Consider the following 57,184-nt stretch of genomic DNA (forward strand, 5'->3'; position numbering starts at 1 on the left):
GCCGCGGCAAAAGTCGCAGTAGCGGTTCTCGCGGTGGGCACTGCGGCTTGGGCGGCTACCTGAGGCATCATCCGCCAAAAAACAGCCGTAGCATGCAATTGGGAAAGATGCGCGGCTCAAAATAGTTGCTTTCTATTCGTAGGCCCAGAGAGAAGGAAATTAAAAGATTGGTCCGGTCAAAACCCCAAGGCAAAGCCTGACGGGTTTCAGGAGGTTCGCGACTAGTTGCTAAAGCTGACATCCCCCGCACCCGAAAGAACTGCTCACGAGGGCTCGAGGCGGACATTCACTGCATCAAGCATGGATGTCAGCCGTGGGCTCGGAGCAGTCGTTCGCTGCATCGATGAGGGACGGCCGCTAAGAGCCGAGAGCGTCGCCGGCATGACAGCAGGGTGCGGCGGCGGATGTCCTTAACAATCCGCTCCGATGGCGTCTCTCTTGTCACGGATTTCTGTCTCATCTTCGTTCCTCGACGACTACGATGAGCCAGAAACCCTCCGTTATGAAATCAACTCAGATGGCCCATAGGCGCTGGCGTCGGACAGAGGGTAGGGAGGCCGGCATCCCGCCTCAAGCGGGATTGCCCTGACAGAACGCGACCAGATTGTGACGAACTGTACCGAAGTCTGCCGTACCTTCGGGTAAACTACGATCAGCAGCGAGTTTGTGACTGAAAAGTATGCGGAACTGCCGCCGGCGCGCAGCAGTTGTCGGCTTTAGAGAAACGCCGGTTTGAGATCCTTTCTCATCGGCGCGAGCGTTGCTTCGCAAGCCGTCACCAAGCCATTTTTGCTGCTACAGATCATAAGGGATACTGCCATGACATCGATTTGTCCCGCCGGCATTCCGCCGGTCCAGTTCGTCGATTGCGAGCGCTGCATCGACCGATACTTCTCCACCCACGACACGATCATTTTCACGCCACCGGGACAGGTTACCTCAGGCGCCTGCAAGGTCACCCGCAAGTACCGCTGGCACATTTGCGATGAGGGGATTGGCGTCGGGCGTCACCTCCACTCCGTAACGCTCTTGCCTGGCGAGGAGGTGGAGCTGGAGGTCGTGCGCAAGCACAAATTCGACACCTCTCTCAGCGCCCAAGCCTCGATTGAGGAGGAGGTGGAGACAGATCTGCAAGTCAAGCTGCTCGAGGAATGGGGAAAGACCGAGAAGGTCAGTGGGAAGTTCAACCACTCCGGCGGAATCGAGATCTTCGGGATCGGCGGCAAGACGGTGCAGGACTACCAGCGCAGCGTCGAGACGAAGGAGCGCCGCCTGAGCGAGGTGGTGTCGAAGACCGCAGCCTCCGTTTCGCGCAAGTTTGAGACAGCGATGAGCCTGAAGGCCGAGGTGGAGAACAAGTTCCGCGCGGTTCGCAAGGTCAAGAATCCAAACCCCTGTCAGCCGGTGACCTTTCACCATTTCCAGATCGTGAAGAAGTTCCGGCGCCAGCTGTTTCTGGTGGAGCAGACCTATGACTGCACCCCGCCCGCGGGGCTCGTCGGTGGGTCGGACATCACCTTCACCGATGCGATCCGGGCGCCAGGACGCATGGCGCCGGACGTTGTCCCGACCCCGCCTGGTTGGAGCATTCCGGACGACAGGAAGGCTGTACTCGCTTGCGGCGGTGAGGCTGGGCAGGGCGGGCCGCCCGTCGGGCGACCGGTGGAGTTGAAGCTTGATCCGCCGTCATCTCGCGAGATGACGCGGGATGAAGTTCTTGCGGATCTTGCCGCACGAGGCGCGGGCGACGAGGAGGCTCGAGTGATCCGCGAACTCGACGCGCTCGCGGATCCTGGCGGCGGGGGGCTGATCTTCGAGGAGGTCTATTGCATCGGCACGGATTCGGTCTTCGTGCAGGCACAGGTCTCCGAGTGTGCCGCTTGTGCGGACGATGCGGTGAAGCTGAAGGAACTGGAGGTCAAGAAGCTCGAGCTCGAGCTTGAGAAGTTGCGCTGTGAGATCGACCTCTGCCGCAAGGAGGTGGGAGGTAAGCCGCGGCCAGGTATCGACCCGGTCTGACCCCGAAGCTCGACCACGATGAAGCGACCGCCGCCGGTAGACCCGAGCGGCGGTCGACCAAAGCGCGATCTTTGCGACGGCTCGTCGCTCGCGCTCAGGGATCGGCGTGGGTGAGAATCCGGCACATGTTATGATCGGCTGTGAACCGGTTCCTTGGAGACCCAAGCCTCCGTCATGAACACCGTCACGATCACAATCCGCTCCGATGGCGTCTCTCTTGTCACGGATTTCTGTCTCATCTTCGTTCCTCGACGACTACGATGAGCCAGAAACCCTCCGTTATGAAATCAACTCAGATGGCCCATAGGCGCTGACGGTAGACATAAGTGACGCGTCCCCTGCGTGGCGCTCTGCCCATGCCTAACCAGATTTCGATCTTCAGCGATCTCCAACCGCGGTCCGGGACACTCAGTTTGGCTCAATCAAACGCCGCCAATCTCCGACCGGTTTCCTCCGCCAATGTTCGCAGAAGCTCGGCCGCCGGCAGTTCACGCGACAGTGCGGCCGATTGACCTGCGAACATCGGCGTAAGCTCTTGATCGCCGCTGGCCTCCAGAGGATCGGTCAAGCCCAACTGCGCAGGGAACGGGAGTGGCTCCGCGCAAGAGGCCGACAGTTCGTCTACGAGCCGGTTTCTGATCGCCCGTGCCGGCCTACCCGAGAGAACGCGTGTCACCTGCGTGCTGTTGTCGTTCGCTGACGAAAGGGCAAGGCGATACGCGTCCGGCACATCTGCCTCGTCGCAACGGAGGAAAGCTGTTCCCAGCTGAACCGCGCTGGCGCCCAGCATCAACGCCGCTGCGATGGTGCGTCCGTCTGCAATTCCCCCGGCAGCGATCACGGGAACTCTTACCGCATCGACGACTTGCGGGAGGAGCGAGAAGAGGCCTGGTTGAAGGCTGATATCGACACCCGAAAAAGTTCCCCTGTGCCCGCCGGCCTCGGCTCCTTGAGCGATGATCCCATCGACGCCTCGGGCTTCGAGCAATCGAGCTTCCGCGACGGTCGTTGCGCTGCAGAGGACGAAGATACCGGCGGCCTTGATCGCTTCCATGATATCCGGGTCCGGCAATCCGAAATGAAAGCTCACGACTTCCGGTTTGACCCTCTGGAGCATCGCCAGATGATCGGGACTGACGACGCCAGCGGAAGCGACGGGTGTGGGCAACGGCCCGAGCTCCGCCTTGTCGTAGAAAGCCTGCAAGAGCTCGCGCATCGGGAGGCTGGTGTTGGTCAAATCACCCGGATCTTCCCAAAGCGGGTAGTTTACATTCAAGGCTCCTCCAGCCTGCTGGCGAAACCCGGCAATCCGCCGTTCCGCGTCTTCTGCCGAGAACCCCCACATCCCCAAGCCGCCCAAGCCGCCGGCGTTGCTGACTGCCGCAGCGAGCGCCGGCGTTGTGTAGCCACCCATCGGCGCCTGAAAGATCGGCAAATGGAGATTGAGCCGCTCGGTCAACTCGTTCTGAGACCACATTGCACTTGTCCCCCAATATGAAGCCTTACGAGATCGAGCGGCAGGATGGCATTCGCGGAGCGTCGGCAGCTCTTTCCGGTCGGCTATTCTTCCGTTTTTTGGTGCTTTGTGGCCATAGCCTTGATGTCGGCAATCGCGACTCGAGCGGACACCTGAAGCTTTGCCCCGAATGGCAACTTCGTCCGCAGCTGAGACATGGACTGCGGCGTCAAATGTGTCCGGTGACCGACCCAAAGCAGACTTCTTCCCCGTTTATGAGTACACGGCCTATAGCCTCGATGGCGGCCTGGCCTCTCACCGCCGCCAACGTGAAGCCTGTCACGCCGCGAAGAACTCCTCCTGGAGCTTCTCGAAGAGAGCGACATCGTCCTCAGCCCTTGTGAACAGGTGGCCATAGACATCCATCGTGACGGAGATATTGCTGTGACCGAGGAAGACCTGGACCTTCTTGCTCGGCCAGTTCTGCTCGATCATCAACGAGGCGGCGGCGTGGCGAAGGGCGTGGATGCCAAAGCGCGGCTTGCCGTTCTTGTCGACGATCCCGCACTCGATCATCAGCGGATTGAAGACCCGCGTGCGGAAATTCCCGTAGCTCTCGATCTTTCCCTTCCCGTTCGGGAAGACGAGAGCGAGTTCGCCCGTCGGGCATCGCTCGCGCCAGTCGATGAGCGTCTCGCGCACGAGCGGCATCATCGGAATCTCCCGCCGGCCAGCGGCACTTTTGGGCGCACCGATCTCATTAAGACGGTCGGCACGCTGCGTGACACGGATCACGCGGCGCTCGAAATCTACATTCGCCCAGGTCAGGCCCCGAAGTTCAGAAATCCGCATACCCGTGAAGGCCGCAGTGACGATGAGGGGGCGCCAACGCTCGGGTGCCTTCTCGATCAGGAGCCTGATCTCGGCTTTGGTCGGCACAACGGCATCCTTCTCGTGTCGGCTGCGCTTCGGCATCTTTACCTGGGCTGCGACATTGCGGTCGATCCACTCGCGGTCGAGAGCTTCATTGAGGATCGAAACGAGGGTCTTCATGACCTTGCGCGTCATCGCGTGCGAGACGCTGGCATCGAGCAGATGATCCATGAAATCCCGCACGTCAGCCTTTCGGAAATCGGTGAGGATGCGCTTCCCGATGCGGGGCTCAATGTGGTTCGACCACTGGCTTCGATACGTTTTGATGGTCTGGCGCTCGAGGCCTTTTCGCTCGCAGGATGCGAGCCAGCTGTGGGCGGCGTCAGCGACGGCCTTGATGGGGTTCATTCGTATCTAACTCCCTAGAATGTTTACGATAACTCTATTATAGACGCCCAGACGCTTGGCGTCGGGCGCTTTTCCAGTCGGAGCGTTGGGAAAATGCTTCTTTCCGCGTGGCGGCGTGAAATCCAGCCAAATGTCAACGTAACGTCAACGAAAGATCAACAGATTCCGACGAAATGCATTGACGTTCTTTCCTTGAGAATCGATTTCTACACACATGAGTGAAATCGATTCTCCCAAGCCTGCCATCGGCTACCTTCTCCAGACACGAGGCAGAAGGCACCAGAATGTTGCTCCTCACGAGCGCCGGGAGGTTCAGGCACAGATGGATGTGCTGCGGCTCGCGAAGGACCGGCTCAACCTAATGTATAAGTCTATCGAGCTGGACTTCGCGCCACGACGGCTTGTGCGCATCGATCAGCTGCCCGAACTCGTGAAGCTCATAGAGAGCCACGGCCATAGAGACCCGCAGATCGTAATTGCCGATGCCTTCGACTTGATCGCGCGCTTCTCCATGAAGGAATGGCCTCAATTAGTGAGCGTCATCGCCCGCACCGTCGTAGACGGACGCTCCGGGAAAGCTCTCAAGACTATGGAGCCCCAGCGCATCTTCGACACCGCGAAAGCCGCACAGGATAGACTGCTTCTCTCACGTGCCCGTGCCCTGAGAAGCGCCAAGACCAGAAAGCTCAGATGCACGACGAATGTCGCTTCTCCCGGAACGCGGAAGGCGGCACTTCGCGGGAAGAAACGATTGGCCCTCAGGCGGGCAGAACCAATCTACCAACTCTACAAGAAGTTGTGCGCGGAGGCCGGCAGCGATCACGTCCCATACCCTCGTGTAGCTGAACGCGCCAACGAACTCGGCCTCAAGACGTCGCGTGGAAACCCTTACGACGCCGCAAAGGCACGTGATGCGGTTCTGCGGTGTAAGCTGCAAGAGCACAAGAAGACCGAGCACGAGAAATCCTGAGTTGGCCGCCGACATCTACGGCGTGCAACTGGACGGGTTCAGAGAGCTCACCAGAGCGCCCCAAGGAGCCACTCACGGGTTTCTGACAACCTGGTAGTGGAGGCGCGAGATACCGGCCTACGCGCGGCCCAGCGAGCCTCTGAGCACTGGGGTCTTGAGGCTCACGAGGGCACTCTCGCGATGACCGACCATGTCGCCAAGATCGGCGCATTTTCATAATCTTTGAGTGCAATCACTTTGTGCCATTCGTGATTGTCGGCCCCGGCGGCGACAACGCCGGGGTCGCTCTAAACTGAGAAGCGGAGAGTTAGTCCTGACAGCGAAACGGCCCTGAGGGCGCGCCAGGCGCCCGGATTGGGATATTCGCTGGGGCAGGCAGGCACCCGTGATCAAGAGCGTCGGCGACCTCTCTCAGCTTCGCCGTAGTAAATTGTCTCGGCATACCCAGGTGGTCCGCCTCTTCCGCGGACGCGATGGCAATGACGCTAATCAGCTGGGTCGGAGAAAGTCTCTTTCCGATGTCGGACCCAGCGAAGTCCCTGACCAATTCAAAAGCACTCGACACAGCGCGATCAATATCGCGCATCTCCGGAAAACGCATACGCACCTCTAGACTGAACACTCATCTTTTACCGACTCAGGCTGTTAAAAGATTGAGGCCGATTATTGACTCACGCATCAATTGTGCGAGCGCATGGCGGGGCAAGCATCTGGGTTGGGCAATGAAACCCCATAATCTAGCGCCAAGGCTTCACCGGGTCGCGACGACTAGTAAGGTAGCGATAAAGCCGGAAGCGTTGGGCGTGGCGAAGGCCATCACGCCACCGATTGGCTGTCTTCCAGAGGTTCTCGTCAAAGTTGCAGAATCAGAGACATCGACTCTGGCGTGACACCTCCAAGTCGAAGCGGTTTGGTCCGTGAGCCAACTGAGATGCTCCTATAGTGGCACATCAACTCGCAGCAGGGAGAGCATGAGCATTGCGCCCATGAGGCTCGCGAGAGGAAAAGCCACCCTCCTCTCATTCATACGGTCGGTGATTTTTCCTTTCATCGGACGCATGATCACCGAATGACCCCGGTCACAAGCAATCGTCGCATGCCAGCGTCTCCGCAATTGCGCCATGACCGGATCGCCGACCAGTTCCTGAGGGTGGATGATCTTACCGAAACGCAGGATGTCGTCAGGTTCTGGGTGATAACCTACTGCAAGGCTACCGATCCACCCTGATGCCTTGGCGAAAGCGTTTCCGAAGCTCCTGGGGTCACGCAAACGTTTACTCTCGGTTAACCATTCGGCGGGACATGCTTGCTCTGTCGAATAACCTCGATCTGTGATCCACCGAACCACCAAGGTTAATCGTAGAATGGAGACCTGTAGAATGCGTTTCCCATTTCTGGCCTGCGGGCTGGTGTCGTTTGCTCTGGCCGGATGCTCTGGAACGATCCCAGTCGAGTATCGCCCGCAGTCCTTCATTTCGATCACCGGTGCGTCGGCTTCCATGGGAGATTTCGACTATGCCCCGGCGAGAACGGGAGGGCTGAGTCCGAACCAACTCCAGAACACGGCCGCCGGCTCGATTTACATCGGCGAGGACGTGGCCAGCTACGTCCGTCGAGCGACCGCTCTCGAAATGCAAAAGGCGGGCGTCGACATCGCCGAAGGAAACGGACGCATGATCGAGGGCGAAGTGCTTGAACTCATGGCGGACGACCTCGGCTACTCGGTGGACTGGTCATACGCCATCACCTATCGCGTGGTTGACGCGAGCACCAAACGCGAGATGTTCTCCAAAACGTATCGTCCAGAGCCGCGCAAGACGGGAAAGTTCGGCAACCCGTCGGACTACACGCCATCGGTGAATCTTCTCATCCTTGATGCAGCAGAGCAGTTCATGGCCGACGTGAAGCGCGACGGCCTGCTTGCAACGACGCTCGCGACTCGCTGACGGAAGACTTATCGTGCGACCCGGAGGAGTTCCCTCGGGTGGCGGAGCTTTGCTGAGTGGCAGAATGGAGTTGAGCGTGCGCCTTCTATTTATTTTTGTTGCCTCGTCCGCCCTCCTCGGAGCGTGCGGCACGACCTATCAAATGCCTGAGATCGACCAGGCCAATCTTGCCGAAGCGAACCGAATCCTGACCGAAGAAAGAGGCAGCGGCATTTCACGCAACCTCTCCGATGAGGATGCGGTCGCAGTTTACATACAGGTCGCCGCGGACATTGAGCCAGTCGCCGAGCAGTTCTGCCGCGAAGAGCACCCGGATGAGCCGTTCTCCTTCTGCGACTACGAATTCCGGGTCAACACCGACCCATCCGCGCCCGTGAATGCTACGCAGAGATACGTCGACGATCGTCCTGTCCTCACGTTCAACCGGGCGCTCCTCACAAGCGTCCGAAACCCTGACGAGCTTGCATTCATAGCGGGGCATGAAGCCGGTCATCACATCGCCGGGCACATCGAGAAGAAGCAGCAGCAACAGTTGGCAGGCGCTCTCCTCATGGGTGTCCTGATGGGCGTCGCGCAGGCCGGTGCCGCCTATAATAATCCCTACTACCGAAGCGATCCGAACGCGGTCGGAAACGCGATGGCCGCTGGCGGCGCAATGGGAGGACATGCCTACAGCCAGACCTACGAACTGGAGTCCGATTTGATCGGCTCCTACATCGCGGCACGTGCGGGTTACGATCCCGAGGTAGGCGCCCGCTTCTTCGCCAAGCTCGACAAGGACGAAGCCGGAGAGGAGGGCATGAACCTTTGGTCGACGCATCCTAGTTCGCCTGAGCGAATTGCCATCGTGCTCGAAGCAAACCGTGAGATTCACCAAAAAATCGCGGTCGGCGCGTCTCTTCGGCCCGACGTGGAAGCGCGCATGCCAGCGAGCCCGCCGACACCATCCGGTCCGAAGAGCGCCTGGTGATTTCTGCGTCCTAATCTCGCACACAATCGAGACGACCTTCGATGTCGGCCTGATCTCTCACTGCCGCCACCGTAAAGGCGCTCAAGCCGCGAAGAACTCCTTCTCGAGCTTCTTGACGAACGCGACATCGTCCTCGGCCTTCGTGGACAGGTAGCCAGAGGCGCCGCTGCGGCGACCGCCTTGAGGCCACCCCCTGCCGGCCTTTATGCATTAGAGAGTGCTGAAAATTGAGGACCAGCATTGCAGACACTCTCCGCCAGCGCCGTCCATTCGACCGCGGCCTCTCAGTGGCCAAGACCCCGCCGCCGTGCAATCTGCGCGAACACTGCATCGATGAGTTCCATCTCCACCTCGTCAAAGTCGTCATCGAACGCCTCGCCCGTTGCGTCGCGGAACCTGTTGACGAGATCAACCTCCGTGAGCGTGAGCGGTTCATGCCCGCAATCGCGGATCGTGTCCCAGACCTCGGGATAGTCCTCCTCCATCACAAGGCGCATCAGCACCAGGCTGTTCACACCGAGTGCTCGGGCGAGCTCGGGAACCTTGGCAGGTGCGATGCGGGCGGTGCCCCGCGTCACTTCACGCAGAATTCCTGTCTCTCTAAACCCCGCATCTGCGGCGATCTCCTCGATTGATCTTCCCGACCACTCGACTGCGTCGGCGATGAAGTCCTTGAGCAATGTTGGCTTCGGCATCTTCATGATCCTGTCGTGATGTCTGCGATGCGGGTGAACTTGCTCGTCAGCCAATCCCGACGAGCACAGTCCATTCAGCCGCGGCCTCTCAGTCCGCCCGGCCAAGGCGGCGCCAAGCGATGATCTCGAAGGTCGCCTCGAGCAGCTGGTGCTCGAAGGCGTCGAACGCATCTTCCGTCACGTCCCTCGTCGCCGCGCGGAACTTGTCGAGCAACTCCACCTCGTGCAGCTCGATCGGGTCGTAGCCGCTGTCGCGGATCGCCCGCCAGATTTCCGGGTGATCCTGCGCGAGGACCCGCCGCATGAGTTCCGAGCGAGATACACCCAGCGCCTCCGCAAGCTCGGGCACGCGCGCCGGAGGAACCTGCGCATCGCCCGTCTTCAACATGCTGATGAAGTTGGGCCGCACGAAGCCGACCTCGCGGGCGATTTCCTTCTGGGTCTTGCCACACTCGACAAGAGCCAGAGAGATGAACTCCGCCACCGTCATTTCTTTCGCCATCTTAGAATTTCTCCTTGCTGCTTGAGATTTCTTCGATGGTATTATTTTAGAGACCGCAATACATGAATGCAGAGACAGGGCGTAATTTTCCAATTAACTCTATTGATAAAGACCGGGCAATGAAGCGCCCGCCAGGGAAAGGCGAGCGGCGCGCCTCCATGGGAATGGGAAGCGGAAGTCCTAGACGACTACCGGTCTATTGAGTGGGGTCACTCGAGTCAGCCGGCTCGCGGGAGAGCTTTCCTTACGGTTGGCCTTCTGCATCCGCATCGAGCACATCTGCGTGCTCATGAGAATGTTGCAAGAGACAACGACAGCTATCAAGGCCTGGTCCAGGCAGGAAACGCGATCAGCAAATCAGATTGCTCGCACAACGGTCCAGCGTCGGCTTGCACCTAAACCACATCAAGTTCTTCTAGGGCCGCTTTTACCTCAGGCCGGAGCCAGTAATGCTGACGCCCGGCAATTTTTTCCTTTCGGACCAGCACACTCGACTGATCCTTATGGCCCGGCAAGAGGTGCCGAAAGCATCCATATCGCTCGTAGACGAGGTGACCGAGGTAGAGCCCCATGCCCTCGTTATTAAAGAGCCGCGTGCATTCTTCGGCCGATATGCCGGGATGCTCCGCAAGAATCTTCAAGAGCAGCCGCTCCTTCGATGAGGGCGGACGAGCTTGTCCGAAGCCGTAGCGGACGGCATCGGCCAACGTCATTCCTGCGGCTTCACGCGCCCAGGTCGCGTTCGCCTCCGCGGCGTCACCATCGACGTCGATTGGGCGGGCTTCGAGTTCGTCGTCGATTGCCGCGATGAAATCCATCAGGTGGCCAGCCGAGTCAGCCGACTTCGCTCGCTCGCGCCATTCCCGCAATCTCTTCGTCGAAGTCGAGGGAATGCGATCACGGGCATTCTTGATGTTTTTTTCGGAGAATGGACCCTTCGACATCGGACCTCCACGTCGCTAGTTGGGATCATTTGAGAACGGATTTGAATGTCGTGAAGGAGGCCCCGCGTCTAACTCAAGAAACGCTCGAGACCATCCCAGTCGATTGTCTCGGGCGCCCGCGTCCTTGGGTCTATGAGGCCGGTTTCTTCAAGGGTCCAGTCGCACCGCCCAAAGTTGCACGGCGCGCACGTTATGACCACGTTCTCAAGCGAGTTGTCGCCCCCTCGGCTGTGCGGCAGAAGATGATCGAACTGGAGCCACATGCACTGGAATGCCGCGTGCTGCTCCGCTTCGCGGCCACCCCATCTGCAAGAGTCAGGATAAATCTTCTGGATCGCCTTCCGCACTCGCGGTTCGATTACTGGAATGCCGCAAAATCGGCACCGATGACCATCTCGGGCAATGAGCGCCCGCCTCTCTTCGGCCGAAGGCATTCGAGCGTTCTTTCTCTGCACCTTTGTTAAGAGTGGAGGAGCGCCCGGCACCTCTCGATAACGATGAATCTCTTGATCGAACTTGCCCCAAATCTTCTTTGTCCACTCCGCGATCAGGGGCAAGTCCGCGGCTCGAAGCAACGCATCGGCCGTGCGTCGGTCTCCCGCAACGTGAGCACTCGCAGCTTGATCAAGAAGCCGGGCCGCCTCGAAGATTGCTTCCACCGGCTCGAGAAGGCACCGGCGCGGCGCAAGAAATGCTCGATCGTTCATGCCGTCACCTCCGATGCAAAGTTGCCTGATGCGACGTCAGCAGCTCGAGTGCATTAATGCGACGTATCCACAGAGAAACTGCTCCCGCTCGACAAGGCCATGAAGTAACGTAGCGGCATGGCCAAATTCTTTTGCGACGGCACCCAGATTGCCGCGCCCGCTGACATCATTCCATCCCTTGCTGGCGGTGAAAAGCATTGGCGCAAAGGACGGTCTGCGTTCGAGTTGGCGCATGCCTGGATGGACGCTGACAAAATTCCGCCCGCAGTCATGTGCGTCATTTCCGAACGACCGGAATTCGCCGCAGCGCGTCTTGTCGAAGGGCACTTCGAGAGAACGACACCCATTCCAGGACGTGGAAAGGCGAGCCAGACCGACCTCCTCGCGCTTTGCGAGGCGCGTGGTGAACGTTTCGTCCTCGGCATCGAAGGCAAGGTCGATGAAACGCTCGGCCCTCTGGTGAGCGAATGGGATGATGCCAGCCCGAACCGCCGCGCAAGGCTATCGGGCTTGATTGAGTTGCTTGAGGCAAACCCGGCTGGCACGGCCCGGCTTCGATACCAGCTGCTGCACCGCACCGCGGCCGCCCTCATTGAAGCGAAACACTTCGGAACGCGACACGCGATCATGCTGGTTCATTCCTTCGATCCAGCGCACGCTTGGTTCGATGACTTCTCGAACTTCGCAGCCTGGCTCGGAGCCCCGTGCCCCTCTCCCGGCCGGCTCTCGGCACCTCTCAATCGCAGCGGCGTTTACCTCTATCTCGGCTGGTGTGCCGACAAACCGGCCGCCTAGAAGAACCAGGCGAAGCGCCGGTCAGCGATCGCACCACCAATTTTGTGCATGACGGTGAGATGAATGTTTGCGGTTTATGACTTGGAGACCAGCGGCATCTCGCCCGCCTTTGACCAGCCGCTCCAATTCGCGGCCATCCTGACCGACGACGAACTGAACCCCGTCGAGCGCGTGAACATCCGCTGCCGGCTGGCGCCGCACATCCTGCCATCGCCGATGGCACTCGTGGTCACCGGCGTGACGCCCGAGACGCTGACGGACCCGTCGCTCCCAAGCTGGTTCGAGTTCACGAGATTGATCCGCGATCTCATCCTGCGCTGGTCGCCGGCGACATGGACGGGTTTCAACACGCTCAACTTCGACGAGGAATTCCTGCGCCAGTCCTTTTACCAGAACCTTTGCCCGAACCTTTACGAGACCCAGTTCAACGGGAACGACCGGCTCGACATCATGCGCCTCGCCTGGGCGGTCTGGACCGAAGCGCCCGAGGCGCTCGAATGGCCCGTGGACGATCTCGGGCGCATCCTTTTCAGGCTCGACCGGCTCGCCCCGCTCAACGGCTTCACGGCACACAACGCGCATGACGCGCTCGGGGACGTAGAAGCGACGATCTTTCTCGCCCGGCTCATCAGAGATCGCGCGCCATGCGTATGGGAAGCGGGGCTCCGCAACCGCAACAAGCACACCGTCAACGACCTGCTCGCCACCGGCAGGCCACTCAGGCTCGTCGATCGTTTCGGCTCTGCGCCGCCTAGGGCATTCACGGGATGCTACTGCGGCAGGAACGCAAACAACCCGAACAGCGTCGGTTTCCTCGACCTCGACTTGGCAGACCCGGCAGAGCTTATCGCAGCCGATGACAGCGCACTCGATGCTGCTGTCGGCGCGATGCCAAAGGTCATCCGCTCGTTCGCGGTGAACAAGCTTCCGCTCCTGTTCGAGGTCGATGGACCGGAAGGAGAGGCCCATCGCCGCGCGCGCCTCGTGGCCGAACGACCTGACTTCCATGAGCGTGTTGGCGCTGCCCTCGCTCGGCGCTCCGCCAGCTGGGAGAGCGAAGCATCCGAACACCCCGAGGAGAACATCTACGGTGGTTTCTACACGCGCGCGGACCAGGCACTGCTAGAGCGCTTCCATGAAGCCAGCTGGGACGAACGGCTTCACATCCTCAGCCAGCTGTCCGACACGCGGCTGGTCCAACTCGGGCGTCGGCTGGCCATGATCGAGAACCCCGAGGCGTTCAGCGAAAGGATCGAGGAAGTGGCAGAGACGATCCTCGCCCGGCTGACGAGGCCAGTTGAGGAACGACCAAAGTGGACAACGTTCCCGCAAGCCGAGCTCGAAATCGAAGAGATCGAGGCGAGGAGAATTCTGGATGCCGCTGGGCTCGAGGCGTTGAGGTCATTCTACACCGCGAGGCAGCACGCCCTGATGCAAGGAGAACTCCCGTGACGAGCGAGATTGAACCGACGAGCACCCGACGCGACGAGGCGCCTCGTCCGAAGAAGAAGCGCCTCGATCCGCTGCTGGTCGGCAATGTCGGGCTCTACTACTGCTGCTATCACCTCTCGCTCCTCGGCTGGAACGTGATGCCCACGGCTCGCAACGCGCGCGGCGTGGACATCATTGCCTACAACCACGATGCCTCTCACTTCGTTGGCGTGCAGGTAAAAGCGCTGAGTCAGAGAGCCGCCGTTCCACTCGGCACGTCACTCGACAACATCATGGGCGACTTCTGGGTTGTCGTGAACAGAGTGACATCGAACACGCCCGCGGCCTTCGTGATGCTCCCATGCGAGGTCCGCAAGAGGGCGACCATGAGCGGGAGGGATGGCCGCGCATCATACTGGCTCGAACCGCGCGATTACGAGGAGGAGCCGTTCCGGGATGCCTGGGAGGCGATCGGCAATCCGCTGATTGAAGGCTGAGAGCTAGTTGCGCTGCCGAACTGCGCGTGCGCCGCGTGGCGCGAAAGCAATCTCTCGCCGTGGCGCGCGCTTCAACGAGCCATGACAGCGATGCAGGGAGGGTGCTTTTGATGAGAGCATCGTGGAACTCTGCACCCACGAGAGCGACCGTGATCGCCGGTGAGTGGATCATCACCTTACAAATATGAACCGGCAAAAAAGTCTTAAAACAAAATTACCGGCGAGGGGAACCCGCTGTTCAATTTGGCGTTGTCGATTTGCAGACTTTCGCCACACACTACGTAGACGCACACGCAGACGCAGGGTTACGCCACAACCGAAACCATAAACGCTGCCTCTGGGTATTAGCGGCGGCGTTTATGAACCGTTAAAGACTCTGTGAGAACGTAAGCGCGACTGCCCTAACAATTGGTTGAGGGGCAGCCGCAGAACGCTAAACGAGCAAAACACGCCACCTGCGGAGCAAGCAACTTGGTGGCATGTTGTTTCCACGAACGGCGCATGTCGAATGCCGGGCCGGTGTACGGCTTCTTTGTGGCAGGGCCATTTGAACCGGCTGCGAGACTGACGAAAAGCCGCCTCCCAGAGCGCCATAGAGCCTCAGAGATCGCGCCACAGCGGCGCCTATCCGAAGAGGTGACCTGCGCGCCCAAGGAGAGACGACGGGCTCCACGGCGGCCTGTGCGTGCCTGCGGGCATATGGGTTCTGCGGCTCAAGCCCAGGCACTGATCGCCTCACGATCGCGACGGTTTAGTAGTCCAACGAAATCTTGACCCGCTCTGGCCCGATCCCTGCCAGCTTTGCGATCCTTTGCTTGGCATCATTGATAACGCTGGAAAGGCTTTCTTCGGGTGCCGCAGAAACTTTGCACCCGGCACCATCATCCGGTGCGTTGCGATCCGAGCCGAATTCGAGATAGGCGCCAGATACTCTGAGAACTCTCGCAAGCTCAGCAAGATTATGCGGCCGAGGCTCAGTGTTGCCCTCTTCCCAGTTCCACACGCACGTAGTCGAAACGCCGACAGCTTTTCCGAGACCTGTCTTAGACATTCCCCGTTCTTCACGGAGCTTCCTGAGGCGGGCTGCAAACGAGTGCGAAACCGGGATCATTGCGGCGTCTCCTTCCAGGCTCTTTGTGCGAGTCTTCGGCGCCGAGGATAACACGAGCATCACTTTTTGAAAGTGAAAAGTGAGAAGTTTCACATTAAAAGGTAATCCTCACTTTGCCCGACGAGGGAACCAATGAGATCACTGCAAGGAAGGCGCCACGCATTCCTCATCCCGTGGGCGTGAATGCCGGCATCGGAAAGGGACACCGCACCACCTTCGCCGCAGCCAGAGAAAGATAGGAAACGGGGGCAGCCGCCGATTTCCTCCGCTTCACCTAGCCTGTCAGAAGCGAGTTTCATAAACAACAAATTTTTACCGTTAAATTTGGCGTATTTTTGAATCTTAAAAGGAATCCAAAAGACTCAAACTACACTTACTCTATTAATATAAAAGAAGGCACCCAACGGGATGGAGGCGTCGGCGGCACAAGATTTGGATACCGATGACCTCATGGCAACACTATATCTTGCGCCTGAGGTCAACTGGAGAACTCTTCTCAAAACCCAGGCGGCTTCGCTACCGCCTCCTCCCGTAGGGTCCGGAGCCCATCCCGACGCCTCGACTAGAGTGAGGGTGAACTGGATAGTGGCGGGAGATCGCGTTGAGAGCCTTCCGCAGTTGGGCATGGTCGTGCGAGTGCACCCAACCCGAGTATATGAAGAACTTGTGAAGCGCCAACGAAACGGCGGGAAGTCTTGCGCGGATACGCTCGTGCGGAACCTCCTCGCCAAAGAGCAGGTAGAGGACCTGCGCGATTTCGCGTGGCGACGGCAGTTTGGAATGATGCCGCCCCTGTTTGTGCACGAGGTATCGAGCAATCGCAAACGCAAGAGTCGTTTTCATAACGTCGTCATGAGGGACGAGCGGGCCCGTCCGCTTATGGCCCGGGAAATCATAACTCCGGCCTCGGAACCAGATTACAAACCGCTTGGCCTCGAGATCGAACTGGATGATCTCCACCCCGTCTCCCATCACCTTGTCGCTACGCGGCAGCTTCATGAAGCCCATTGCGGCCAGCCCGATCTCTCCGCCGAGAGCCAGGTTCCAGTCAGGCTCTCCCTGCTTCTTGCGATCGAGCGCCATGGGGCGCCAACTCTCGCTTGGCCCGTTGTTCCAGATTTTCACGCGCGCGAGGTAAATCGCCCGACGGAGCTTGATTGGGATCGCCGGCCGCGCTGGACGTGATCCTCGTCCTTCTGGAATGTTGAAGACATCGACTCGGGGGCGACCGCTCTTTTTGCGCGGACCAACGGTCTCGGGGTCTAGAGAAAGTATTTCATGTTTCGGCATCGAAACTCCTCGATAAGAGAGAACTGAGACTGGCCCGCAAAGATGCGCGCGGCGTCGAACGATTTGACGGAGAGCAGGCGAGAATGCGAATGGCAACGAATGACACGTCAATGGAATCTCTCACTGCACCGTGTGCGCGGCGCACAGCTTGACCGGCTGGCTCGCTCTGCTGGCAAGGACAAGTCAGACCTCATCGACCACTGGATCAGGGCAGAGCTACGACGCGCGCCAGCGCGGGTGGATGGCTCTCCGGCGATCACTCCCGATGGCATCGCCGTCCGAACCTTGCGACAAGGCACAGAACGCTTCTTGAGCGTCAGGATCGACGGCAATGCACCGACACTCTTTCGCGTAATCCCCGATAGCGCGCCGACTGGCATCGAAAGCGGGTCCCATCTCCAACTGCTCGCCGCACTGCTCAGAACGAACGGGACGGGATCGGCAGGCGGAACCGCTGTCGGTGCCTTCGGTGGCGTGCTCATCGTTCACCGTCAGGGGCGTGGCTTCGTCATCCAGCAGTCCACGAAAGACCGGGATAGCATGAGAGAGAAGATATCGAAGGTGACGCTGACGACTGCGTTGTTGGAGGACTTCGGCGAAGCCATCGAGGACGCTCTGAGGCAAGTTGGTGGCATGATAGAAATTGAGCCTCGGGCGGGCGTCGACGACTGTTTCGAGCTCTTCGACTTGGCGAGTGGTTCCGATGCCAACAGTGAATGAACCGGGAGCGGTCTTCCTCGACCGATGGCGGATCACCGAAATGGACACCTAGGACAAAGACGTCCTCGATCTCTTCGAGGAGGCGCACATCACGTTCGAGGATCGCGCCGACGGAGAGGTCGCCTTCGTGTCCGTGAAGGGATGGCTGGAGTTTCGCTACGGGCAGCGCGACGGCCTGCCATGCGCCGAGTTCTCGTGGGAAGGAAAGAGCGACCGAGACGGCGCCTGCGGACGGGGGTGGGCCGTGCTTGAGACGAGTAAGAAAATTCGCGGGCACGTCTTCATTCATTGTTCGGACGACTCCGGGTTCGTCGCCGTGCGGGGTCATTCGACGAGATACGCTCAGGAAGCACTGTAATCGTGCGTAAGCGGGGCAGCGTGGCTCGCCGCTGGCTCAAGATATCAGTTCGTCACCCGGCGCACAGCAGCAACTGAGCGCGTCTCCGAGCGAATGGGTCTGGAACTCATGCGCGTCACCGAGCCTGTGCCGCGCTGGTCAATCGTGCTCTCATCTCTCAAACCTATCGACCATTTCGCTTCCATCCGAGAACCTCTGGGTGATTTCCACTGCCGAGGGCGTGAGCTTGAAGTTTACGACCTCGTCATGGGAGCCATCACGCCACCGCCCTTTAGAGCCATCTGGCTGCACGGTAGCCCAAACCACGCGCTTACCTTCAAGCTTGCATGCGTTTCGCCACTCTTTACGATCTCCCGCGCGAACATAGCTCGTCTTAATTTCTGAGGCCGTCGACCTGGTCACAGATATAATCTCAATTGGGCGGCCCATTATTGCGGCAATCGTAGCGCGACATACGAGTTCTTTTTCGTGAACCGAAATATTAACTTCGTCATCGCCGCAAGACACGATCATGATCCCAATCAAGAGCGACCCAAGTAGGCGAGTCGCCTGTCGTTTATTATCTCCATTTTCCAATTATAATACCTCGCAAACGATATATCTCATTCGATTTTGCTCCATCGACTATGCCCTCGGGCTGACGCGTCGATCAAGTAATCTGCAACTCTGGCGCGCAGCGTATGGTCGATGCTCGTGCTTCCCGGCCTGTGATCGGTCGCCCGAAAGTCCGAGGAGCATGATACAGGCTTCCTTTAGGCGCTCCTCTATGAGCGTCTCCAACCGAAGCGTCGCGGCCGATCGACGCCGAGCCGCCGGCTCCGTCTCTTCCCGCAGCGCTGACCCTCGGCACTGCTATTAGAGAATGGATCGGGGGCTCACGCGCCGGAACTCGCGAGTTATCTCCCGGCAAAGCCGACCCTTCCGGTCTCCCTAAAGTAGTGTAAGTTTCCCTCCGACATGACGCTCCATTCACCAACCGTTAACCAATTTTCTGGCCCGCTTCGGGGATGACGAAACTCGAGTCGCGCAACTTCCGCTTCATGCAGGCTCATGAGCCGCAGTTTGATCGCCTTGGCGCTCTTGCCGAGCGGAATTTCCGTGACGACCCCAACACGTGCCTCCTGAAACTCAGGCAGTTTGCTGAACTTCTCGCCCAGGAAGTGGCGGCACGCATCGGCCTCTACTGCTCGACCGACGAGAGCCAGGCCGATCTCCTGAGGCGGCTGAAAGTCGAACGGGCTGTGCCCACTGCCGCTCTCGATCTCTTCCATCAGGTGCGGAAGGCCGGCAACGATGCCGCGCACAACCACGCAGATGATCACGCCCTTGCGCTCACGACGCTGAAAATCACCCGGCAGCTGGCGATCTGGTTCCACAAGACATTCGAAAACGACCCGACCTTCAAGGCGGGGCCGTTCGTGCCGCCATCGGAGCCGGCAGCTGCCGAGGCCAGGCTGCTGGAGGAACTTGAGCGTCTCCAGAAACAGCTCGTTGAGAGCAAGAGCGCCGAAGAGCGTGCGAGGGAGGAAGCCGAGGCAGCTGCGCTGGCCCGTGAGACGGCGGAGGAACGCGCAAGGCGCGAAGCCGAGGAGCGCGCAACATGGGCCGAGCTTGCCGAGGAAGCTGAAACCGCGAAAAACGCGCTGGCCGAACAGCTGAGATCGCTCCAGGCGGCAGCGGAGCAGGCGACAGGCGCCCAAAAGCTGCATTTTCTGCAACTTGCCGAGGCAGCGGCGGAAGGCATCACCCTCGACGAGGCTGCCACGCGTGCGATCATCGACCAGCAGCTTCGAGATCGCGGCTGGGAAGCAGACAGCGAAGCGCTTCATTTCGCGCGGGGCACGCGACCCTCAAAGGGCCGGAGCATGGCGATTGCCGAATGGCCGACGGAAAACGGTCCTGCGGACTACGCCCTTTTCATCGATACGAAGCTCGTCGCGGTCGTCGAGGCGAAACGAAGGCGCAAGAACGTCTCCGCCGCGATCGACCAGGCCGAACGCTACGCGAAGGCATGCCGGCTCGATGGCGGCGCCGAGCCAGTCGGAGGTCCGTGGGGCGACTACCGCGCGCCCTTCGTCTTCGCGACGAACGGGCGCCCCTATCTCAAGCAGTTGGAGACCGAGAGCGGCATCTGGTTCCGCGACACGCGAAGAAATACCAACACGCGCCGCGCACTGACGGACTGGTTCACACCAGAAGGTCTGAAGGCCGAACTCGAAACCGATCGTGAAGCGGCACAAGAAGCCCTCAAGACCCAGCCGTTCAACTTTGGCTTCCCGCTGCGCCCCTATCAGCGAGCCGCGATCGAGAAGGTCGAGGAAGCGCTCGGCGAAGGGAAGCGCGAGCTACTGGTTGCAATGGCGACGGGCACAGGCAAGACCAAGCTCACGATTGCCCTTCTCTATCGCCTGCTGAATGTGAAGCGGTTCCGGCGGGTCTGCTTCGTCGTCGATCGCACAGCTCTAGGAGACCAGACGGCAGGCGAGTTTCGCACGACCAAGGTGATCGGCCCCCGCGCTTTCGCAGATATCTTCGACCTGAAAGACCTCGGAGACGCCGTTCCTGAGACGGAGACCAAGGTCCACATCTGCACGATCCAGGGATTGGTGAACCGTGTTCTCTTCGCGAACGAGCCGGGCACCGTCCCACCGATCGACCAATACGACCTGATCGTCGTGGACGAATGCCACAGGGGTTACCTGCTCGATCGCGAGATGTCGGATGACGAGCTCTCCTTCCGCTCAGAGACTGACTACATCTCGAAATACCGGCGCGTGCTCGAACATTTCGACGCGGTGAAGATCGGCCTCACGGCGACGCCGGCGCTCCACACCGTCGAGATATTCGGCGACCCCGTGTTTACCTATTCCTACCGCGAGGCCGTCATCGACGGCTTCCTGATCGACCATGAGCCGCCGATCAGGATCGAGACGGCGCTCGCCCAGGCTGGGATAACCTTCGGCGCCGGCGAGGAGGTCGAAATTCTCCACACGAAGACGGGTGAGATCGACCTCGCGCACCTACCCGACGAGATCAGCTTCGAGGTCGAGTCCTTCAACCGCAAGGTCATCACGGTCCCCTTCAACCGCACGGTGGCCGAGGAACTCGCGAAGCACATCGACCCTGGTCTGGACGGCAAGACGCTTGTCTTCGCGGCCACCGACGCCCATGCCGACATCGTCGTCGACGAGCTCAAGAAAGCCTTCGCGGCGGCATATGGAGAGATTGAGGATGGCGCTGTCAGGAAGATCACCGGCAGCGTCGATCGGGTTGGCTCTCTGATCCGCCATTATCGCAACGACAGCCAACCGAAGGTCGCAGTGACCGTCGACCTGCTGACCACCGGCATCGACGTGCCCAGCATCACGAGCCTCGTCTTTCTGCGGCGCGTTAACTCCCGCATCCTCTACGAACAGATGCTCGGTCGTGCGACGCGGCAGTGTCCCGACATCGGCAAGGAGACATTCCGCATCTTCGATGCTGTCGACCTCTATCCGCATCTCCAAAACCTGACCGACATGCGGCCAGTGGTGACCGACCCGAAGGTGGCCCTCGAAGAGCTCTTCGAGGAACTCACGAAGGCCGAGGCGGAGGAGCACCGCCAGTCGGTTCTGGATCAGATCGTCGTGAAGCTTCGGCGGCGCCTACGCCGCATGCACGACGAGGCGCGCCAGCGCTACGAGGCTACCACGGGCGAGAAACCGGAGGACACACTTAAGCGCTTCCAGGAAGGCACGGCGGAGAGCGCCCGGGAATGGGTAAAATCGAAGCCCAGAGGCTTCGCGAAGATTCTCGACTGGAACCCGGACGGTAGCGGCGGGCTCCACCTGCCGATCTCACACCACGACGACGAGGTCGTCGCCGTCACCCGTGGCTATGGTGACGCCGAGAAGCCCGAGGACTTTCTTGACGGTTTCACGGCTTTCGTTCGCGGCAACATCAACAAGATCGCTGCCCTCAATCTCGTGGTCCAGCGCCCGCGCGAACTGACCCGCGAACAGCTGCGCGAGCTTCGCCTAGAACTAGATCGGCTCGGCTACTCCGAGGCCAACCTCAAGCGTGCCTGGCAGGATGCGAAGAACGAGGACATCGCCGCCTCCATCATTGGCTTCGTGCGGCAGGCCGCCATCGGCGATCCGCTCGTTCCCTTCGCCGAGCGCGTCAACAAGGCCATGCAGCGCATCTACGCAAGCCGCCCCTGGACAGACCCGCAGCGGAAGTGGCTGAAGCGCATCGCCGAGCAGGTCGAGCGCGAGATCGTAGTTGACCGCGAGGCGCTGGATCGCGATCCCTTCGACAACCATGGTGGCTTCAATCGCCTGAACAAGGTGTTCGGCGGACAACTCGAAGGCATCATCAGCGATATCAACGAAGAACTCTGGAGGAAGACCGCGTGAACGAGGTCACGAGAACCACAGGCGACATCGTCCAGAAGCTCTGGTCGCTCTGCCACATCCTCCGCGACGACGGCGTCACCTACAACGAATACGTCACCGAGCTCACCTACCTCCTGTTCCTCAAGATGATGCAGGAGACCGGGCGCGAAGAGCGCCTGCCGCACGGCTATGGCTGGACCAGCCTCGCGGCCAAGCAGGGCCTCGACCAGCTCGAATACTACCGCCACCTCCTCCTCGATCTCGGCGACACCAAGAAGACGACCGACCCGACCGTGCTCGCGATCTTCACCGACGCCCAGACCAAGCTCAGGAAGCCGGCGAACCTCAAGGCGCTCACCTCCGCGATCGACAAGCTCGATTGGTATTCGGCGCGCGAGGAGGGGCTCGGCAACCTCTACGAGGGCCTGCTCGAAAAGAACGCGGCAGAGAAGAAGAGCGGCGCCGGCCAATACTTCACTCCCCGCCCCCTCATCGACTGCATGGTCCGCCTGATGAAGCCAAAGCCGGGCGAGACTATCGAAGACCCCGCCGCTGGCACCGGCGGCTTCCTTGTCGCGGCCGACCGCTACATCAAGGACGCAACCGACGACCTCTTCGAGCTGACCGAGGCGCAGGCGTATTTCCAGCGCCACCATGCCCTGAGCGGGCTCGAACTCGTGCCCGACGCCCACCGTCTCTGCCTGATGAATCTCATGCTCCACGGCATCGAGGGCAATGTGGACTGCGGCGACACGCTCTCGCCCGATGGCGAGGCGCTGGCGAAGGCCGACCTCATCCTGACCAATCCGCCGTTCGGCACCAAGAAGGGCGGCGGTCGGCCGACACGCTCGGACTTCTCGGTGACGGCGGAGACCTCCAACAAGCAGCTTGCCTTCGTCGAGCACATCGTGCGCGCCATGAAATCCGGTGGACGCGCTGCAGTCGTGCTTCCCGACAACGTGCTCTTCGAGGACAACACCGGACGGCGCCTGCGCAGCTGGCTGATGGAGCTCTGCGATCTCCACACCATCCTGCGCCTGCCGACCGGCATCTTCTACGCGCAGGGCGTGAAGACCAACGTCCTCTTCTTCACACGAGGCAAGACCGACAAGGCGAACACCGAGGCGGTCTGGGTCTACGACATGCGCGCGGGCCAGCCCTCCTACGGCAAGACGAGGCCCCTGCGGATCGAGGACTTCGCCGAGTTCAAGGCCGCTTTCGGCGACGACGAGCACGGCGGGGCCGAGCGGCAGGACCAGGGCGAGACGGGGCGCTGGCGCTCCTTCACACGCGAGGAGATCGCGGCGCGCGGCGATAATCTCGACATCTCCTGGCTCCGCGACGGCGAGGACGAGGCCGAGGAGGCGCTGCAGGACCCCGACGACATCACGGCGGCGATCCTCGGGCATCTGCGCGAGGCGCTCCGGGAAGTCGAGGCGCTGGCGGAGGAGCTTGAGGAAGGGAGCGAAGAACTCTCAGCGGTGGTCGAGGCAGCAGAATGAGCGATCACGGATTGCCAGAGAGTTGGGCAAGCGCCGAGATCGGTAGCCTCTGCGATCTGGTCAACGGGAAGGCTTTCAAGCCCAGCGACTGGACGGAGAATGGACTTCCGATTGTCCGCATCCAGAACCTCAACAACCCCGATGCACCATTCAATCACTATGACGGAGACGTTCAGGAGAAATTTCTGATCGGTGAAGGCGAACTCCTTTTCGCTTGGTCAGGCACGCCCGGCACATCTTTCGGCGCACACGTCTGGCGCGGTGGTGATGCCGTCCTAAACCAGCACATCTTTAAGGTCGAGTTCGACGAGAAGAACCTTGAGAAGGACTTTTTTCGCCTTGCTATCAATCAGCGGCTTGATGAGCTGATCGGGAAGGCTCATGGCGGGGTCGGCCTGCGCCACGTGACGAAGGGGGTATTCGAGCAGACCGAAATCGCCATACCGCCCCTTCCCGAGCAGCGGCGGATCGTGGACAAGCTGGACCGGCTCTCAGCGCGCTCGACGGCGGCGAGGCACCACCTCGCCCGCATCCCCATCCTCGCCGCCCGCGCAAAGCAGGCGATTCTAGCGAAGGCGTTCCGGGGTGAGTTGACGGCGGATCAGAGACAGGCCGTGGGAGCAAGGAACTGGCGTTACGGAGCTGCGAAAGACCTATGCGACCTGGTGCAGAGTGGAGGAACGCCCAAGAAAGGCTTTACCGAGAAAGCAGGGGTGCCGTTCTTAAAGGTGTATAATCTCGTCAATCAAACTGTTGATTTCGACTACCGATCACAGTTCGTTTCAGAGCAAGTTCACCGAACGGAGTTGAGAAAATCCGTCGCGCAGCCAGGTGATGTTTTGATGAACATCGTCGGCCCTCCCTTGGGCAAGGTGGCAATTGTTCCGAATGAATACCCGGAGTGGAATGTTAATCAAGCTATCACCGTGTTTCGCCCGGGGCCAAATATATCGAGTAAGTGGCTATATTACTTCTTGCGCTCAGGAATTCCTGTAGAATCAATATATCATGAAACGAAAGGTTCTGCAGGGCAGGTCAATATTTCGCTGTCTCAATGCCGAAACTTCACGATACCAACTCCTGACGATACTGAACAGGCAGAGATTGTGAGCCGAATCGAGACTGCCTTCGCATACATCGACCGCATGGCCGAAGAAGCCTCTCGCGCCGCGCATCTCCTCGATCGCCTCGACGAGCGCCTCCTTGCCAAGGCATTCCGCGGCGAACTCGTGCCCCAGGACCCCAACGACGAACCCGCCGAAGCCCTCCTCGCCCGCATCCGCGCCACCCGTGCGGCCGAGCCGAAGGCGAAGCGGGGCCGTCGCCGGAATTCTACGAGGGCTGCTACTGGAGATAATTGATGAGCAACGTCTTTTCCGACGCGCTTGCGCCTCTCGCCGCGCGGATGCCCAAGGCATTGCGCGAGATCGAGATACTCAGAGTTGCAGCTCAACTCAATGGCGACGATCACGCCACCTCCCTCGAAGCCGCAAGGCGCGCGGTGCTTGCTTGGACCAAGAAACGTGCGGGTGGCCCGCTGCCTCGCGCAGCATGGGAATTTCAGGAGTTCGACTACCTCGCAGGCGGGCGTAACAGTTCTGCCGTTCGCATCACCGGCAATGGCGCAGATATCTGGGCTCTCCGAGCGGACGACCCGGATAGGGAGGTAGCCGGGAGAAATTGGACGACCGAGGTCGTCGTCGGCGCACAGCCGGGCCAACGGCCGCATGTCAGCGCCCGCCTCACAGTAAGCACCACCGAGTCCGAGTTAGCTTTCCAGCCCGCCGTTCCTGGACTCGTGCTCCAATGGATTGACGCTCCTGGCCTTATAAGAGGCGGTCGTGAGATCACCTCTTCGCCAACGATGATCGGATCGGAAGGCTCGGTAGAAGACCTGTGCGACTTTCTCGTCGACCCCGACCGCCGCTTGCCGGTCTACGTCGTAACCCTTCCCGAAGACACGACGACGCCTCTCATCGACGCAGAGGCTGTTGCCAAAGCAACGGCGTGCATCGCTCGCATCTTCATCGTGCCTTCGCAACTTACTTGGGTTCTCACCCGACGCTTCGGTAGGTATCGCTCGGTGTTCGGAGGCGCAGTCAGAGCTTACATGCCTGGTTTCAACGAAGCTGATGATCCGTATCGGCATCGACTCTTCCTGTCCGAACGATTGAAGACCGAAGATGATTGGCGAGCTTGCGGGACGTGGCTTCGCAGCACCGCGGCTACAACAAGCATCACGGCCAACCGTCTGGGACGGGAGATAATCGACTTCGCGTTCGTCCGAACGGCGAGCCGCAAGCTCCAAGTGACGAGCCTTCGAGAACGCCGGGCGCCAGATGCAGAGCAGCTCGAAGTCCAAAGACTGCTGAACGAAAGCTTGGAGAAGCAACTCAACGAGAAGGAAAAGGAGATAGAAATCTCAGTGGGGCTTGCCGCGGAAGCAGAAGAGCGGGCGGCATCATCCGAAAAGGAGTTCCGATCCCTTCTCTACCGCTTCCGCGCGCTCGAGACGCGCCTCAACGCGATCGGCGCAGAGAAAGAGCCAGCACAACCCCTGCCGTCGTCATGGGATGAATTTCTCGACTGGATCGACGCAGAATTCTCGGACCGAGTCCTTCTCACGCCTTCTGCGAGGCGTCTCGTCAAGAAGCCGGATTTCGCGGATGTTGAGCAGGTTGCCAGAGCGGTCACTTGGCTAGCCACGGAAGCTCGGAGTCGCCTCATGGACGGGGGAGGAAGTCTCCGTGACGCCGCTATCGAAGAAGGCGTCAGGAACACGCTCTGTGGAGGGGATGAGTATAATACCCATTGGCATGGACAGAAGCGCCTCGTGGACTGGCACGTCAAAAATGGTGGCAACACGCGAGCGCCAGAGCGCTGCCTACGGATATATTATTTCTGGGAGCCGGAGACCCAGCAGATTGTGATTGATCATCTGCCGTCTCATCGCGTCACGGCGGCCAGCTGACGCTTCACACCGCCGAAGGTAGGCCATATCTACGCAGCATTTCTCCATATTCGTTGAGTTCGTAGACATAACCACCCGGGTTGGTTTCTTGATTGGCACCACCACCGTCAAAGCCTCTATTCGAGAGAAAGCCAATTGCTGACAGTGATGCCGCCACATCTCGATCACGCTGCACGCCCGGGGCGAAATCCTTCAGATAATCTAGGTCCGCGACATAGGCGCGATCCACCATCGCAACCAGCCTCATTGCCTTTGAATACGAGGCGATTTGACCCACAATATGTGCGGCAATGATCCGCCCGACAATTGCCGGCTTCTCCGAGTCTTCTGCTCGATCTAGGATGAGGAGGATGTTTTCCCCAAAACGTTCAAGCTCAGCCTTATCGCCCAAATTTTTTATAAAATCCTTGCGAACATCCGCGTCAACTGTTTGCAACTCCCTCAAGAGCCGCACAATCTTTCTTAGATAGAGCGCATCTCTTATTTCCCTGGCCGCTCTCGTTCCACTCGTGATCAGGCCGAGTATGGGAATGCTATCCAGTGCGCCCGACTCAATCGCCGCATCAAGCGCGGTATCCCCTAGGACTGCAAGCGCATCCAAGCTATCGGACCCGACGGAGTCTGAAAGCTTGAGGCTCGGAGACGGATGCTCCGCGGATTGGCGATCTCGCGACGACATGGGAGCACCTAGCGACTAACGGTATTGCTTTTCGATCGTCATCCAAGGAGCCCCGCGAGGAGCGTCATCAAGCGGGGTTCATAGCTTGCAGGACTTATTGAAATGGCGCACCGGGGAAGATTCGAACTCCCGACCCCCAGATTCGTAGTCTGGTGCTCTATCCAGCTGAGCTACCGGTGCTTCCGGACCGTCGAGATCAGGGCCTCGACGCGACAGGGGGCGATTTATCCGGGTCGGGGTTCGAATGCAAGGAGCAATTTTCCCATCTTCGCGCCGTCGCGAGATGATCTCTGCCCGAGCGGGCGCAAGAGGCATCAGTCGGGCAGCCGGATCTCGAAGGTGGTACCCGAGGGCCCGGTCTCGACAAGTTCGAGCTGGCCTCCGCCTGCCCGGGCGAGTTCGGCTGCTATCGCCAGTCCCAGCCCGGTACCGCCCTGCCTCGCGCCGCCGTGGAACGGGCGGAACAGGTTCTCGCGCGCCCTCGCGGGCATGCCCGGCCCCGTGTCGCGCAGGCGCAGGACGGTCGCCCCATCTGCCTCCGTTAAGGACACGGCAACGTCCCCCGGACGGCTCGTTGTAGCGATGGCTTCGGCGGCATTGCGCATGAGGTTGAGCAGGATGCGGTAGAGGTGCTCGGGGTCCGCCGTCACCTCTGCATCGGCGGGGATCTCGCAAATCAGGCGGATCGCAGGATCGCCAGCACCATCCGCCAGGCCCGCCGCCTCTGCCGCCTCCTCGACCAGGGGTTTCAGCGCGATGCGGCGCGGCTCGGGCGCGCGCTCCTCGGCACGGCCGAAATCGAGGGTGTTCTGGCACAGCGAGATCGCCCGGTCGAGCGACGCGATGAACTTGGGCAGAACACGTCCGACCAGAGGATCGCTCGACATTTCGAGCCGGTCGGCCATCAGCTGCACCGAGGCGAGGATGTTCCGAAGGTCGTGGTTCACCTTTGCCACCGCCTCGCCCAGCGACGCGAGGCGCGCGCGCGCGCAGTGCCATGTGAACGTCGCGCTGCATGGCGGCGAGCGCCCGCTCGGCCTCGGCGACCTCGCCCAGCCGGCTCCCGGGGGTGATGACGCGCGAGGAATCCTCGGGGTTGGCCTGGAACGCCTTCATGCTGCCGATGACGCCCATCAGGGGCGCGACGACGAAGCGACGCACGACGATGAAGATGCACGCCGCGGTGATCAGCGAGATGACCAGCGACAGCTGCAGGATGCGCAGGCCGTAGTCCATCATGGCCGTGCGCAAGGGCTGGGCGTGCAGCGTGATCTCGACGTGCTCGAAGACCTTGTTCTCGGTCTCCCCGATTACCCGTATCACCTCGCCGTCCTTCTCGACGAAGAGACAGGCGAGAGCATCGTGGATCAGCTCCAACGGGCCGGCATCCCTGAGATCGAACGTCTCGGCCATCGTCTCGATCGGCTCGCCGGGGAGCACGAGCATGCGCACCCCGGCATCCCGGACCGCCACGTTGAGCGTCTCGGCATTGCGCAGCAACCTGGCTTGCAGATCCCGCGCGACGAACCCGTCGGGGGCGGCCATCACCGTCATCGCCGCGATCTCGGCGCGGACGATGCGCTCCTGCAGGTAGTCCATCCGGAAGCGGGAGACCGAAGGGACGAAGATCGCCACCTCGATCAGCATCACGACGAACACGGTGAGGATCAGGAGACGCCCGGATATGCCAGCCATCACCTGCATTCACATGCCGCTAATGATCTTCCAAACGCCCCGCCGCGCCCCAACCCTCCGGGCCGCCGCGACGGGTTCCAGGCCCGCAGGCTGAGCTTATCCCAGACGGGCCAGAAGTCGAATCAAACGTTTGATCCAGGGGCGACCGAAGATCCGCGGCGTGTAATAGGCCCCCGCCACCCGCTTCGACACCTCGGAGAGCGTGGGGTATGGCGCGATGACCCCCGCCATCGCCCCGATCTTCAGGCCCTGCGACATGGCCAGTGCCCAAGGCAGGATCAACTCGCCTGCCTGGGGGCCAACGATCGAGGCACCACGGATCTTGCCGCCCTTCGCGACGACGACCTTGATCAGCCCCTCGGTCCGCCCCTCGGCGATGGCCCGGTCGTTGCCCGCAAAGTCGAAGCGGTGGACCTCCCAGCCATGCGGCAGGCTTTCCGCCGCCTCCGCCTCGGTCATGCCCACCTGCGCGATCTCGGGGTCGGTATAGGTCGCCCAGGGAACGATGTCGGTGCGGTTGCGCACCGGCAGCCGGAACAGCGCATTCCGGATCACGAGGCCCGCCTGGTAGTTCGCGACATGGGTGAACTGGAGCCCGCCCGCCACGTCGCCGATCGCGTAGACCCGCCGGTTCGAGACCGAGCGCAGCCCACCATCCACCGTGACGCCCTTGTCGGTATGCTCGACACCCGCCTTGTCGAGACCGAGCCCCGAGACATTGGCGCGACGACCGACGGCCACCAGCAGATGCGATCCCTCGACGGCGTCGCCACCCTCAAGCCCGACCCGGATCGCGCCCGCGCTGCCCGACACCTCGGTGGCCTTGGCGCCCTCGCGGATGTCGATCCCCTCGGCACGCAGGCGATCGAGCGCGATCGCGGCGATCTCGGCGTCATCGCGTGCCAGCGCCTTGAACGCTTCGAGCACGACAACCTCGCAGCCCAGGCGACGGTGCGCCTGCGCCATTTCCAGCCCGATCGGACCGCCGCCGATGACGATGAGCCGCGAGGGCCGCTCGCGCAGATCCCACAGCGTCTCGTTGGTCAGGTAGGGCACGCTGTCGAGGCCGGGGATCGGAGGGACGAAAGGCGAGGAGCCGGTCGCCACCACGAAGCGGCGGGCGCGGATCACATGACCTCCGGCCTCGACCTCGGAAGGGCTGCAGAAGGCTGCGCGCGCCTCGATGACCCGGACGCCGAGCCCCTCGAACCGCTCGACCGAGTCATGGGGCGCGATGGTCGCGATCGCGCGCTTCACATGATCCATCGCCGCGGCGTAGTCGACCGCCGGCTCGTCCGCCGTCACGCCGAACGGCGCCGAGCTGCGATGAGCATGCGCCTTCTTTGCGGCCGCGATCAGGGCCTTGGACGGCACGCAGCCGTAGTTCAGGCAATCGCCGCCCATGCGGTGCCCCTCGATCAGCACCACCGAGGCGCCCATCTGCGCCGCGCCCGCCGCGACCGACAGCCCGCCCGAGCCACCACCGATCACGCACAGATCCGTATCGATCCAGTCCGACATGTGTCTCACTCCGATGATCCGTTCGGGTCCGCCGCTTGGGCGCCAGTCACACGCCACGGCCGCGCAGCCTGCGCAGGACCACCGGCAACGCAGAAAGCGCGGCGAGCCCCAGAAGCGGCCCCAGCACGCCGGGCGTGAAGATCACACCGAGATCCGGCTTGTCGCCCAGCTCGAGCACCGAGCCGAGGCCGGCACCGACCGAGGCGTAGACCGCGGTGCCGGGAATGATCCCGACCAGCGTCGTCCAGGCAAAGGTGCGTAGCTTGACGCCGAGAAACGCGGGAGCAAGGTTGGCGACGAAGAAGGGGATCGCCGGCACGAGCCGCATGATCAGAAGGTAGCTGACCTCGCCCTCGCGAAAGCCCGCCTCGACACGCGTGAGCCATGCGCCCGCCTTCTCGTGCAACAGCGCGCCGAGCGAGCTGCGAGCGGCGCAGAAGATCAGGATCGCACCCACTGTCGCTGCCACCACGGTCAACGAGGTCGCAAGCGGCGTGCCGAACAGGAAGCCGCCGCCGATGGTCAGCCACACCGCGCCCGGGATCGAGAAAGCGACGGCGACGATGTAGAGCCCCATGTAGATCGCGATGGCGAGCACAAAGTTCCGGTCGCGGAACGCCGTCAGGGCATCCCGGTTCTCCGAGAGGGCATCGAATCTCAGATAGTCGCGGCCATAGACGAAGGCGACGAGCGCGCCCGCGGCGATCAGCGCGAGCGGGAGCCAGCGGAGGATCCCGCTCCGTCGCGTATCATGGGTTTCAAGCTCGCTCTTCACGGTTTCACCTAGGGACATGTCCCCTCTCCGTTGCAAGGGTGTTGGCGTCAGTCTGCGCGGAAGTTGTGAAGACGCGATGCGACATTCCACAGGTCTCACGCGGGCTTGAAGAATCGCGAGAACTGTTACGGTCTGCGGCACCTCGCCGATGGCGTCGCCGCCGACGACTTGTCGGGCAGCAGCGCGCCGGCTCCGCCTGCTTGCCGTATCGGGCGACGTTGACTCGCACACCCCCATTCGCTATAGGCCACGGCTCTGAGACATTCGGGCGTTCGGGCTCCGCACGCTCACCGAGACCATCGGCCGCCAGCGCCAGAGCGGGGCCGGTTACTGGAGGAAAAAATGAAGCGCACCTACCAGCCGAGCAGGCTCGTCCGGAAGCGCCGCCACGGTTTCCGCGCCCGCATGGCGACCGCGAACGGCCGCAAGATCGTCGCGCGCCGCCGCCGGCAGGGCCGCAAGCGCCTTTCGGCCTGATTTTCCGCTGGGGCGCGCGCCCGTTGGGAAGCGCCATGGACAGCGAGAACGAGACCATCGAACCGCCGGCCCGGCATGACGCCGTGGCCGGCGGTCCGCGTATTTCGGGTGCGCCGCCCGAGACGCTGAAGAAGCGTGCCGAGTTCCTTGCCTGCGCACGCGCGCTCAAGCAGGCGATGCCGGGCGTGATCGTCCAGGCGCGCCGGCGAAGCCCCGCCGACACCGCCGCACCCCGCGTTGGCTATACCTGTTCGAAGAAGGTTGGCGGCGCGGTCGAGCGCAACCGCGCCAAGCGCAGGCTGCGCGAGGCGGCGCGCGCGGTGATCCCGGCGCTGGGGCGTCCGGGCTGGGACTACGTGCTGATCGGCCGGGCCGGCGCGACCGCGGCGCGCCCCTTCGAGACGCTGATCGCGGACCTCGAAGCCGCGCTCGCGCGCCTGCATGCGCCGCGCGGTGGCGGGGAGCGGGGGCGGGAATGAGCCCGCTTGCCCGGCTCCTCGCCTTGCCGGTGCAGGCTTACCGCCTCGTCCTCAGCCCCTGGCTCGGGCACAGCTGCCGCTTCCAGCCGACCTGCTCGGCCTATGCGCTCGAGGCGCTGGAGAAGCATGGCGCATGGCGCGGGTTCTGGCTCACGGTGCGCCGACTGCTGCGCTGCCGGCCGGGCGGCGGTTCGGGCTACGACCCGGTGCCCGATCCTCCGCCCCGCCGCGGCGGCTGAGCCCCGCGCCGCGCGCCCGGCGCATGCCACGCCCGCCCGCGCCCGAACCGCGCCTCCCCTTCATCGCGAGTCCGTAAATGAGCCCCCAGATCACCGCGATCGGCCTGCTCACCCTGTCAAACGTCTTCATGACCTTCGCCTGGTATGGCCACCTGAAGTTCAAGGCCGCGCCGCTGGCGACGGTCGTCCTGATCAGCTGGGGCATCGCGTTCTTCGAGTACTGCCTGCAGGTCCCGGCCAACCGCATCGGCCACAGCGTCTTCAGCACGGCCGAGCTCAAGACCATCCAGGAGGTCATCACCCTCACGGTCTTCGCGGTGTTCTCGGTGACCTATCTGGGCGAGGCGCTCCGCTGGAACCACCTGCTGGGCTTCGGGCTGATCGCCTGTGGTGCCTTCTTCGTGTTCCAGAAGTGACCGCCCGGGGTTGCGCGCCGCGCCTTTGCGCTTAATTTCGCCGCGCGGCTGATGTAGAGCCGGGGACGCATCGCGGGCGTGATGGAACTGGTAGACATACCGGACTTAAAATCCGGAGGCCTTGCGCCGTGCGGGTTCGACCCCCGCCGCCCGCACCAGATGCACGCCCCCTGCCCGCGCGCCCGTCATACGAAGGGTGCGAGCACCGCGAGAAGCCTGGCATGCACGGTCGGCGAGCCCGCGACGATCCGGCCATCGCCCTGCAGCCCGAGTGGCCCACCCGCCCAGTCGGTCATCACCCCGCCCGCCGCCTCGACGATCGGCAGCACCGGCAGGTAATCGAAGGGCTGCAGGCCGTAATCGACCAGGCCGTCGATCCAGCCGGCCGCGAGCTGGACATAGGAGTAGCAATCCGCCGTCGCGCGCTGGTAGCGCCCCTCGGCCAGCAGCGCGTCGAGCGCCTCGGGTTGGTGGGTGAGGATGCGCTGCATCTCGTTGATCGCGATGAACACGGCCTCGGGCGCCACGTCGGTGCGCAGGCGCAGCGCGCGGTCCGGGGCGGGTGGCCGGGCAAGCCAGGCGCCGAGACCCGGGCCGCCCCAGGCCAGCTCGCCCAGCGCCGGGGCATCGACGAGGCCGACCACCGGCGCGCCGCGATGGAGCAGCGCCAGCAGGGTCCCCCACATCGGATGGCCCGAGATGAAGCTCTTGGTCCCGTCGATTGGGTCGACCAGCCAGAGGAACTCGGCGTCGAGGCGGTCGGTGCCGTATTCCTCGCCCAGGATGCCATGGCCCGGGAAACGGCGCGTGATCTCGGCCCGGATCGCGGCTTCGGTCTCGCGGTCGGCGACGGTCACGGGGCTCTCGTCTTCCTTCGCCTCGACCGCGAAGGGGCGCCGGAAGTGGCGCATCGAACTGGAACGTGCCGCGGCGAGCATCGCGCGCGCGTCGGCGGCGAAGGCCGCGCGGTCGGCTTGGGTCAGTTCGGTCATCGCGCCTCCTCCCGGCGGTCGCGGTCCCGGCGCGCCGCACCGTGCAACACTGTGCCGGTCGGCCATCCGCGACAATGCGGATCGCGGCCCGATGACAGGGCTTGCATGGCCTTTCACGCGTGAAACTGACAGCGACTTATTGAAAAATATATGAAATATAATTCAGCGCGAAAAACCCACGCGCCCCATGACCCGGCGCGCGGCGGCCCGCCGCCTCAGATCCGCGCGCGCAGGTATTGCGGCGGATAGCTGGCCGTGTCGCCCAGGCGCTCGGCCGCGTGCCAGGGCCAGCGCGGATCATGGAGCGCGCCGCGCGCCAGGGCCACCATGTCAGCCTGCCCGGTCGCCAGGATCGTCTCGGCCTGCACCGGGTCAGAGATGCGGCCGACCGCGATGGTCGCGAGCCCGGTGGCGCGCCGGATCTCGGCAGCAAAGCGGGTCTGGTAGCCGTGCACCGCGTCGATCTTCTGCGCGGGCGAGAGACCGCCGCTCGAGACATCGATGAAATCGCAGCCCCGCGCCTTGAGCGCCGCGGCGAGCGCGATCGAGCCTTCGAGATCCCACCCGCCCTCGACCCAGTCGGTCGCCGAGATCCGCATGCCCAGCGGCTTGCCCGCGGGCCAGACCGCGCGCACGGCGTCGAAGATCTCGAGCGGGAAGCGCATGCGGTTCTCGAGGCTGCCGCCATAGGCGTCGTCGCGCGCGTTCGACAGCGGCGAGAGGAAGCTGTGCAACAGGTAGCCATGCGCCGCGTGCAGCTCGACCACGTCGAACCCCAGCCGCGCCGCGCGCTCGGCCGCCTGCACGAAGCCCGCGCGAACGCGTGCCAGCGCCTGGCCGTTCATCGCCTCGGGCGCCGGCCAGCCGGGGCCGAAGGGGATGGCCGAGGGCGCGATGGCCTGCCAGGCGCCATCCCCTGGCGCCAGGGCCCCGCCCCCCATCCACGGCACGTTAGCCGATGCCTTGCGCCCGGCATGGCCAAGCTGGATGCCAAGGCGGGCGCTGCCACGCGCGCGGAAGAAGTCGACGATGCGAGCCATCGCCGCCTCGGTCTCGTCCGACCACAGGCCCACGCAGCCCGGGGAGATGCGGCCCTCGGGCTCGACGCCCGTGGCCTCGACGACGACGAGCCCGAAGCCCGACACCGCGAACTGGCCCAGGTGCATCAGGTGCCAGTCGGTCATGCGCCCGTCCTCGGCGCTGTACTGGCACATCGGCGAGACCACGATCCGGTTGGGAAGCTCGAGATCGCCCAGCGCGATCGGCGTGAACAGGTGTGACGGCATCGGTCTGCCCCATGCGTTTGCGGGAGAGCCGGGCCGGCGAGCGCGGCGCGGCCGGAAGGTGAGCCAGAATCCATTAGCGGATCGGCGCGGGGCGCGCGAGCGGGATCCGCGCGCGCCGGGTGTGGCCATGCCCGACCCGCCACCGGGCAATGCGGGTCAGGCGCCCGAATTCAGGTGTCGGGCCAGAGCGCGTGGAAATGATGCGTCGGCCCGTGCCCGCACCCGACGTCGAGCCGGTCCGAGGCGGCGATCGCACCGGCCACGTAGTCCTTTGCCGTCCGCGCCGCGGTCTGAAGATCGAGCCCGCGCGCAAGCAGCGCCGCAAGCGCGGCCGAGAGCGTACAACCGGTGCCATGCGTGTTGCGCGTCTCGTGCCGCGGCCCCTCGAGCCAGACGACGCCTTCAGCGGTGACGAGCGCATCGGGGCTGGCCGCCGCGGCAAGGTGCCCGCCCTTGACCAACACTGCCCCGGGCCCGCGCGCGAGCAGGCTCGCGGCCTGCGCCGCCATCGCGTCGCGGTCTGTGGCCTCGGGCTGGTCGAGCAGCGCGGCAAGCTCGGGCAGATTGGGCGTGACCACGGTGGCCAGCGGCAGGAGCCGGGTGCGCAGGGCCTCCACCGCGTCGGGCGCCAGCAGGCTCGCGCCACCCTTGGCGACCATGACCGGATCGAGCACCACCACCACCGGCGGCGCATGGCGGGCCAGCGTCTCGGCCACGGCGGTGGCGATCCCCGCGGTCGCGATCATCCCGATCTTGACCGCATCGACCCGGATATCGGCGAAGACCGCGTCGATCTGGGCCGCGACGAAATCGGGCGGCACGAGGTGCACGCCGCTGACCCCTTGGGTGTTCTGTGCCGTGAGCGCCGTCAGCGCCGCCATGCCGTAGGCGCCGTTGGCCGAGAACGCCTTGATGTCGGCCTGGATCCCCGCCCCGCCCGAGGGGTCGGAGCCGGCGATGCTCAGGACGTTGGGAATCGTCCGCGTTCCGGGATCTTGCGCCTTCATCTCGTCCTCCCATGGCGGGGAGGCCGGACCGGCCTGCGACGCGCAGGCGTCCGAGCGACTCCCTCCGCCGGCATTATCCGGGTCAGGTTCCAAGGGTGCGTCTCAGCCCGCGGCCCGGCCGCGAGCGCCCCCGTCTCTCGATCCTCGAAGCCATGCCCCAAAGGTGCTGCGATGTCACGCGCGTTCGGGGTCAGCCCCTGCCCTTCCACGGCACCAGCCACCGCTCGGCGACGCGCATCAGGATGTCGATGCCGTAGCCGATCACGCCGATCAGGATGATACCCATGATCACGATGTCGGTGAGCTGGAACTTCGAGGCTACCATGATCATCATGCCCGCGCCCTTCTCGGCCGCGACCAGTTCGGCCGCGACGACGGTGCCCCAGCACACCCCCATTGCGACGCGCGCGCCGGTGAAGATGTCGGGCAGCGAGTTGGGGATGATGACATGGCGCAGCACCTGCCATTTCGAGGCGCCCAGCGAATAGGCCGCGTGGACCTTCGAGAGGTTCACCCCCGAGACCCCCGAGCGTGCCGCGATGGTCATGATCCAGAGCGCCGCGAGAAACAGCAGGATGATCTTGCCGACCTCGCCGATCCCGGCCCAGATAATCACCAGCGGGATGAGCGCGAGCGGCGGCACCGGGCGCATGAACTCGACGATCGGGTCGAACCAGCCGCGGAACCAGTCGGACAGCCCCATGGCATAGCCCAGCGGGATGCCGATCATCGCGCCGAAGAAGAAGCCCGCGATCACGCGGAACATCGACCAGCCCAGGTGCTGCAGCAGCGTCGAGTTCTGGTAGCCATGGCCCGCGATCTCGAAGAGCCGGCCCACCACGGCCTCGGGCGAGGGCAGCCAGATCGGCTCCATCTGCCAGCCCTTGTCCGGGGTGAAGTTGGGCGTGCCGCGTTCCGACAGCGTCACGCTGCCATTGGCGACCTTGACCTTCTGGCCCGGCGCGATCGGCTGGCCGTCGATGGCCACGACCTTCACGCGCTCGTCGGCCTCGTCGTTGCGGTCGACGCGGACGAGGTCGGAACGCCAGGCGCCGACGGTCAGCACGTCGTTCTTGGCAAAGCCCTCACCCAGAGCGATCTCGCGCGGGATCACGTCCTCGCCCACCCGGTGGACGCGCACGGCCACGGTGGCGTCGTCGCGCTCGCCATCGGCGCGCTCGGCCGTGTATGAGAACTCGGTGTCGCCGATGAAGGGGCCCGGCGCGTGGACCGGCACGAGCTTCGAGCCCGTGAACGCGCCCCACAGCACGAAGATTGTCACCACCGAGATGACGCTGGCGAGGCGGTCGGCGCGCACTGCGCTCTCGTCGCCGAAGGTGACGGTCTTGAGCGACGTGAAGTCGTGCCGCTCGGTCAGCCGCCGGATACCCATGCGGACGACGAGGAAGGCGGCGACGAAGATCGCGACGTAGATCAGCAGGATCAGCATGGCATCCCCCTCAGCCCGCGCCCGCCTCGACGCGGCCCATGATCTCCTCCTCCATGTCCCAGATCATCGAGAGGATCTCTTCGCGCGTCTCGGCATAGCCTTCGGATTTCTTCACGCTGCGCAGGTCGGCCGAGACGCCGCGCTCGGCGAATGGCAGGCGGTATTCGCGGTGGATCCGCCCCGGGCGCGGCGCCATGACGATCAGCCGCTCGCCCAGCAGCAGCGCCTCCTCGACCGAGTGGGTGATCAGGATGATGGTGCGCCCGGTCTCGTTCCAGAGCTTGAGCACGAGGCCCTGCATCTTCTCGCGCGTGAGCGCGTCGAGGGCGCCGAGCGGCTCGTCCATCAGGATCACGTCGGGCTCGTTGGCGAGGCAGCGCGCCAGCGCCACGCGCTGTTGCATGCCGCCGGAAAGCTCGTAGATCGCCTTTTCCTTGAAGTCGCGCAGGCCGACGACGTCGAGCAGGTGATCGACGTCGCGCGCCCAGTCGCGCTCGCGCCGGCCCTTCATGCGCGGACCGAAGGCGACGTTGTCGCGCACGCTCATCCACTCGAAAAGCGCGCCCTGCTGGAAGACCATGCCGCGCTCGGGTCCCGGCCCCGTCACCGGGGTGTCGCCCAGCCGGACCTGCCCCTCGGTCGGCGCGAGGAACCCCGCGACGATGTTGAGAAGCGTGGTCTTGCCGCAGCCCGAGGGGCCGAGCACCGACAGCAGCTCGCCCGCCTTGAGGTCGATCGAGACATTCTTCAGCGCCTGCACGGACGTGCCATTGGGCAGGTCGAAGCGCATCGAGACGTTATCGATGGTGAGATCGCGCATGCGCCCCCCGGTCCGGTAAGAGGGGCCCGGCACCGACCGGTGCCGGGCCGGAGGCGTCACATGCCAGCCGCGGCCTTCAGCGGGCCGGTGTTGACGTTGTTGTCGTAGGTGTCGAGCGCCTTGTCGATCGAGCCGGCCTGCACGAAGACGTCGGCCACGCCCTTCATGAACTCCTGCGCGCCGCCTCCCAGCCACTTCGCGCTGAGCTGGTCCTCGACGTTGGGGAAGAAGAAGGTCGCGATCGTCGCGCTGGTCGCGTCGACATCCATGCCCGCATCCTTGGCGATGACGGGCAGCATCTCGGCCGTGGCATTGCCGCTGTTCCACCGGGCATTGGCATCGGCCGTGACGGCAAGGAACTTCGCGACGAGGTCGGGATACTCGGCGACGAATCCGGCCGGCGCCGAGGTCACGTCGAAGACGAGGATGCCCAGTTCCTCCTTCTCGGCCCCGGTGAGCAGGATGTTGCCGTGCTCCTTCATCCGGCGCAGCGCGCCGCCCCAGCCGCAGGACATGTCGACCGCGCCCTGGGCGAGCGCCGCCGCGCCGTCGGGCGGCGCCATGTCGACGATCTCCATCGTGCCGATGTCGACGCCGAAATGGCTCATCTGCTTGAGGAAGCCGTAATGCGCGGCCGTGCCCAGCGGCACAGCGACCTTCTTGCCCTCGAGATCCTTGGCGTTGGCCTTGTCGATCTCGAGCGCCGAGCGCACGACGCAGTTGTCGTTGTCGGAGTAGCTGACCGCGACATCGACGATCTGCAGGTCCTGGCCGGCGCTGGTCGCGACGACGAAGGGCGGCACGCCCTGGCTGACCGCCAGCTGCACGTCGCCCGAGGCCATCGCCGCGCTCATCGCGGTGCCGGTGTCGAAGCTCACCCAGTTGACTTTGACGCCCATCGCCTTGTCGTACTCGCCTTGCACCTTGGCGTACTGGAACGGCATCGGCCATTCGAGGAAATAGGCCACCGTGATCTCGTCGAGCGCGGCGGCGGGGAGTGCCGGCAGCGCGAGCGAAAGGGCCGCAACTGTGCCCAGCAGAGCCTTCTTCATGCGTGAAACTCCCTGTTCGAGTTGTTATTCGGCCCAGCGAAGACGACTTCTGGTTGCAGGTCAAGCGGCGCGCTGCCCAGCGGTGCGGCTGCACCGGCAATTCGCCACGATTGGCGCCAAAGCCGCGTCGGCTATGCCGAAAATTCGCGCAACAGGAGGATTATCGGAGAGGCAATGCGCCTCTCCGTGCCGACCGGCGGCGATTTCCCGGTCTTTTCAGGCGCCCGTCTGCGGGCGCATGTCGGCGGGGTCGATACCGGCAACCTGCACTGGCTTCTTCATGGCATCGCGGCGGAAGGGTTCGCCCAGTTCCTGGTTGAGGACGACCTCGATGAAGGTGGTGACGCCGCTCTTCTGGGCCTCGCAGGCGGTGGTGAGCGCGTCCTTCAGCTCGTCCATCGTGTGCACCTGCACGCCCTTGAGACCGCAGGCCTCGGCGACCTTTGCATAGCTCAGCGTGGGATGCAGTTCTGTCCCGACGAAGTTGTCGTCGTACCACAGCGTGGTGTTCCGCTTCTCGGCGCCCCACTGGTAATTGCGGAAGACGACCATGGTGATGCCCGGCCATTCCTCGCGCCCGACCGCAGTCATTTCGTTCATCGAGATGCCGAAAGCGCCGTCGCCGGCGAAACCCACCACCGGCACGTCGGGGCAGCCGATCTTCGCGCCGACGATTGCGGGGAAGCCGTAGCCGCAGGGCCCGAAGAGGCCGGGGGCGAGATATTTGCGGCCGGCCTCGAAGGTCGGATAGGCGTTGCCGATCGCGCAGTTGTTGCCGATGTCGGTAGAGATGATGGCGTCCTTCGGCAGCGCCGACTGGACCGCGCGCCAGGCCATGCGCGGGCTCATCCGGTCGGGCTGGCGGGTCCGGGCGCGCTCGTTCCAGCTGGTGCCAGGATCGTCGTCCTCGTGATCCATCGAGGCCAGCGTCTGCAGCCAGCGCGAGCGGGTCTGGTGGACCAGCCCGCGCCGCTCCTCGCGGCCGGTGTCGCCGGCAGAGGGGGAAAGCGCGGCGAGGATCTGGCCCGCCACGCGCTTGGCGTCGCCGCAGATACCGACCGTCACACGCTTGGTCAGCCCGATCCGGTCGGGGTTGAGGTCGACCTGGATGACCTTGGCCTCGCGCGGCCAGTAGTCGATGCCATAGCCCGGCAGGGTCGAGAACGGGTTGAGCCGCGTGCCCAGCGCCAGCACCACGTCGGCCTTGGCGATCAGCTCCATCCCCGCCTTCGAGCCGTTGTAACCCAGAGGCCCGGCGAAGAGCGGATGCGAGCCGGGGAACGCGTCGTTGTGCTGGTAGTTGCAGCAGACCGGCGCATCCAGCCGCTCGGCCAGCGCGGCGCAGTCGGGGATCGCGCCGGCCAGCACCACGCCCGCGCCCGACAGGATCACGGGAAACTTCGCGTCCGACAGAAGCTTCGCTGCCTCGGCCACCGCCTGCTCGCCGCCGGCGGGCCGCTCGACGCGAACGACTTGCGGCAGTTCGATGTCGATCACCTGGGTCCAGTAGTCGCGCGGCACGTTGATCTGCGCAGGGGCCGAGCCGCGCCAGGATTTCTCGATCACCCGGTTCAGCACCTCGGCGATCCGCGACGGATCGCGCACCTCTTCCTGGTAGCAGACGCAGTCGGCGAAGAGGCGCATCTGCTCCATTTCCTGGAAGCCGCCCTGGCCGATGGTCTTGTTCGCCGCCTGTGGCGTGACCAGCAGCATCGGGCTGTGGTTCCAGTAGGCGGTCTTAACCGCGGTGACGAAGTTGGTGATGCCGGGGCCGTTCTGGGCGATGCACATCGCCATCTTGCCGGTCGCGCGGGTGTAGCCGTCGGCCATGTAGCCGCCGTTGCATTCATGCGCGACGTCCCAGAACGTGATCCCGGCGCGGGGGAAGAGGTCCGAGATCGGCATGAAGGCCGAACCGATGATGCCAAAGGCATGCTCGATCCCATGCATCTGCAGGACTTTGACGAAGGCTTCCTCGGTGGTCATCTTCATGGCGCACGATCCTTCACTTGCCGCGGCCGCGCATGGGCGCCGGCCCGCCGATATCCGCGATGGAGCCCTGGCTCCGACCGGGCCGAACCTAGCCGAGCGCCCGCGCGGCCTTTAGCGCCAGTTGGCGGCATTTCCGGGTCCAGCCGGCCCCGGCGCGGAAATCACAGCGCGTCGCAGGCCGCGCGCAGCCGCGCGATCCCCTCGGGGATCCGATCGGCCGGGATCGAGGAAAAGCCCAGCCGGAAGTTGCGCCGCCCCGCACCGGCCTGGGCGAAGAAAGGCTCGCCGGGCTCGATCACCACGCCCTCGTCCAGCGCGCGGCGCGCGAGCTGCGCGGCGTCGAGCCCCTCGGCCCCGGTGAGCCAGTAGCTCGACCCGCCGAAGCCGGGGCTGCGCGCCCAGCCGGGCAGGTGGCGCTCGAGCGCCTCGGACATCACCTGCCAGCGCTCGCGATAGGTGCGGTGGATGCGGCGCACCAGCACGTCGAAATGCCCGTTGGCGAGGAACAGTGCTGCGGCCCGCTGGTTGTTGCCAGGCGGGTGGCGCAGCATGAGCCGGCGCAGCGCCCTGAGCTCGGCGATCAGCGCCTCGTCGGCGGCGATGAAGCCCAGCCGCAAGCCCGGCATCAGCGATTTCGAGAACGAGCCCACGTAGATCACCCGCCCGTCCTCGTCGAGCGACTTGAGCGCCGGCAGCGGCGCGCCGATGTAGTTGGCCTCGAACTCGTAGTCGTCCTCGACGATCACGAGGCTCTCGCGCCGCGCCGCGTCGAGCAGCGCGCGCCGGCGCTCGAGGCTCATCGTCACCGTCGTCGGGTAGTGGTGCGACGGCGTGCAAAAGAGGATCGAGGCGCCCTCGAGCGCCGCGCCGACCATCACGCCGTCATGGTCGACCGACACCTGGCGCAGCGCGTCGGTCCTGCGCGCCAGCATCAGGCGCAGGTCAGGGTAGCCCGGCTCCTCCATCGCCACCGGGGTGTTGCGCCCGACCAGCAGCGCGGCGATCAGGTAGAGCGCGTTCTGCGCGCCCAGCGTCACCAGCACCTGCGACGGGCTGGCCGAGATGCCGCGGCGCGGCAGGATGCGGCGGGCGATCTCCTCGGTCAGCAGCGCGTCGTCCTCGGAGTAGCGGTCAAGTGTCCAGGCGTCGAGCCAGCGCCGTCCCATCGCCTGGCGCACGCAGTCGCGCCATTCGGCGATGGGAAAGACCTGCGCGTCGACCTGGCCGTAGACGAAGGGGAAGGGATGGCGCTGCCAGTCGGCGGGCCGGAACACGAGCCGGTCGTCGGCGCAGTGCTCGACCATCCGGGCGCGCCAGTCGATGCCGGCTTCGGCGGATTGCGGGCGCGGCTCGGTCGCCTGGGGGCCGGTACTGAGCCCGTCCACGGCCTGCGCGTCGACGAAGTAGCCCGAGCGCTCGCGCGCCATCAGGAAGCCTTCCGAGACCAGCGCCTGGTAGGCCAGTGTCACGGTGTTGCGGCTCACGCCCAGTTGCCCGGCCATGGCGCGGGTCGAGGGCACCGGCTCGCCCGGCTGCAGGCGGCCCGCGGCGATGGCGCGCGTCAGCACCTCGCGGATCTGCGCCTGCAGTGTCGCGGGTTGCGAACGTTCGAGGTGGAACAGCGTCTCGCGCATCGTGGCCCGGAGCATCGCCCTCAACTGGTCCTATCGTGGGGCCAGCGTAAGGCCCTAGGCTATGTCAACGCAACTCTGGCCGGAGAGCCGCTATGCACGACATGGACATCAGGAGCGCGGATCGCGCCAATTCGCTCGAAGAGCACTGGATGCCGTTCACCGGCAACCGCGATTTCAAGGAGAACCCCCGCCTGATCGTGAAGGGCGAGGGCATGTATTACACCGACCACAAGGGCGGGAAGGTGATCGACGGCTCGTCGGCGCTGTTCTGCTCGCCCGCCGGCCACGCCCGCCCCGAGATCGCCGACGCGGTGCATGCGCAGCTGCTCGAGAACAGCTACTCGGCGCCCTTCCAGCTGGGCCATGCCGGGCAGTTCGAGCTGGCGCGCAAGGTCGCCGACCTGCTGCCCGAGCCGATGAACCACGTCTTCTTCGTCAACTCGGGCTCGGAGGCGATCGATACCGCGCTCAAGATGGTAATGGCCTATCACCGCGCCAATGGCGAGGGGCAGCGCCTGCGCTTCGTCAGCCGCGAGCGCGCCTATCACGGCGTGAACATGGGCGGCGTCAGCCTCTCGGGCATGGTCAAGAACCGCGAGACCTTCCCGGTCGTCATGCCGAACGTGGTGATGATGCGCCACACATGGACGGGCAAGGAGCTGTTCTGCGACGGCCGCCCGCAGCATGACGGCGTCGAGCTGGCGAACGACCTCGAGCGGCACTGCATGACCTATGGCGGCGCCACCATCGCGGCGGTGTTCGTCGAGCCCGTGGCCGGCTCGACCGGCACGCTGGTGCCGCCGGTGGGCTATATCGAGCGGATCCGCGAGATCTGCGACCAGTACGGCATCCTGCTGGTGTTCGACGAGGTCATCACCGGATTCGGCCGGCTGGGCGCGCCTTTCGCGAGCCAGCTCTTCGGCGTCACGCCCGACATCTGCACCATGGCCAAGGCGCTGACGAACGGCTGCATCCCGATGGGCGCGGTCGCCTGCCGAGACGAGATCTACGAGACGGTGACCGACGCGGCGCCCGACAACGCCATCGAGTTCTTCCACGGCTACACCTATTCCGGCCACCCGGCGGCATGCGCCGCGGGCATCGCCGCACTCGACATCTACGAGCGCGAGGGGCTGTTCCAGAAGGCCGCCGAGCTTGCGCCCTACTTCGCCAAGGCGGTCATGGGCCTGCGCAGCCACAAGCTGGTCCGCGACATCCGCACGATCGGCCTGATGTCGGGCATCGAGGTCCATCCCGGCGCCGCCCCCGGCATCCGCGGGCAGGAGATGCAGAAGGCGATGTTCTGGAACGGCTGCCACGTGAAGTTCACGGGCGACACCGGCATCGTCGCCCCGGCCTTCATCGCCACCGAGGCCCATGTCGACGAGATCGTCGACCGCTTCCGCTACACGCTGGACCAGTTCGCGGCGATGTGAGCCAGCCAGCCGCCCCCGCCCCGTGACCGGGACGGGGGCAAGACCTGATGGATCCAGGCATCGCGCCGACGCCTCCCGGCGAAGGGCAAACCCCTCCGCCGCCGCGGGGTCCTCGCGGGTTTCGCCTCACTGTGGCGGATAGGGATCGATCGGGATCATGACGTGGGCGTAGGGCGTGCCCGGCCACATGACCCATGGCCCGCCGTTCTTCGGATCGGTCGATATGTTGTCGAACAGCGACTGGTCAGGCACGATGATCATCAGATGCGCGCCGACCCCCTCGACCCAGTCGCCCTCTTCCTTCTTTCCGTCCGGCCTGAGATTGCTGATCGCCGCGTCGCCCGCCAGCATGTAGGCGATGCCAAGCTTGTCGTAGGTCGGTTTCTCGCCCTTCCCCAGCGCCGCGATCACGTTCAGCCAGGCCTTGTCCGCGCACCACGGGTTCGGGCCCCCGTCGTCGGGAACGTCGGGCAGGCAGACCCAGCCGTTCGAACCCTCGCGCAGGACCTCGCCGCCCCAGGTCTGGATCGTCGCCTTCGAGGCGAGCGAGCTTGGCCCGGCGGACATGGCGCTTTCGATCTCGGATTCCCCGGCCCAGGCTGTCGAGGACAGCAGCAGCAACGCCGCCGAGGCGGCGTGAAGTCGGATGATCATGGGAGCCTCCTTGCACGGTCTCGCGCCGCTCATCCGCGCGTGCCGGCCATCCTCCCGATCGGCGGAGGATGCCGCGGGATCCCGGAAGTGTAGCAGCACGAGCCGAAAATGTGGATGACGGAGCGCCGAACGGGGCGCAAACGTGATCGTGCCGCACAATGCCTCGCCGCCGCGGGCGGCCTGCGCTCCAGCCGCGCCAAGCGCGGACGCTCCTGCCGTCACAAAAGATCATTGACGACGCGGCAGACTCCGAAGGCGCAAGCGGCTACGCTTCGCGGCGTTGTTGCGAACGATTTGAAGGATCACACCGAATGCCCGGATTTCGCGCCCCGGCCAGTTTGCTGGCTTTCCTGCTGGCCTTCTCGCCCGCCGCCTTCGCCCAAGTGTCCCCCGACGCGCTGAGGTCGATCTCGACGCCCGACACGGTCGAGACCCGGATCGGCACCCTGAGCTTCAAGGACGGCACGCCGCGCGGGGACACGGCCAAGGCCGTCTACGACAACGTCGATTTCACCTACGCCTTCCGCGCCTTCACCGACACGTTCAAGGGCGTCAGCGTCCAGGCGGCGCTCGAGGGCTTCCAGGCCGCGGGCATCAAGGACAACGAGATCCTGATCTTCTCGGAACTGATGGACTCGAGCTCGCTGTTCCTGACGGCGAACGCCGACACGGTCTACTATCTCGGCTTCATCGATCTCTCGAACGGACCGATGGTGCTCGAGACCCCGCCGGACGCGCTCGGCACCATCGACGACATGTGGTTCCGCTGGGTCACCGACTTCGGCCGCCCCGGCCCGGACCGCGGCGAGGGCGGCAGGTACCTCCTGGTCGGACCCGGCTATGACGGCTTCCTGCCCGAGGGCGGCTTCCATGTCGGGCGCTCGGAAACGAGCCGCGTCCTCGTCCTTGGCCGTTCGTTCCTGACCAATGACGACCCCGCGCCCACCGTCAAGGTGATCAAGGACAACCTGAAGCTCTATCCCTACGCAGCGGGCGGCGTCGGCATGCCGATCGCCCGCTACCTCGAGGGCGGGGTCGAGCTTGGCCGCAACGCCGAGCCCAAGACGCCGGTCTTCCATGAGGGCACCGGGCTCGTGATCAACACCATCCCGCCCAACGATTTCAGCTATTACGAGCTGCTGAACCGGCTGGTGCAGGCCGAGCAGGCCGCCGTGATCGACCCCGAACTGATGGGCCCCATCGCGTCGATCGGCATCAGGAAGGGGCACGACTTCGCGCCGGACGAGCGGATGAAGAGGATCCTGACCGAGGCGGTGGCGCTCGCCAATGCGACGGGGCGCACGCTCGGCTTCGATCCGCGCGACCCGGACTGGTACTGGTACGAGAACTCGAACTGGTGGAACCCGCTGTTCCTGGGCGGCTACAAGTTCGAGACGCCGCTGCCCGAGATCACCGCCGAAGGAGCCAAGCCCTATCCCCCGTCGGGCTACAAGCAGAACGATGCGCGGACCTCGTTCTTCTACAACGCCACGGGCATCACGCCGGCGATGGCGATGCGGCTGACCGGCGTCGGGTCGCAGTACCTGTTCGCCACCAAGGACGCCAAGGGCGAGTTCTTCGACGGCGCCAAGACCTACAAGGTGACGCTGCCCAAGGGCATCCCGGCAGCGGCATTCTGGTCGTTCACGCTCTACGACAACCAGACGCGGTCGATGCTGCAGACGCCGCAGAAATACCCGCGGGCGGGCTCGCAGAACTATCCCTCGCCGGCGGCCGAGGTGGCCGAAGACGGCTCGACCACGATCTGGTTCGCGCCCGAGCAGCCCGACGGCGCGGCGCGCGGCAACTGGATCCAGACCGACCCGAACAAGGGCTGGGTCACGCTGCTGCGGCTCTACAGCCCGCTCAAGCCCTTCTTCGACAAGTCGTGGCAGCCGACCGAGATCGAGCCCGTCGACTGAGACATCGCGGGCGCCGGGATGATCCGGCGCCCGCAATCGCCGATTGCCAGAGCCGCGCCGCGACAAGCCCGGTGCGGCGGTGCCGAATGAGCGTGCGCGATAGCGGCTAGTGCGAAGCGGCCGCCTTCGCCACCTGGCCCGCCTCGACCAGCCCCCTGCCCTCCAGCAGCGCCTCGGGCCCCGGCAGCTGGCCGCGAAAGGCGGTGTAGGCGTCCTCGGGCGGGCGGCTGCCGCCGGCCGAAAGAACGTGCCGGGCCAGCCGCGCGGCGGTCCCGGGGTCGAATGGGTCGCCGGTTTCCTCGAAGGCGCGGAAGGCGTCGGCGTCCATCACCTCGGACCACATGTAGCTGTAGTAGCCGGCGGAATAGCCGTCGCCCGCGAAGACGTGCTGGAAGTGGGGCGTGGCGTGGCGCATCACCACCCCGGGCGGCATGCCGATGCGCTCGAGCACCTCGGCCTGGAAGCTCTCGGGGTCGAAGTTGCCGGCGTCGGTCAGCGTGTGCATTTCCAGGTCGACCAGCGCCGAGGCCACGTATTCGACCGTCGCGAAGCCCTGGTTGAAGGTCTCGGCGCCCTTGATGCGCGCGATCAGGTCGGCCGGCATCGGCTCGCCCGTCTCGACGTGGCGGGCATGGGCCGCGAGGATGTCGGGCACCGAGAGCCAATGCTCGTAGAGCTGGCTGGGCAGTTCGACGAAATCGCGCGCGACCGAGGTGCCGGCGATGAAGGGATAACGCACGTCCGACATCAGGCCGTGCAGCGCATGGCCGAACTCGTGGAACAGCGTGCGCGCATCGTCCCAGGTCAGGAGCGCGGGGTCGGCCTTGGCAAAGTTGCAGGTGTTGAGGATGATCGGCCGCCCCGGCTCCCACAGCCCCTGCTGGCCGCGCAGCGCGCTCATCCACGCGCCCGAGCGTTTCGAGGGGCGGGCGAAGTAGTCGCCGATGAAAAGGCCCAGATGGCTGCCATCGGCGCGCGTCACCTCCCATGCCCGCGCGTCGGGGTGGTGCAGCGTCAGCCCCTCGACCGGCGTGAAGCCAAGGCCGAAGAGCCGCCCGGCCACGTCGAAGGCGGCGGCGATGACGCTGTCGAGCGCCAGGTACGGCTTGGTCTCGGCCTCGTCGAGGTCGTGCAGGCGCTTGCGCAGCGCCTCGGCATAGTGGCGCCAGTCCCAGGGCGCGATCTCGATCTCGGCGCCCCCGGCGGCGGCCAGCGCCTCGAGCGACGCGGCCTCCTCCGCGGCCTTGGCCCGGGCGGGCTTCCAGACGCGCATCAGCAACTCGCGCACCGCCTCGGGCGTCTTGGCCATCTGGTCGGCGAGCTTGAAGGAGGCGAAGTCGGGGAAGCCCAGGAGCCGCGCGCGCTCGACGCGCAGGCGCACCATCTCGGCCACCAGCGGCCAGTTCGTCGCCTCGCCCCGCGCCACCCAGGCGCGCCAGGCCCGCTCGCGCAGGTCGCGCCGGGTCGAGAAGGTCAGGAACGGCTCGACCGACGAGCGCGAGAGGGTGACGGCATAGCCCTCGCGGCCGCGGGTCTCCGCCTCGGCCCGCGCGGCCTTGACGAGAAAGCCGGGAAGGCCGTCGAGGTCGTCGGGCCCAAGGAACATCACCCAGTCGCTCTCGTCCTTGAGGACGTTTTGCGAGAACTCGGTGCCCAGCGTCGCGAGGCGTGACATGATCTCGCGCATCCGCGCCTTGCCGGCGACGTCGAGGCGCGCGCCGGCCCGCACGAACATCTTGGTGTAGAGGTCGAGGACGCGCGCGGACTCGGCATCGAGCCGCTCGGGCGCGATTGCCTCGACCCGGCGGAACAGGCGCTCGTCCAACATCACGCGCGAGTGGTGCTGCGAGAGCAGGGGGGCCATTTCGCGCTCGATCGCCTGCAGCTCGGGGTTGGTGTGCGAGCCGCAGAGGTTCCAGAACACCGCGCCCACCTGCGAGAGCGCGCGCCCGGCGCGTTCGAGTGCCTCGATGGTGTTGGTGAAATCGGGCGCGGCGGGGTCGGTCGCGATCGCCTCGACCTCGGCCAGGTGCTCGGCCATCGCCGCCTCGAAGGCGGGCGCGAAATGCGCGGGCTCGATGGCGTCGAAGGGCGGGAGGCCGAAGGGCGTGTCCCAGCGGTCGAGAAGCGGATTGGTCATGCGGCTTTCCCCGGCAGCGTGCACGAGGGGCGCGCGCGCACCCGCCCGATCCAGTCGGCGAGGTTTGTCAGCTCTTCTGGCACCCGCTCGCGCACGATCCGCAAGAAGTCGATCGCCACGATGGCGGTGATGTCGGCCACGGTGAAGCGCTCGGCCGCGACATAGGGGCTCTCGGCCAGCCGCGCGTCGAGGCGCTGGAGATGGACGGGAATGCGCCGGCGGTTGATCTCGCCCCATTCCGGCACCTGGTCCTCGAGCGCGCTCATATGCGGGTTCGTGTGGCGGAAGGTGGCGGTCACGGCGGCGAAGAGGCCGAACTCGACCCGGCGCTGCCACATGTCGATCACCGCCGTCTCGTACGGGGTCGCGCCCATCATGTTGGGCTCGGGATAGAGCGCCTCGAGATAGCGGCAGATCGCCTGGCTCTCGGTCAGGATGGTTCCGTCCTCGAGCTCGAGCGCGGGGACCTGCGGCACGCCCACCTTGCTCAGGTAGTCCGGCGCCTTGTGTGCGCCCTCGATCAGATCGAGCACGTGGCGCTCGATCTCGATCCCCTTCTCGGCGATGAAGATGTTCACGCGGCGCGGATTGGGCGCGCGCGGCTCTTCGAACAGACAGACGGCATCGGGCAGGTTGGGCGTGCTCATCGCGGGCCTTTCGGTCGAATCCCTCGGATCGGTCGGCGCCGAGCCTAGCCATGCCCTGCCCCTCGCGCCAAGTGCCCGTCTTGCGCCTCCTCGGGGCATCGGCCATAAGACGCCGACGCCAGCGACGAGGAGCCCGGATGAGCGCCTTCCCCCATCGCCACCTGCTGGGCATCCACGACCTGTCCCCCTTCGACATCCGCGCGGTGCTCGACCTGGCCGAGGACTATGCAAGGCTGAACCAGAGCCACGACAAGCATGCCGACGCGCTGCGCGGCCTGACCCAGATCAACCTGTTCTTCGAGAACTCGACGCGCACGCAGGCGAGCTTCGAGATCGCCGGCAAGCGGCTGGGCGCGGACGTCATGAACATGAGCGTCGGCACCAGCTCGGTCCGCAAGGGCGAGACGCTGATCGACACCGCGGCGACACTCAACGCGATGCGGCCCGACCTCTTGGTGGTGCGCCACCACAACTCGGGCGCCGTGGCGCTGCTCAGCGAGAAGGTCAACTGTGCGGTGCTGAACGCGGGCGACGGCCGGCACGAGCACCCGACCCAGGCCCTGCTCGACGCGCTGACGATCCGTCGCCACAAGGGGCGCATCCAGAAGCTGACCATCGCGATCTGCGGCGACATCGCGAATTCGCGCGTCGCGCGCTCGAACATGCTGTGCCTAGGCAAGATGGAGAACCGGGTGCGGGTGATCGCGCCGCCCACCCTGCTGCCAGCCGGCATCGACCGCTTCGGCGTCGAGGTCTTCACCGAGATGGAGGAGGGCCTCAAGGACTGCGACGTGGTGATGATGCTGCGCATTCAGAACGAGCGGCTGGAGGGCCAGGCCGTGCCTTCGACGCGCGAGTATTTCCACCGCTATGGCCTGACCGAGGACAAGCTGGCGCTGGCCAGGCCCGACGCCATCGTGATGCATCCGGGCCCGATGAACCGCGGCGTCGAGATCGACCCCGCGGTCGCCGATTGCGAGCGCTCGGTGATTCGCGAGCAGGTCGAGATGGGGGTGGCGGTGCGCATGGCGGCGATGGACCTGCTGGCGCGCAACCTGAGGGCGGAGCGCATGGCATGAACCTCACCTTCGTCAATGCCCGCCTGATCGACCCGCTGTCCGGCCAGGACGGCCCGGGCGCCCTGCGCGTGGTGGACGGCGCGATCGCGGACGTCGCCTTCGGCCACGCCCCCGAGCCGGGCGACGGCGCGGTGATCGACTGCGGTGCGAAGGTGCTGGCGCCCGGCATCGTCGACATGCGCGTCTTCGTCGGCGAGCCCGGCGCGCGCCACCGCGAGAGCTATCGCAGCGCCGGCGCCGCGGCGGCGGCGGGCGGCGTCACCACCTTCGTGGCCCAGCCCGACACGAACCCGCCGCTCGACGACCCCGCGCTAGTGCAGTTTGCGCTGGCCCGCGCCCGCGAGGCCGCGCCGGTGCGCGTGCACGCCATGGGAGCGCTCACCAAGGGGCTGCGCGGCACCGAGATGACCGAGCAGCGCTTCCTGCTCGATGCCGGCGCGATTGCGCTGACCGATGCCGACCACACGATCGAGAGCGCGAAGGTCATGCGCGCGGTGATGCTCTATGCCACCTCGACCGGCGCGCTGGTGGTCCACCACCCGCAGGAGCCCACGCTGTCGCGCGGGACCTGCGCGACCTCGGGCGAGTTCGCCTCGCGCCTCGGCCTGCCCTCGGTCGGCCCGGTAGCCGAGCGCATCGCGCTGGCCCGCGACCTGATGCTGGCCCAGAACACCGGGGCGCGCTACCACGCCGACATGGTGACGACCGCGACCGGGCTCGACCCGCTCAGGCGCGCCAAGGAGGCCGGCGTCGGCGCCACCGCAGGCGTGTCGATCCACCATCTCACGCTGAACGAGTTCGACATCGCCGACTACCGCAGCTTCTTCAAGTTCGACCCGCCGCTGCGGTCCGAGGACGACCGACAGGCCGCGGTCGAGGCGGTGGCCTCGGGACTGATCGACGTGATCGTCTCGTCGCACGAGCCCTGGGACGAGGAAGCCAAGCGCCTGCCCTTCGAGGAGGCCGCACCCGGCGCGGTCGGGCTCGAGACCTTTCTGCCGGCCTGCATGCGGCTGGTGCATGGCGGCCAGCTTTCGCTGGTCCAGCTGTTCCGCGCGGCATCGCTGCGGCCGTCCGAGATCCTGGGCCTGCCGTCGGGACGGTTGACGCGCGGCGCGCCGGCGGATCTCGTGCTCTTCGACCCCAATGCGCCCTTCCTGCTCGACCGCGAGCGGCTGGCCTCGCGGTCGAAGAACACCCCGTTCGACCGGCACCGCATGGAGGGCCGGGTGATCGGCACCTGGGTCGCGGGGGACCGCGTGTTCGGAGGCAGCGATGCTGCATGACATCATGGCGCCCGACCGGGCCCTGCCGTGGCTCGCTCTGGCCGCGGCCTGCGGCTATCTGGCGGGATCGATCCCCTTTGGCGTGATCGTCGCGCGGCTGTTCCGGCTGGGCGACCTGCGCAAGATCGGCTCGGGAAATATCGGCGCGACCAACGTGCTGCGGACCGGCAACAAGCTGGCGGCGGCGCTGACGCTGGTGCTCGACGCCCTCAAGGGCACGATCCCGGTCGTCCTGTTCCTCGGCTGGGGCGACCTGGCGGCACAGGCGGCGGGCGTCGGCGCGATGCTGGGGCACTGCTTCCCGGCCTGGCTGCGGTTCCGCGGCGGCAAGGGCGTGGCGACCTTCCTGGGCGTGATCCTGGGGCTCAGCCTGCCGGCGGGCCTGATGGCCTGCGCCACCTGGCTGGTGGCGGCGCGGCTGTCGCGCATCTCGTCGGTCGGGGCGCTTGCGGCGGCGGGGCTTGCGCCGGTCTGGTTCTGGCTGCTCGGGCGGCTCGAGGCGGTGCTGACGGTCGCGGCGCTGGCCGTGCTGGTGTGGCTGCGCCATCACGCCAATATCCGCCGCCTCATCGCGGGCGAGGAGCCGCGGATCGGCGCCCGGCGCCCCTGACGGGGCGCGCGGTTAACCACAGCTTAACCACGCTGCTGCTTTCCTCGGCTCGATCGAGGAGTGCGCCATGAATCTCGTCCAGTTGCCCCACGCCGCCGGCGCCCCCGGCAGGACCGTCGCCGCCGCAGGGACCGAGGCGGAACGCCTTGCCCGCCTGCGCCTCACGCGCAGCGAGAATGTCGGCCCCCGCACCTTCCTGCACCTGCTCGGCCGCTACGGATCGGCGCAGCGCGCGCTCGAGCACCTGCCCGAGCTTGCGCGGCGTGGCGGCCGGGCGGCCGCCTACCGGGCCTGCGCCGAGGACCAGGCCGTAACCGAGATCGAGCAGGGGCTGGCCTGCGGCGCGCGGCTGGTGATGCTGGGGGACGCGGACTATCCCGCCACCCTGGCAGCGATCGACAGCCCCCCGCCGGTCCTGTGGATCCGGGGCGCGACCGCCTTCTTCCAGCGCCCCGCGGTCGCCGTGGTGGGGGCGCGCAACGCCTCGGCGCTGGGGATGCGCACCGCGCGGCGGCTGGCGCGCGAACTGGGGCTTGCGGGCCGCGTCGTCGTCTCGGGCCTTGCCCGCGGCATCGACGCGGCGGCGCACGAGGCCACGCTCGAGACCGGCACGATCGGCGTTCTGGCCGGGGGCATCGACCGCGTCTACCCCGAGGAGAACGCCGGGCTCGCGCATCGCATGATCGACGCGGGCGGCGCGCTCGTCGCCGAGTGCCCGGTCGGAACCGAGCCAACAAGCCGCCATTTCCCGCGCCGCAACCGGCTGATCTCGGGCATGGCGCATGGCGTCGTGCTGATCGAGGCGGCGGTGCGTTCGGGCAGCCTCATCACCGCGCGCTTCGCGCTCGACCAGGGGCGCGAGGTCATGGCCTGCCCCGGCGCGCCCGAGGACCCGCGCTCGGGCGGCTGCAACCAGCTGATCCGCGAGGGCGCCGCGCTGATCCGCACGGCCGAGGACGTGCTCGACGCGCTGACCGCCCCGCGCGCCCTGCAGCTGTCCGAGGAGGGCGCGGAGTTCCTGTTCGACGGGGCGGGCTTCGATGCCGACAGCTTCGCCGACGAGCTGAGCCGCGACGAATTCGAGGCGCTCGCCGACTTCGACGAGGAGGAAGGCGAGAGCGACGGGCTGCTGGCCGAGCAGGTCCTGGACCTGCTGGGCGCGAGCCCGGTCGAGATCGACGAGATCGCGCGGATCACGGGCTCGGGCCCGTCCGAGCTTTCGCTCGCGCTGCTCGAGCTCGACCTCGCGGGGCGCATCGACCTTCTGCCGGGCGGGCTGGTGGCCCGCGCCGACGGGGGTTGATCCGCGCCGCCCGCCGCGGCCCGGCACCGGTGCCCCCCGCCGGGCCGCGGCGGATCGTGCCAGCGCGACACCGCCTCTGTTGACAGGTTCCCGACCCTGAACCATGTTCCCGCGCACGCCGCAAACCCTGCGGTTAAGGAGAGCGCATGGCCGTCGTTGTCGTCGAGTCCCCGGCTAAAGCCAAGACAATCAACGCATATCTGGGAAGGGACTTTACCGTCCTCGCCTCTTATGGGCATGTGCGCGACCTGCCGGCCAAGGACGGCTCGGTCGATACCGACCACGGATTCGAGATGACCTGGGAGGTCGACCCCAAGTCGCAGAAGCACATCCGCGCCATCGCCGAGGCGCTGAAGGAGGACGGCCGGCTGATCCTCGCCACCGACCCCGACCGCGAGGGCGAGGCGATCTCGTGGCACCTGCTCGAGACGCTGCGCGCGCGCCGCGCGGTGAAGAAGGACACGCCGGTCGAGCGGGTCGTGTTCAACGCCATCACCCGGTCCGCCGTGACCGAGGCGATGCAGAAGCCGCGCGACATCGACATGGAGCTGGTCGAGGCCTATCTCGCGCGCCGCGCGCTGGACTACCTCGTGGGCTTCAACCTCTCGCCCGTGCTGTGGCGCAAGCTGCCGGGCGCACGCTCGGCGGGCCGCGTCCAGTCGGTCGCGCTGCGGCTGATCGTCGAGCGCGAGATGGAGATCGAGGCCTTCCGCCCCCGCGAGTACTGGAGCGTGCGCGCCCTGCTCGCGACCCCGTCGGGCGAAACCTTCGAGGCGCGCCTCGTCAGCCTAGACGGCAGGCGACTCGACCGTTTCGACCTCGGCGACGCGGATGCCGCAGCGGCGGCGGTCAAGGCGGTGCTCGGTGCCGAGCTTTCGGTCGCCTCGGTCGAGGCCAAGCCCGCCACGCGCAACCCCGCCCCGCCCTTCATGACCTCGACCCTGCAGCAGGAGGCGAGCCGCAAGCTGGGCTTCGGCGCGCAGCAGACGATGCGCACGGCCCAGACGCTCTACGAGGCCGGGCACATCACCTACATGCGGACCGACGGCGTCGACATGGCGCCCGAGGCGGTCTCGGCCGCGCGTGCGACCATCGCGTCGCGCTACGGCGATCGCTACCTGCCGGCGAAGCCCAGGATCTACAAGTCCAAGGCCAAGAACGCGCAGGAAGCCCATGAATGCATCCGTCCGACGGTGATGGACCGCGCCCCGGGTGACATCCGGCTCGACCGCGACCAGGCACGGCTCTACGAGCTGATCTGGCAACGCGCCGTCGCCAGCCAGATGGAGGCCGCGCGTTTCGAGCGCACGACGGTCGAGATCGCCGACGCAAGGGGCCGTGCCGGGCTGCGGGCGACCGGCCAGGTCGTGATCTTCGACGGCTTCCTCGCGGTCTACGAGGAAGGCCGCGATGAGCCCTCGGGCGACGAGGACGACCGCCGCCTGCCGCAGATCGCGCAAGGCGACCGGCTGAGCCGCGCCGGCGCCACGCTGGTGGCGGCCTTCGACAAGGCCGCCCCGGACGGCACCGAGCCCGCCGCGATCCGAGTCGAGGGCGGCCTGCGCCGCCATCCGGCCGGCGTGATCGACGCCGAGGGCGCGGTGCTGGCCCTGCAAAGCTTCACCCAGCCCCCGCCGCGCTACACCGAGGCGACGCTCGTCAAGCGGATGGAGGAACTCGGCATCGGCCGACCCTCGACCTACGCCTCGATCATCTCGACGATCGAGGACCGCGACTATGTCCGCAAGGAGAAGGGCCGCCTGGTCGCCGAGGACAAGGGGCGCCTGGTGACGGCGTTCCTGGTCAACTACTTCCCGCGCTATGTCGAGTACGACTTCACCGCCGGCCTCGAGGAGGAGCTTGACGACATCTCGGGCGGGCGGATCGACTGGAAGGACGTGCTGGCACGCTTCTGGCGCGACTTCTCGGCGGCGGTCAGCGACACCTCCGAGCTGCGCATCACCGACGTCCTTGAGAAGATCAACGAGGCGCTGGGCCCGCATCTCTTCCCCGACAGGGGCGACGGCTCGGACCCGCGCCTGTGCCCGGTCTGCGGCGCCGGCCGGCTGTCGATCAAGACCAGCTCGAAGAACAACTCGGCCTTCATCGGCTGCTCGAACTACCCCGAATGTCGCTACACCCGGCCCTTCGGCGCGCCCTCCGAGAACGGCGAGGCGAATGGCGAGCGGGTGCTGGGCACCGACCCCGAGACCGGGCTCGAGGTGAGCCTGCGCAGCGGCCGCTTCGGCCCCTATGTGCAGCTGGGCGAGGCGACCGAGGACACTCCCAAGCCCAAGCGCTCGTCGCTGCCGAAGGGGGTGTCGCCCGCCGACCTCACGCTCGAGATGGCGCTGAACCTGCTCGCCCTGCCGCGCGTGCTGGGCCCGCATCCCGATGACGGCGAGCCCGTCGAGGCCGGGATCGGCCGCTTCGGCCCCTATGTGAAGCACGGACGGATCTACGCCAACATCCCCGCGGGCGAGGATGTTTTGACGATCGGCATGAACCGCGCCGTCACCCTGATTGCCGAGAAGGCGAGCCGCGGACCCGGCGGGCGCGGGGCCGCCGCGAAGAAGCCGCTGCGCGAGCTGGGCGACCATCCCGATGGCGGCCCGGTTGCGGTGATGAGCGGCCGCTACGGGCCTTACGTGAAGTGGGAGAAGGTCAACGCGACCCTGCCCAAGACCGCGGACCCCGCGGCGATCACGATGGAGGAGGCGCTCGCGCTGATCGCGGCAAGGGCGTCCAAGGGCAAGGGCGGCAGGACTGCGAAGGGAAGCGCGAAGAAGGCCCCAGCAAAGAAGGCCCCTGCGAAGAAGACAGCCGCGAAGAAGCCCGCCACAAAGAAATCCGCCGGCGCCGCGGGCTCGCCTGCCGGCAAGGGTTGAACGGGCGGAGCGCCGCGAGATGACCGCAACCCGCAAGGCGCAGACGGCCCCTGCCCTCGCGACGGTGCGGCACGGGTTGGCGCGGCGCGGGCTGGCGCGGCGGCTGGCTGCGTCCCTTCTGCTCGGGCTTGCCACGGCGGCCTGCGGCACGGCCGAGGCACCGC

General features: G+C 65.0%; 49 protein-coding genes, 2 tRNA genes and 1 riboswitch (1 of these 52 cut by a window edge). Of the genes, 26 read left to right on the forward strand and 25 right to left on the reverse strand.

Annotation, left to right across the window (positions count from 1 at the left end):
* Positions 1-819: 819 nt before the first annotated feature.
* The gene (locus H0I76_RS18545) at positions 820-2,019 is read left to right on the forward strand and encodes a hypothetical protein (RefSeq protein WP_200613496.1); all 1,200 of its coding nucleotides are present in this window, start codon (positions 820-822) and stop codon (positions 2,017-2,019) included.
* Between the two features lie 418 nt (positions 2,020-2,437).
* Here the strand turns inward: H0I76_RS18545 and H0I76_RS18550 are convergent, their stop codons facing one another.
* Together H0I76_RS18550 and H0I76_RS18555 are read right to left on the reverse strand one after the other, a co-directional pair.
* Entirely contained in the window at positions 2,438-3,496 is a 1,059-nt protein-coding gene (locus H0I76_RS18550; RefSeq protein WP_200613498.1) for an NAD(P)H-dependent flavin oxidoreductase, read from the reverse strand.
* A gap of 318 nt (positions 3,497-3,814) precedes the next feature.
* The gene (locus H0I76_RS18555) at positions 3,815-4,756 is read right to left on the reverse strand and encodes a tyrosine-type recombinase/integrase (RefSeq protein WP_200613500.1); all 942 of its coding nucleotides are present in this window, start codon (positions 4,754-4,756) and stop codon (positions 3,815-3,817) included.
* Positions 4,757-4,970: 214 nt separating this feature from the next.
* Here H0I76_RS18555 and H0I76_RS18560 point away from each other — a divergent pair, with 214 nt between their 5' ends.
* Positions 4,971-5,726: a hypothetical protein gene (locus H0I76_RS18560; RefSeq protein ID WP_200613501.1), complete on the forward strand. Its 756-nt coding sequence runs from the start codon at positions 4,971-4,973 to the stop codon at positions 5,724-5,726.
* 937 nt (positions 5,727-6,663) lie between these two features.
* Here H0I76_RS18560 and H0I76_RS18565 read toward each other — a convergent pair.
* On the reverse strand, positions 6,664-7,227 hold the full coding sequence (locus tag H0I76_RS18565; RefSeq protein WP_200613503.1) for a hypothetical protein: 564 nt from the start codon (positions 7,225-7,227) through the stop codon (positions 6,664-6,666).
* Here H0I76_RS18565 and H0I76_RS18570 point away from each other — a divergent pair.
* A complete protein-coding gene (locus H0I76_RS18570) occupies positions 7,226-7,672 on the forward strand; it encodes a hypothetical protein (RefSeq protein ID WP_200613505.1) in 447 nt (148 codons plus the stop codon). The genes H0I76_RS18565 and H0I76_RS18570 overlap by 2 nt on opposite strands.
* A gap of 64 nt (positions 7,673-7,736) precedes the next feature.
* Complete coding sequence (locus tag H0I76_RS18575; protein ID WP_200613507.1) at positions 7,737-8,642, forward strand: M48 family metalloprotease; 906 nt, start codon at positions 7,737-7,739, stop codon at positions 8,640-8,642.
* Positions 8,643-8,926: 284 nt separating this feature from the next.
* Here H0I76_RS18575 and H0I76_RS18580 read toward each other — a convergent pair whose 3' ends face one another.
* The 4 genes from H0I76_RS18580 to H0I76_RS18595 all read right to left on the reverse strand — a co-directional run bounded on the left by H0I76_RS18580 (position 8,927) and on the right by H0I76_RS18595 (position 11,490).
* Positions 8,927-9,343 carry a hypothetical protein gene (locus tag H0I76_RS18580; protein ID WP_200613509.1) on the reverse strand — a complete coding sequence of 139 codons (417 nt, stop codon included), beginning with the start codon at positions 9,341-9,343 and terminating at the stop codon, positions 8,927-8,929.
* An 82-nt stretch (positions 9,344-9,425) separates the two neighbouring features.
* Positions 9,426-9,839: a helix-turn-helix domain-containing protein gene (locus H0I76_RS18585; protein WP_200613511.1), complete on the reverse strand. Its 414-nt coding sequence runs from the start codon at positions 9,837-9,839 to the stop codon at positions 9,426-9,428.
* Between the two features lie 395 nt (positions 9,840-10,234).
* Entirely contained in the window at positions 10,235-10,783 is a 549-nt protein-coding gene (locus tag H0I76_RS18590) for a hypothetical protein (protein WP_200613514.1), read from the reverse strand.
* Positions 10,784-10,851: 68 nt separating this feature from the next.
* Entirely contained in the window at positions 10,852-11,490 is a 639-nt protein-coding gene (locus H0I76_RS18595) for an HNH endonuclease (RefSeq protein ID WP_200613516.1), read from the reverse strand.
* Positions 11,491-11,607: 117 nt separating this feature from the next.
* Here H0I76_RS18595 and H0I76_RS18600 point away from each other — a divergent pair, with 117 nt between their 5' ends.
* The 3 genes from H0I76_RS18600 (at position 11,608) to H0I76_RS18610 (ending at position 14,213) form a co-directional block, all read left to right on the forward strand.
* Positions 11,608-12,285: a DUF6946 family protein gene (locus H0I76_RS18600; protein WP_200613518.1), complete on the forward strand. Its 678-nt coding sequence runs from the start codon at positions 11,608-11,610 to the stop codon at positions 12,283-12,285.
* A gap of 63 nt (positions 12,286-12,348) precedes the next feature.
* Entirely contained in the window at positions 12,349-13,737 is a 1,389-nt protein-coding gene (locus H0I76_RS18605; protein ID WP_200613520.1) for an exonuclease domain-containing protein, read from the forward strand.
* Positions 13,734-14,213, forward strand: a complete 480-nt coding sequence (locus tag H0I76_RS18610; protein ID WP_200613522.1) for a hypothetical protein — start codon at positions 13,734-13,736, stop codon at positions 14,211-14,213. The genes H0I76_RS18605 and H0I76_RS18610 overlap by 4 nt, the downstream gene beginning before the upstream one ends.
* Before the next feature lie 751 nt (positions 14,214-14,964).
* Here H0I76_RS18610 and H0I76_RS18615 read toward each other — a convergent pair.
* Both H0I76_RS18615 and H0I76_RS18620 read right to left on the reverse strand, forming a co-directional pair.
* Positions 14,965-15,324, reverse strand: a complete 360-nt coding sequence (locus H0I76_RS18615) for a helix-turn-helix domain-containing protein (protein WP_200613524.1) — start codon at positions 15,322-15,324, stop codon at positions 14,965-14,967.
* Positions 15,325-15,840: 516 nt separating this feature from the next.
* Entirely contained in the window at positions 15,841-16,614 is a 774-nt protein-coding gene (locus H0I76_RS18620) for a hypothetical protein (RefSeq protein ID WP_200613526.1), read from the reverse strand.
* 42 nt (positions 16,615-16,656) lie between these two features.
* Between H0I76_RS18620 and H0I76_RS18625 the strand changes: the two genes are divergently transcribed.
* The 5 genes from H0I76_RS18625 (at position 16,657) to H0I76_RS18645 (ending at position 26,541) form a co-directional block, all read left to right on the forward strand.
* Complete coding sequence (locus tag H0I76_RS18625) at positions 16,657-17,334, forward strand: hypothetical protein (protein WP_200613528.1); 678 nt, start codon at positions 16,657-16,659, stop codon at positions 17,332-17,334.
* 1,365 nt (positions 17,335-18,699) lie between these two features.
* Positions 18,700-22,089 carry a type I restriction-modification system endonuclease gene (gene hsdR / locus H0I76_RS18630; protein WP_200613531.1) on the forward strand — a complete coding sequence of 1,130 codons (3,390 nt, stop codon included), beginning with the start codon at positions 18,700-18,702 and terminating at the stop codon, positions 22,087-22,089.
* Positions 22,086-23,570, forward strand: coding sequence for a class I SAM-dependent DNA methyltransferase (locus H0I76_RS18635; protein ID WP_200613533.1), 1,485 nt, complete (start codon positions 22,086-22,088; stop codon positions 23,568-23,570). The genes hsdR and H0I76_RS18635 overlap by 4 nt, the downstream gene beginning before the upstream one ends.
* Positions 23,567-24,931: a restriction endonuclease subunit S gene (locus tag H0I76_RS18640; RefSeq protein ID WP_200613536.1), complete on the forward strand. Its 1,365-nt coding sequence runs from the start codon at positions 23,567-23,569 to the stop codon at positions 24,929-24,931. The genes H0I76_RS18635 and H0I76_RS18640 overlap by 4 nt, the downstream gene beginning before the upstream one ends.
* A complete protein-coding gene (locus H0I76_RS18645; RefSeq protein ID WP_200613538.1) occupies positions 24,931-26,541 on the forward strand; it encodes a hypothetical protein in 1,611 nt (536 codons plus the stop codon). Before H0I76_RS18640 ends, H0I76_RS18645 begins: the two co-directional genes overlap by 1 nt.
* Before the next feature lie 4 nt (positions 26,542-26,545).
* Here the strand turns inward: H0I76_RS18645 and H0I76_RS18650 are convergent, their stop codons facing one another.
* From H0I76_RS18650 to H0I76_RS19530, 3 genes are all read right to left on the reverse strand, one after another.
* A complete protein-coding gene (locus H0I76_RS18650; protein WP_200613540.1) occupies positions 26,546-27,142 on the reverse strand; it encodes a hypothetical protein in 597 nt (198 codons plus the stop codon).
* Positions 27,143-27,323: 181 nt separating this feature from the next.
* Positions 27,324-27,400: transfer RNA gene (locus H0I76_RS18655), tRNA-Arg, on the reverse strand.
* A 134-nt stretch (positions 27,401-27,534) separates the two neighbouring features.
* Positions 27,535-28,167, reverse strand: a complete 633-nt coding sequence (locus H0I76_RS19530; protein ID WP_325166486.1) for a sensor histidine kinase — start codon at positions 28,165-28,167, stop codon at positions 27,535-27,537.
* 68 nt (positions 28,168-28,235) lie between these two features.
* Between H0I76_RS19530 and H0I76_RS19535 the strand changes: the two genes are divergently transcribed.
* A complete protein-coding gene (locus H0I76_RS19535) occupies positions 28,236-28,451 on the forward strand; it encodes a hypothetical protein (protein WP_234455435.1) in 216 nt (71 codons plus the stop codon).
* Positions 28,452-29,011: 560 nt separating this feature from the next.
* On the opposite strand, the gene H0I76_RS18665 is transcribed toward H0I76_RS19535, so the two are convergent.
* The gene (locus H0I76_RS18665; RefSeq protein WP_200613542.1) at positions 29,012-30,436 is read right to left on the reverse strand and encodes a dihydrolipoyl dehydrogenase family protein; all 1,425 of its coding nucleotides are present in this window, start codon (positions 30,434-30,436) and stop codon (positions 29,012-29,014) included.
* A gap of 46 nt (positions 30,437-30,482) precedes the next feature.
* Positions 30,483-31,229: a TVP38/TMEM64 family protein gene (locus H0I76_RS18670; RefSeq protein WP_200613544.1), complete on the reverse strand. Its 747-nt coding sequence runs from the start codon at positions 31,227-31,229 to the stop codon at positions 30,483-30,485.
* 324 nt (positions 31,230-31,553) lie between these two features.
* Between H0I76_RS18670 and rpmH the strand changes: the two genes are divergently transcribed.
* The 5 genes from rpmH to H0I76_RS18695 all read left to right on the forward strand — a co-directional run bounded on the left by rpmH (position 31,554) and on the right by H0I76_RS18695 (position 32,980).
* Complete coding sequence (rpmH, locus tag H0I76_RS18675) at positions 31,554-31,688, forward strand: 50S ribosomal protein L34 (protein ID WP_200613546.1); 135 nt, start codon at positions 31,554-31,556, stop codon at positions 31,686-31,688.
* Positions 31,689-31,723: 35 nt separating this feature from the next.
* Positions 31,724-32,167, forward strand: a complete 444-nt coding sequence (rnpA, locus tag H0I76_RS18680; RefSeq protein ID WP_200613548.1) for a ribonuclease P protein component — start codon at positions 31,724-31,726, stop codon at positions 32,165-32,167.
* On the forward strand, positions 32,164-32,406 hold the full coding sequence (gene yidD, locus H0I76_RS18685) for a membrane protein insertion efficiency factor YidD (RefSeq protein ID WP_200613550.1): 243 nt from the start codon (positions 32,164-32,166) through the stop codon (positions 32,404-32,406). The genes rnpA and yidD overlap by 4 nt, the downstream gene beginning before the upstream one ends.
* A gap of 77 nt (positions 32,407-32,483) precedes the next feature.
* Complete coding sequence (locus H0I76_RS18690; RefSeq protein ID WP_200613552.1) at positions 32,484-32,822, forward strand: DMT family protein; 339 nt, start codon at positions 32,484-32,486, stop codon at positions 32,820-32,822.
* Positions 32,823-32,894: 72 nt separating this feature from the next.
* Positions 32,895-32,980: transfer RNA gene (locus H0I76_RS18695), tRNA-Leu, on the forward strand.
* A gap of 27 nt (positions 32,981-33,007) precedes the next feature.
* Here the strand turns inward: H0I76_RS18695 and H0I76_RS18700 are convergent.
* From H0I76_RS18700 to pdxR, 8 genes are all read right to left on the reverse strand, one after another.
* Positions 33,008-33,814, reverse strand: coding sequence for an inositol monophosphatase family protein (locus tag H0I76_RS18700; RefSeq protein WP_200613554.1), 807 nt, complete (start codon positions 33,812-33,814; stop codon positions 33,008-33,010).
* A 215-nt stretch (positions 33,815-34,029) separates the two neighbouring features.
* Positions 34,030-35,100 (reverse strand): NADH:flavin oxidoreductase/NADH oxidase, encoded by a 1,071-nt coding sequence (locus H0I76_RS18705; RefSeq protein WP_200613557.1) that lies wholly within the window; start codon positions 35,098-35,100, stop codon positions 34,030-34,032.
* 170 nt (positions 35,101-35,270) lie between these two features.
* On the reverse strand, positions 35,271-36,107 hold the full coding sequence (thiD, locus tag H0I76_RS18710; protein WP_200613559.1) for a bifunctional hydroxymethylpyrimidine kinase/phosphomethylpyrimidine kinase: 837 nt from the start codon (positions 36,105-36,107) through the stop codon (positions 35,271-35,273).
* A 42-nt stretch (positions 36,108-36,149) separates the two neighbouring features.
* Positions 36,150-36,249, reverse strand: a riboswitch (TPP riboswitch).
* Between the two features lie 48 nt (positions 36,250-36,297).
* The gene (locus tag H0I76_RS18715; RefSeq protein ID WP_200613561.1) at positions 36,298-37,557 is read right to left on the reverse strand and encodes an ABC transporter permease; all 1,260 of its coding nucleotides are present in this window, start codon (positions 37,555-37,557) and stop codon (positions 36,298-36,300) included.
* A 10-nt stretch (positions 37,558-37,567) separates the two neighbouring features.
* On the reverse strand, positions 37,568-38,377 hold the full coding sequence (locus tag H0I76_RS18720; RefSeq protein ID WP_200613564.1) for an ABC transporter ATP-binding protein: 810 nt from the start codon (positions 38,375-38,377) through the stop codon (positions 37,568-37,570).
* 56 nt (positions 38,378-38,433) lie between these two features.
* Positions 38,434-39,429, reverse strand: coding sequence for a taurine ABC transporter substrate-binding protein (locus tag H0I76_RS18725; protein WP_200613567.1), 996 nt, complete (start codon positions 39,427-39,429; stop codon positions 38,434-38,436).
* Between the two features lie 216 nt (positions 39,430-39,645).
* The gene (gene xsc / locus H0I76_RS18730) at positions 39,646-41,421 is read right to left on the reverse strand and encodes a sulfoacetaldehyde acetyltransferase (RefSeq protein ID WP_200613570.1); all 1,776 of its coding nucleotides are present in this window, start codon (positions 41,419-41,421) and stop codon (positions 39,646-39,648) included.
* 161 nt (positions 41,422-41,582) lie between these two features.
* Entirely contained in the window at positions 41,583-43,070 is a 1,488-nt protein-coding gene (gene pdxR, locus H0I76_RS18735) for a MocR-like pyridoxine biosynthesis transcription factor PdxR (RefSeq protein ID WP_234455436.1), read from the reverse strand.
* 77 nt (positions 43,071-43,147) lie between these two features.
* On the opposite strand from pdxR, the gene H0I76_RS18740 reads away from it, so the two are divergent.
* Positions 43,148-44,491, forward strand: coding sequence for an aminotransferase class III-fold pyridoxal phosphate-dependent enzyme (locus H0I76_RS18740; protein WP_234455437.1), 1,344 nt, complete (start codon positions 43,148-43,150; stop codon positions 44,489-44,491).
* Between the two features lie 126 nt (positions 44,492-44,617).
* On the opposite strand, the gene H0I76_RS18745 is transcribed toward H0I76_RS18740, so the two are convergent.
* Positions 44,618-45,145 (reverse strand): hypothetical protein, encoded by a 528-nt coding sequence (locus H0I76_RS18745; protein ID WP_200613573.1) that lies wholly within the window; start codon positions 45,143-45,145, stop codon positions 44,618-44,620.
* 311 nt (positions 45,146-45,456) lie between these two features.
* On the opposite strand from H0I76_RS18745, the gene H0I76_RS18750 reads away from it, so the two are divergent.
* Entirely contained in the window at positions 45,457-47,067 is a 1,611-nt protein-coding gene (locus H0I76_RS18750; protein ID WP_200613576.1) for a DUF1254 domain-containing protein, read from the forward strand.
* 106 nt (positions 47,068-47,173) lie between these two features.
* Here the strand turns inward: H0I76_RS18750 and H0I76_RS18755 are convergent, their stop codons facing one another.
* Both H0I76_RS18755 and H0I76_RS18760 read right to left on the reverse strand, forming a co-directional pair.
* Positions 47,174-49,207, reverse strand: coding sequence for a M3 family metallopeptidase (locus H0I76_RS18755; RefSeq protein WP_200613579.1), 2,034 nt, complete (start codon positions 49,205-49,207; stop codon positions 47,174-47,176).
* Positions 49,204-49,854, reverse strand: a complete 651-nt coding sequence (locus tag H0I76_RS18760; RefSeq protein WP_200613581.1) for a glutathione S-transferase family protein — start codon at positions 49,852-49,854, stop codon at positions 49,204-49,206. Before H0I76_RS18760 ends, H0I76_RS18755 begins: the two co-directional genes overlap by 4 nt.
* 137 nt (positions 49,855-49,991) lie before the next feature.
* Between H0I76_RS18760 and H0I76_RS18765 the strand changes: the two genes are divergently transcribed.
* From H0I76_RS18765 to H0I76_RS18790, 6 genes are all read left to right on the forward strand, one after another.
* Positions 49,992-50,933, forward strand: a complete 942-nt coding sequence (locus tag H0I76_RS18765) for an aspartate carbamoyltransferase catalytic subunit (RefSeq protein WP_200613585.1) — start codon at positions 49,992-49,994, stop codon at positions 50,931-50,933.
* Positions 50,930-52,219, forward strand: a complete 1,290-nt coding sequence (gene pyrC, locus H0I76_RS18770; protein ID WP_200613588.1) for a dihydroorotase — start codon at positions 50,930-50,932, stop codon at positions 52,217-52,219. Before H0I76_RS18765 ends, pyrC begins: the two co-directional genes overlap by 4 nt.
* A complete protein-coding gene (plsY, locus tag H0I76_RS18775) occupies positions 52,209-52,829 on the forward strand; it encodes a glycerol-3-phosphate 1-O-acyltransferase PlsY (RefSeq protein ID WP_200613590.1) in 621 nt (206 codons plus the stop codon). Before pyrC ends, plsY begins: the two co-directional genes overlap by 11 nt.
* Before the next feature lie 67 nt (positions 52,830-52,896).
* Complete coding sequence (gene dprA, locus H0I76_RS18780; protein ID WP_200613592.1) at positions 52,897-54,132, forward strand: DNA-processing protein DprA; 1,236 nt, start codon at positions 52,897-52,899, stop codon at positions 54,130-54,132.
* A 146-nt stretch (positions 54,133-54,278) separates the two neighbouring features.
* Entirely contained in the window at positions 54,279-57,020 is a 2,742-nt protein-coding gene (gene topA / locus H0I76_RS18785) for a type I DNA topoisomerase (RefSeq protein ID WP_200613594.1), read from the forward strand.
* A gap of 19 nt (positions 57,021-57,039) precedes the next feature.
* Positions 57,040-57,184, forward strand: partial view of an alpha/beta hydrolase family esterase gene (locus H0I76_RS18790; protein ID WP_200613596.1) — the beginning only. Its footprint extends 812 nt past the window's final position; the window shows 145 of its 957 coding nt (coding positions 1-145); it begins with the start codon at positions 57,040-57,042; its stop codon lies beyond the right edge, outside the window.

It is taken from the genome of Thermohalobaculum xanthum (genome assembly GCF_016623495.1).
Classification (GTDB): domain Bacteria; phylum Pseudomonadota; class Alphaproteobacteria; order Rhodobacterales; family Rhodobacteraceae; genus Thermohalobaculum; species Thermohalobaculum xanthum.

Bases quoted from the DNA above. Each gene is read 5' to 3' on its own strand.
- H0I76_RS18700 (WP_200613554.1), bottom strand. From the start codon at position 33,814: ATGACCGAACTGACCCAAGCCGACCGCGCGGCCTTCGCCGCCGACGCG.
- xsc (WP_200613570.1), bottom strand. From the start codon at position 41,421: ATGAAGATGACCACCGAGGAAGCCTTCGTCAAAGTCCTGCAGATGCAT.
- H0I76_RS18755 (WP_200613579.1), bottom strand. From the start codon at position 49,207: ATGACCAATCCGCTTCTCGACCGCTGGGACACGCCCTTCGGCCTCCCG.
- H0I76_RS18725 (WP_200613567.1), bottom strand. From the start codon at position 39,429: ATGAAGAAGGCTCTGCTGGGCACAGTTGCGGCCCTTTCGCTCGCGCTG.
- H0I76_RS18580 (WP_200613509.1), bottom strand. From the start codon at position 9,343: ATGAAGATGCCGAAGCCAACATTGCTCAAGGACTTCATCGCCGACGCA.
- H0I76_RS18575 (WP_200613507.1), top strand. From the start codon at position 7,737: ATGGAGTTGAGCGTGCGCCTTCTATTTATTTTTGTTGCCTCGTCCGCC.
- H0I76_RS18605 (WP_200613520.1), top strand. From the start codon at position 12,349: ATGTTTGCGGTTTATGACTTGGAGACCAGCGGCATCTCGCCCGCCTTT.
- H0I76_RS18760 (WP_200613581.1), bottom strand. From the start codon at position 49,854: ATGAGCACGCCCAACCTGCCCGATGCCGTCTGTCTGTTCGAAGAGCCG.
- H0I76_RS18590 (WP_200613514.1), bottom strand. From the start codon at position 10,783: ATGTCGAAGGGTCCATTCTCCGAAAAAAACATCAAGAATGCCCGTGAT.
- rpmH (WP_200613546.1), top strand. From the start codon at position 31,554: ATGAAGCGCACCTACCAGCCGAGCAGGCTCGTCCGGAAGCGCCGCCAC.
- H0I76_RS18620 (WP_200613526.1), bottom strand. From the start codon at position 16,614: ATGCCGAAACATGAAATACTTTCTCTAGACCCCGAGACCGTTGGTCCG.
- H0I76_RS18600 (WP_200613518.1), top strand. From the start codon at position 11,608: ATGGCCAAATTCTTTTGCGACGGCACCCAGATTGCCGCGCCCGCTGAC.
- H0I76_RS18740 (WP_234455437.1), top strand. From the start codon at position 43,148: ATGCACGACATGGACATCAGGAGCGCGGATCGCGCCAATTCGCTCGAA.
- H0I76_RS18560 (WP_200613501.1), top strand. From the start codon at position 4,971: ATGAGTGAAATCGATTCTCCCAAGCCTGCCATCGGCTACCTTCTCCAG.
- H0I76_RS18585 (WP_200613511.1), bottom strand. From the start codon at position 9,839: ATGGCGAAAGAAATGACGGTGGCGGAGTTCATCTCTCTGGCTCTTGTC.
- H0I76_RS18595 (WP_200613516.1), bottom strand. From the start codon at position 11,490: ATGAACGATCGAGCATTTCTTGCGCCGCGCCGGTGCCTTCTCGAGCCG.
- H0I76_RS18625 (WP_200613528.1), top strand. From the start codon at position 16,657: ATGCGCGCGGCGTCGAACGATTTGACGGAGAGCAGGCGAGAATGCGAA.
- H0I76_RS18640 (WP_200613536.1), top strand. From the start codon at position 23,567: ATGAGCGATCACGGATTGCCAGAGAGTTGGGCAAGCGCCGAGATCGGT.
- H0I76_RS18665 (WP_200613542.1), bottom strand. From the start codon at position 30,436: ATGTCGGACTGGATCGATACGGATCTGTGCGTGATCGGTGGTGGCTCG.
- hsdR (WP_200613531.1), top strand. From the start codon at position 18,700: ATGACGAAACTCGAGTCGCGCAACTTCCGCTTCATGCAGGCTCATGAG.
- H0I76_RS18550 (WP_200613498.1), bottom strand. From the start codon at position 3,496: ATGTGGTCTCAGAACGAGTTGACCGAGCGGCTCAATCTCCATTTGCCG.
- topA (WP_200613594.1), top strand. From the start codon at position 54,279: ATGGCCGTCGTTGTCGTCGAGTCCCCGGCTAAAGCCAAGACAATCAAC.
- H0I76_RS18715 (WP_200613561.1), bottom strand. From the start codon at position 37,557: ATGCTGATCCTGCTGATCTACGTCGCGATCTTCGTCGCCGCCTTCCTC.
- H0I76_RS18720 (WP_200613564.1), bottom strand. From the start codon at position 38,377: ATGCGCGATCTCACCATCGATAACGTCTCGATGCGCTTCGACCTGCCC.
- H0I76_RS18555 (WP_200613500.1), bottom strand. From the start codon at position 4,756: ATGAACCCCATCAAGGCCGTCGCTGACGCCGCCCACAGCTGGCTCGCA.
- H0I76_RS18750 (WP_200613576.1), top strand. From the start codon at position 45,457: ATGCCCGGATTTCGCGCCCCGGCCAGTTTGCTGGCTTTCCTGCTGGCC.
- H0I76_RS18545 (WP_200613496.1), top strand. From the start codon at position 820: ATGACATCGATTTGTCCCGCCGGCATTCCGCCGGTCCAGTTCGTCGAT.
- yidD (WP_200613550.1), top strand. From the start codon at position 32,164: ATGAGCCCGCTTGCCCGGCTCCTCGCCTTGCCGGTGCAGGCTTACCGC.
- H0I76_RS19535 (WP_234455435.1), top strand. From the start codon at position 28,236: ATGGCGGCGAGCGCCCGCTCGGCCTCGGCGACCTCGCCCAGCCGGCTC.
- plsY (WP_200613590.1), top strand. From the start codon at position 52,209: ATGCTGCATGACATCATGGCGCCCGACCGGGCCCTGCCGTGGCTCGCT.
- H0I76_RS18705 (WP_200613557.1), bottom strand. From the start codon at position 35,100: ATGCCGTCACACCTGTTCACGCCGATCGCGCTGGGCGATCTCGAGCTT.
- H0I76_RS18645 (WP_200613538.1), top strand. From the start codon at position 24,931: ATGAGCAACGTCTTTTCCGACGCGCTTGCGCCTCTCGCCGCGCGGATG.
- H0I76_RS18670 (WP_200613544.1), bottom strand. From the start codon at position 31,229: ATGTCCCTAGGTGAAACCGTGAAGAGCGAGCTTGAAACCCATGATACG.
- H0I76_RS18765 (WP_200613585.1), top strand. From the start codon at position 49,992: ATGAGCGCCTTCCCCCATCGCCACCTGCTGGGCATCCACGACCTGTCC.
- rnpA (WP_200613548.1), top strand. From the start codon at position 31,724: ATGGACAGCGAGAACGAGACCATCGAACCGCCGGCCCGGCATGACGCC.
- thiD (WP_200613559.1), bottom strand. From the start codon at position 36,107: ATGAAGGCGCAAGATCCCGGAACGCGGACGATTCCCAACGTCCTGAGC.
- H0I76_RS18615 (WP_200613524.1), bottom strand. From the start codon at position 15,324: ATGATCCCGGTTTCGCACTCGTTTGCAGCCCGCCTCAGGAAGCTCCGT.
- dprA (WP_200613592.1), top strand. From the start codon at position 52,897: ATGAATCTCGTCCAGTTGCCCCACGCCGCCGGCGCCCCCGGCAGGACC.
- H0I76_RS18690 (WP_200613552.1), top strand. From the start codon at position 32,484: ATGAGCCCCCAGATCACCGCGATCGGCCTGCTCACCCTGTCAAACGTC.
- H0I76_RS18570 (WP_200613505.1), top strand. From the start codon at position 7,226: ATGGGAGATTTCGACTATGCCCCGGCGAGAACGGGAGGGCTGAGTCCG.
- H0I76_RS18565 (WP_200613503.1), bottom strand. From the start codon at position 7,227: ATGGAAGCCGACGCACCGGTGATCGAAATGAAGGACTGCGGGCGATAC.
- pyrC (WP_200613588.1), top strand. From the start codon at position 50,930: ATGAACCTCACCTTCGTCAATGCCCGCCTGATCGACCCGCTGTCCGGC.
- pdxR (WP_234455436.1), bottom strand. From the start codon at position 43,070: ATGCTCCGGGCCACGATGCGCGAGACGCTGTTCCACCTCGAACGTTCG.
- H0I76_RS18745 (WP_200613573.1), bottom strand. From the start codon at position 45,145: ATGATCATCCGACTTCACGCCGCCTCGGCGGCGTTGCTGCTGCTGTCC.